The 54,053-nt window shown below is 68.1% G+C and carries 65 protein-coding genes (2 of these 65 running past the window's edge); 47 read left to right on the forward strand and 18 right to left on the reverse strand.

What is annotated here, in order from left to right; all coding sequences use genetic code 11:
- The 8 genes from AC58D2_RS07325 to AC58D2_RS07360 form a co-directional block, all read left to right on the forward strand.
- Positions 1-507, forward strand: the 3' portion of a protein-coding gene (locus AC58D2_RS07325) for a glutathione S-transferase family protein (RefSeq protein ID WP_497388792.1). 168 nt of this gene lie to the left of the window's left edge; only the last 507 of its 675 coding nucleotides appear in the window; the start codon falls outside the window, past its left edge; the stop codon is at positions 505-507.
- 34 nt (positions 508-541) lie between these two features.
- The gene (locus tag AC58D2_RS07330; RefSeq protein WP_497388794.1) at positions 542-1,261 is read left to right on the forward strand and encodes a DUF1428 domain-containing protein; all 720 of its coding nucleotides are present in this window, start codon (positions 542-544) and stop codon (positions 1,259-1,261) included.
- Between the two features lie 155 nt (positions 1,262-1,416).
- A complete protein-coding gene (locus AC58D2_RS07335; protein WP_497388796.1) occupies positions 1,417-2,148 on the forward strand; it encodes a DUF899 family protein in 732 nt (243 codons plus the stop codon).
- A complete protein-coding gene (locus AC58D2_RS07340; RefSeq protein WP_497388798.1) occupies positions 2,145-2,945 on the forward strand; it encodes a VOC family protein in 801 nt (266 codons plus the stop codon). Before AC58D2_RS07335 ends, AC58D2_RS07340 begins: the two co-directional genes overlap by 4 nt.
- Positions 2,946-2,995: 50 nt before the next feature.
- Positions 2,996-3,481: a VOC family protein gene (locus AC58D2_RS07345; RefSeq protein WP_497388800.1), complete on the forward strand. Its 486-nt coding sequence runs from the start codon at positions 2,996-2,998 to the stop codon at positions 3,479-3,481.
- Position 3,482: 1 nt separating this feature from the next.
- Positions 3,483-3,935: a hypothetical protein gene (locus AC58D2_RS07350; protein WP_497388802.1), complete on the forward strand. Its 453-nt coding sequence runs from the start codon at positions 3,483-3,485 to the stop codon at positions 3,933-3,935.
- Positions 3,935-4,591: a glutathione S-transferase family protein gene (locus tag AC58D2_RS07355; protein ID WP_497388804.1), complete on the forward strand. Its 657-nt coding sequence runs from the start codon at positions 3,935-3,937 to the stop codon at positions 4,589-4,591. The genes AC58D2_RS07350 and AC58D2_RS07355 overlap by 1 nt, the downstream gene beginning before the upstream one ends.
- A gap of 85 nt (positions 4,592-4,676) precedes the next feature.
- Positions 4,677-5,471 carry an alpha/beta hydrolase gene (locus tag AC58D2_RS07360; RefSeq protein WP_497388806.1) on the forward strand — a complete coding sequence of 265 codons (795 nt, stop codon included), beginning with the start codon at positions 4,677-4,679 and terminating at the stop codon, positions 5,469-5,471.
- Positions 5,472-5,481: 10 nt separating this feature from the next.
- On the opposite strand, the gene AC58D2_RS07365 is transcribed toward AC58D2_RS07360, so the two are convergent.
- The gene (locus AC58D2_RS07365; RefSeq protein WP_497388808.1) at positions 5,482-5,949 is read right to left on the reverse strand and encodes a cupin domain-containing protein; all 468 of its coding nucleotides are present in this window, start codon (positions 5,947-5,949) and stop codon (positions 5,482-5,484) included.
- Positions 5,950-6,044: 95 nt separating this feature from the next.
- Between AC58D2_RS07365 and dapE the strand changes: the two genes are divergently transcribed.
- Positions 6,045-7,181, forward strand: a complete 1,137-nt coding sequence (gene dapE / locus AC58D2_RS07370; protein ID WP_497388810.1) for a succinyl-diaminopimelate desuccinylase — start codon at positions 6,045-6,047, stop codon at positions 7,179-7,181.
- 171 nt (positions 7,182-7,352) lie between these two features.
- Here the strand turns inward: dapE and AC58D2_RS07375 are convergent, their stop codons facing one another.
- Genes AC58D2_RS07375 through AC58D2_RS07385 form a run of 3 tightly spaced genes read right to left on the reverse strand, consistent with a single transcriptional unit; the run spans position 7,353 to position 9,974 of the window.
- On the reverse strand, positions 7,353-7,928 hold the full coding sequence (locus tag AC58D2_RS07375) for a Smr/MutS family protein (protein WP_497388812.1): 576 nt from the start codon (positions 7,926-7,928) through the stop codon (positions 7,353-7,355).
- A 20-nt stretch (positions 7,929-7,948) separates the two neighbouring features.
- A complete protein-coding gene (mltA, locus tag AC58D2_RS07380; protein ID WP_497388814.1) occupies positions 7,949-9,301 on the reverse strand; it encodes a murein transglycosylase A in 1,353 nt (450 codons plus the stop codon).
- A gap of 4 nt (positions 9,302-9,305) precedes the next feature.
- Positions 9,306-9,974: a Tim44/TimA family putative adaptor protein gene (locus AC58D2_RS07385; protein WP_497388816.1), complete on the reverse strand. Its 669-nt coding sequence runs from the start codon at positions 9,972-9,974 to the stop codon at positions 9,306-9,308.
- A gap of 271 nt (positions 9,975-10,245) precedes the next feature.
- Here AC58D2_RS07385 and secB point away from each other — a divergent pair, with 271 nt between their 5' ends.
- The 4 genes from secB to AC58D2_RS07405 all read left to right on the forward strand — a co-directional run bounded on the left by secB (position 10,246) and on the right by AC58D2_RS07405 (position 14,407).
- Entirely contained in the window at positions 10,246-10,758 is a 513-nt protein-coding gene (gene secB, locus AC58D2_RS07390; RefSeq protein WP_497388818.1) for a protein-export chaperone SecB, read from the forward strand.
- A 203-nt stretch (positions 10,759-10,961) separates the two neighbouring features.
- Positions 10,962-12,569 carry a murein biosynthesis integral membrane protein MurJ gene (gene murJ / locus AC58D2_RS07395; protein WP_497388820.1) on the forward strand — a complete coding sequence of 536 codons (1,608 nt, stop codon included), beginning with the start codon at positions 10,962-10,964 and terminating at the stop codon, positions 12,567-12,569.
- Positions 12,570-12,572: 3 nt separating this feature from the next.
- Positions 12,573-13,589 (forward strand): tryptophan--tRNA ligase, encoded by a 1,017-nt coding sequence (trpS, locus tag AC58D2_RS07400; RefSeq protein ID WP_497388822.1) that lies wholly within the window; start codon positions 12,573-12,575, stop codon positions 13,587-13,589.
- A 131-nt stretch (positions 13,590-13,720) separates the two neighbouring features.
- Positions 13,721-14,407: a DUF4136 domain-containing protein gene (locus AC58D2_RS07405; RefSeq protein ID WP_497388824.1), complete on the forward strand. Its 687-nt coding sequence runs from the start codon at positions 13,721-13,723 to the stop codon at positions 14,405-14,407.
- A gap of 221 nt (positions 14,408-14,628) precedes the next feature.
- On the opposite strand, the gene AC58D2_RS07410 is transcribed toward AC58D2_RS07405, so the two are convergent.
- The gene (locus AC58D2_RS07410; RefSeq protein WP_497388826.1) at positions 14,629-15,441 is read right to left on the reverse strand and encodes a flagellin N-terminal helical domain-containing protein; all 813 of its coding nucleotides are present in this window, start codon (positions 15,439-15,441) and stop codon (positions 14,629-14,631) included.
- Positions 15,442-15,684: 243 nt separating this feature from the next.
- On the opposite strand from AC58D2_RS07410, the gene fliE reads away from it, so the two are divergent.
- From fliE to AC58D2_RS07485, 15 genes are read left to right on the forward strand one after another with little or no spacing between them, the layout of a single operon-like run.
- On the forward strand, positions 15,685-16,026 hold the full coding sequence (gene fliE / locus AC58D2_RS07415; protein WP_497388828.1) for a flagellar hook-basal body complex protein FliE: 342 nt from the start codon (positions 15,685-15,687) through the stop codon (positions 16,024-16,026).
- Positions 16,027-16,029: 3 nt separating this feature from the next.
- Positions 16,030-17,685, forward strand: a complete 1,656-nt coding sequence (gene fliF / locus AC58D2_RS07420) for a flagellar basal-body MS-ring/collar protein FliF (RefSeq protein ID WP_497388830.1) — start codon at positions 16,030-16,032, stop codon at positions 17,683-17,685.
- On the forward strand, positions 17,678-18,715 hold the full coding sequence (gene fliG / locus AC58D2_RS07425; protein ID WP_497388832.1) for a flagellar motor switch protein FliG: 1,038 nt from the start codon (positions 17,678-17,680) through the stop codon (positions 18,713-18,715). The genes fliF and fliG overlap by 8 nt, the downstream gene beginning before the upstream one ends.
- Complete coding sequence (locus AC58D2_RS07430) at positions 18,708-19,319, forward strand: FliH/SctL family protein (protein ID WP_497388834.1); 612 nt, start codon at positions 18,708-18,710, stop codon at positions 19,317-19,319. Before fliG ends, AC58D2_RS07430 begins: the two co-directional genes overlap by 8 nt.
- The gene (locus AC58D2_RS07435; protein WP_497388836.1) at positions 19,316-20,647 is read left to right on the forward strand and encodes a FliI/YscN family ATPase; all 1,332 of its coding nucleotides are present in this window, start codon (positions 19,316-19,318) and stop codon (positions 20,645-20,647) included. Before AC58D2_RS07430 ends, AC58D2_RS07435 begins: the two co-directional genes overlap by 4 nt.
- A complete protein-coding gene (locus AC58D2_RS07440) occupies positions 20,644-21,090 on the forward strand; it encodes a hypothetical protein (protein ID WP_497388838.1) in 447 nt (148 codons plus the stop codon). Before AC58D2_RS07435 ends, AC58D2_RS07440 begins: the two co-directional genes overlap by 4 nt.
- Positions 21,087-22,250, forward strand: a complete 1,164-nt coding sequence (locus AC58D2_RS07445; protein ID WP_497388840.1) for a flagellar hook-length control protein FliK — start codon at positions 21,087-21,089, stop codon at positions 22,248-22,250. Before AC58D2_RS07440 ends, AC58D2_RS07445 begins: the two co-directional genes overlap by 4 nt.
- A 17-nt stretch (positions 22,251-22,267) precedes the next feature.
- The gene (locus AC58D2_RS07450; protein ID WP_497388842.1) at positions 22,268-22,876 is read left to right on the forward strand and encodes a flagellar basal body-associated FliL family protein; all 609 of its coding nucleotides are present in this window, start codon (positions 22,268-22,270) and stop codon (positions 22,874-22,876) included.
- A complete protein-coding gene (locus AC58D2_RS07455) occupies positions 22,876-23,796 on the forward strand; it encodes a flagellar motor switch protein FliM (protein ID WP_497388844.1) in 921 nt (306 codons plus the stop codon). Before AC58D2_RS07450 ends, AC58D2_RS07455 begins: the two co-directional genes overlap by 1 nt.
- Positions 23,789-24,124 carry a flagellar motor switch protein FliN gene (gene fliN / locus AC58D2_RS07460; protein ID WP_497388846.1) on the forward strand — a complete coding sequence of 112 codons (336 nt, stop codon included), beginning with the start codon at positions 23,789-23,791 and terminating at the stop codon, positions 24,122-24,124. Before AC58D2_RS07455 ends, fliN begins: the two co-directional genes overlap by 8 nt.
- Positions 24,124-24,402, forward strand: coding sequence for a flagellar biosynthetic protein FliO (locus tag AC58D2_RS07465; protein ID WP_497388848.1), 279 nt, complete (start codon positions 24,124-24,126; stop codon positions 24,400-24,402). Before fliN ends, AC58D2_RS07465 begins: the two co-directional genes overlap by 1 nt.
- A complete protein-coding gene (gene fliP / locus AC58D2_RS07470) occupies positions 24,392-25,165 on the forward strand; it encodes a flagellar type III secretion system pore protein FliP (RefSeq protein ID WP_497388850.1) in 774 nt (257 codons plus the stop codon). The genes AC58D2_RS07465 and fliP overlap by 11 nt, the downstream gene beginning before the upstream one ends.
- A 6-nt stretch (positions 25,166-25,171) precedes the next feature.
- Positions 25,172-25,444, forward strand: a complete 273-nt coding sequence (locus AC58D2_RS07475; protein ID WP_497389313.1) for a flagellar biosynthetic protein FliQ — start codon at positions 25,172-25,174, stop codon at positions 25,442-25,444.
- A gap of 6 nt (positions 25,445-25,450) precedes the next feature.
- A complete protein-coding gene (gene fliR / locus AC58D2_RS07480) occupies positions 25,451-26,230 on the forward strand; it encodes a flagellar biosynthetic protein FliR (protein ID WP_497388852.1) in 780 nt (259 codons plus the stop codon).
- 4 nt (positions 26,231-26,234) lie between these two features.
- Complete coding sequence (locus tag AC58D2_RS07485; protein WP_497388855.1) at positions 26,235-27,374, forward strand: EscU/YscU/HrcU family type III secretion system export apparatus switch protein; 1,140 nt, start codon at positions 26,235-26,237, stop codon at positions 27,372-27,374.
- A 92-nt stretch (positions 27,375-27,466) separates the two neighbouring features.
- On the opposite strand, the gene AC58D2_RS07490 is transcribed toward AC58D2_RS07485, so the two are convergent.
- From AC58D2_RS07490 to AC58D2_RS07500, 3 genes are read right to left on the reverse strand one after another with little or no spacing between them, the layout of a single operon-like run.
- Positions 27,467-29,017, reverse strand: a complete 1,551-nt coding sequence (locus AC58D2_RS07490) for a DHA2 family efflux MFS transporter permease subunit (RefSeq protein WP_497388857.1) — start codon at positions 29,015-29,017, stop codon at positions 27,467-27,469.
- 6 nt (positions 29,018-29,023) lie between these two features.
- Positions 29,024-30,196, reverse strand: coding sequence for an HlyD family secretion protein (locus AC58D2_RS07495; RefSeq protein WP_497388859.1), 1,173 nt, complete (start codon positions 30,194-30,196; stop codon positions 29,024-29,026).
- Positions 30,196-31,611 carry an efflux transporter outer membrane subunit gene (locus tag AC58D2_RS07500; RefSeq protein WP_497388861.1) on the reverse strand — a complete coding sequence of 472 codons (1,416 nt, stop codon included), beginning with the start codon at positions 31,609-31,611 and terminating at the stop codon, positions 30,196-30,198. The genes AC58D2_RS07495 and AC58D2_RS07500 overlap by 1 nt, the downstream gene beginning before the upstream one ends.
- A gap of 65 nt (positions 31,612-31,676) precedes the next feature.
- Here AC58D2_RS07500 and AC58D2_RS07505 point away from each other — a divergent pair, with 65 nt between their 5' ends.
- Positions 31,677-32,315: a TetR/AcrR family transcriptional regulator gene (locus AC58D2_RS07505; RefSeq protein WP_497388863.1), complete on the forward strand. Its 639-nt coding sequence runs from the start codon at positions 31,677-31,679 to the stop codon at positions 32,313-32,315.
- On the opposite strand, the gene mobA is transcribed toward AC58D2_RS07505, so the two are convergent.
- On the reverse strand, positions 32,288-32,851 hold the full coding sequence (gene mobA / locus AC58D2_RS07510) for a molybdenum cofactor guanylyltransferase (protein ID WP_497388865.1): 564 nt from the start codon (positions 32,849-32,851) through the stop codon (positions 32,288-32,290). The genes AC58D2_RS07505 and mobA overlap by 28 nt on opposite strands.
- Positions 32,852-33,036: 185 nt before the next feature.
- On the opposite strand from mobA, the gene AC58D2_RS07515 reads away from it, so the two are divergent.
- The 4 genes from AC58D2_RS07515 (at position 33,037) to AC58D2_RS07530 (ending at position 34,903) form a co-directional block, all read left to right on the forward strand.
- Positions 33,037-33,516 (forward strand): response regulator transcription factor, encoded by a 480-nt coding sequence (locus tag AC58D2_RS07515; protein WP_497388868.1) that lies wholly within the window; start codon positions 33,037-33,039, stop codon positions 33,514-33,516.
- A 63-nt stretch (positions 33,517-33,579) separates the two neighbouring features.
- A complete protein-coding gene (locus AC58D2_RS07520; protein WP_497388870.1) occupies positions 33,580-33,951 on the forward strand; it encodes a hypothetical protein in 372 nt (123 codons plus the stop codon).
- A gap of 33 nt (positions 33,952-33,984) precedes the next feature.
- Entirely contained in the window at positions 33,985-34,389 is a 405-nt protein-coding gene (locus AC58D2_RS07525) for a hypothetical protein (RefSeq protein WP_497388872.1), read from the forward strand.
- Between the two features lie 25 nt (positions 34,390-34,414).
- The gene (locus tag AC58D2_RS07530) at positions 34,415-34,903 is read left to right on the forward strand and encodes a MarR family winged helix-turn-helix transcriptional regulator (protein WP_497388874.1); all 489 of its coding nucleotides are present in this window, start codon (positions 34,415-34,417) and stop codon (positions 34,901-34,903) included.
- A gap of 36 nt (positions 34,904-34,939) precedes the next feature.
- On the opposite strand, the gene AC58D2_RS07535 is transcribed toward AC58D2_RS07530, so the two are convergent.
- From AC58D2_RS07535 to AC58D2_RS07560, 6 genes are all read right to left on the reverse strand, one after another.
- Positions 34,940-35,692 (reverse strand): sigma-70 family RNA polymerase sigma factor, encoded by a 753-nt coding sequence (locus tag AC58D2_RS07535; protein ID WP_497388876.1) that lies wholly within the window; start codon positions 35,690-35,692, stop codon positions 34,940-34,942.
- Complete coding sequence (gene flhA, locus AC58D2_RS07540) at positions 35,682-37,805, reverse strand: flagellar biosynthesis protein FlhA (protein ID WP_497388878.1); 2,124 nt, start codon at positions 37,803-37,805, stop codon at positions 35,682-35,684. The genes AC58D2_RS07535 and flhA overlap by 11 nt, the downstream gene beginning before the upstream one ends.
- Positions 37,802-38,623: a transglycosylase SLT domain-containing protein gene (locus AC58D2_RS07545; protein ID WP_497388880.1), complete on the reverse strand. Its 822-nt coding sequence runs from the start codon at positions 38,621-38,623 to the stop codon at positions 37,802-37,804. The genes flhA and AC58D2_RS07545 overlap by 4 nt, the downstream gene beginning before the upstream one ends.
- A gap of 80 nt (positions 38,624-38,703) precedes the next feature.
- Positions 38,704-39,006: a hypothetical protein gene (locus tag AC58D2_RS07550; protein WP_497388882.1), complete on the reverse strand. Its 303-nt coding sequence runs from the start codon at positions 39,004-39,006 to the stop codon at positions 38,704-38,706.
- The gene (gene flgM, locus AC58D2_RS07555) at positions 39,006-39,311 is read right to left on the reverse strand and encodes a flagellar biosynthesis anti-sigma factor FlgM (RefSeq protein WP_497388884.1); all 306 of its coding nucleotides are present in this window, start codon (positions 39,309-39,311) and stop codon (positions 39,006-39,008) included. Before flgM ends, AC58D2_RS07550 begins: the two co-directional genes overlap by 1 nt.
- 189 nt (positions 39,312-39,500) lie before the next feature.
- A complete protein-coding gene (locus AC58D2_RS07560; RefSeq protein WP_497388886.1) occupies positions 39,501-40,007 on the reverse strand; it encodes a flagella basal body P-ring formation protein FlgA in 507 nt (168 codons plus the stop codon).
- Positions 40,008-40,299: 292 nt separating this feature from the next.
- Between AC58D2_RS07560 and AC58D2_RS07565 the strand changes: the two genes are divergently transcribed.
- From AC58D2_RS07565 to AC58D2_RS07630, 14 genes are all read left to right on the forward strand, one after another.
- The gene (locus AC58D2_RS07565) at positions 40,300-40,638 is read left to right on the forward strand and encodes a flagellar basal body rod protein FlgB (protein ID WP_497388888.1); all 339 of its coding nucleotides are present in this window, start codon (positions 40,300-40,302) and stop codon (positions 40,636-40,638) included.
- Complete coding sequence (gene flgC, locus AC58D2_RS07570) at positions 40,635-41,045, forward strand: flagellar basal body rod protein FlgC (RefSeq protein ID WP_497388890.1); 411 nt, start codon at positions 40,635-40,637, stop codon at positions 41,043-41,045. Before AC58D2_RS07565 ends, flgC begins: the two co-directional genes overlap by 4 nt.
- 3 nt (positions 41,046-41,048) lie before the next feature.
- The gene (locus tag AC58D2_RS07575) at positions 41,049-41,366 is read left to right on the forward strand and encodes a flagellar hook assembly protein FlgD (RefSeq protein WP_497388892.1); all 318 of its coding nucleotides are present in this window, start codon (positions 41,049-41,051) and stop codon (positions 41,364-41,366) included.
- Between the two features lie 5 nt (positions 41,367-41,371).
- Positions 41,372-42,199, forward strand: coding sequence for a flagellar hook-basal body complex protein (locus AC58D2_RS07580; protein WP_497388894.1), 828 nt, complete (start codon positions 41,372-41,374; stop codon positions 42,197-42,199).
- A gap of 33 nt (positions 42,200-42,232) precedes the next feature.
- A complete protein-coding gene (locus AC58D2_RS07585) occupies positions 42,233-42,976 on the forward strand; it encodes a flagellar basal body rod protein FlgF (RefSeq protein WP_497388896.1) in 744 nt (247 codons plus the stop codon).
- Between the two features lie 12 nt (positions 42,977-42,988).
- Positions 42,989-43,777: a flagellar basal-body rod protein FlgG gene (gene flgG, locus AC58D2_RS07590; RefSeq protein WP_497388898.1), complete on the forward strand. Its 789-nt coding sequence runs from the start codon at positions 42,989-42,991 to the stop codon at positions 43,775-43,777.
- A gap of 115 nt (positions 43,778-43,892) precedes the next feature.
- Entirely contained in the window at positions 43,893-44,567 is a 675-nt protein-coding gene (locus AC58D2_RS07595) for a flagellar basal body L-ring protein FlgH (RefSeq protein ID WP_497388900.1), read from the forward strand.
- 27 nt (positions 44,568-44,594) lie between these two features.
- Entirely contained in the window at positions 44,595-45,704 is a 1,110-nt protein-coding gene (locus AC58D2_RS07600) for a flagellar basal body P-ring protein FlgI (RefSeq protein WP_497388902.1), read from the forward strand.
- Positions 45,701-46,039: a rod-binding protein gene (locus AC58D2_RS07605; protein WP_497388904.1), complete on the forward strand. Its 339-nt coding sequence runs from the start codon at positions 45,701-45,703 to the stop codon at positions 46,037-46,039. The genes AC58D2_RS07600 and AC58D2_RS07605 overlap by 4 nt, the downstream gene beginning before the upstream one ends.
- Positions 46,036-47,364 carry a flagellar hook-associated protein FlgK gene (gene flgK, locus AC58D2_RS07610; protein WP_497388906.1) on the forward strand — a complete coding sequence of 443 codons (1,329 nt, stop codon included), beginning with the start codon at positions 46,036-46,038 and terminating at the stop codon, positions 47,362-47,364. Before AC58D2_RS07605 ends, flgK begins: the two co-directional genes overlap by 4 nt.
- Before the next feature lie 13 nt (positions 47,365-47,377).
- Positions 47,378-48,208 carry a flagellin gene (locus AC58D2_RS07615; RefSeq protein WP_497388908.1) on the forward strand — a complete coding sequence of 277 codons (831 nt, stop codon included), beginning with the start codon at positions 47,378-47,380 and terminating at the stop codon, positions 48,206-48,208.
- Between the two features lie 91 nt (positions 48,209-48,299).
- Positions 48,300-49,163 carry a flagellar motor stator protein MotA gene (motA, locus tag AC58D2_RS07620; RefSeq protein ID WP_497388910.1) on the forward strand — a complete coding sequence of 288 codons (864 nt, stop codon included), beginning with the start codon at positions 48,300-48,302 and terminating at the stop codon, positions 49,161-49,163.
- On the forward strand, positions 49,163-50,023 hold the full coding sequence (locus AC58D2_RS07625) for a flagellar motor protein MotB (RefSeq protein ID WP_497388912.1): 861 nt from the start codon (positions 49,163-49,165) through the stop codon (positions 50,021-50,023). The genes motA and AC58D2_RS07625 overlap by 1 nt, the downstream gene beginning before the upstream one ends.
- A 183-nt stretch (positions 50,024-50,206) precedes the next feature.
- On the forward strand, positions 50,207-51,271 hold the full coding sequence (locus tag AC58D2_RS07630; protein WP_497388914.1) for a sigma-54 interaction domain-containing protein: 1,065 nt from the start codon (positions 50,207-50,209) through the stop codon (positions 51,269-51,271).
- A gap of 145 nt (positions 51,272-51,416) precedes the next feature.
- Here AC58D2_RS07630 and AC58D2_RS07635 read toward each other — a convergent pair whose 3' ends face one another.
- The 3 genes from AC58D2_RS07635 to AC58D2_RS07645 form a co-directional block, all read right to left on the reverse strand.
- The gene (locus tag AC58D2_RS07635) at positions 51,417-51,812 is read right to left on the reverse strand and encodes a flagellar export chaperone FliS (protein ID WP_497388916.1); all 396 of its coding nucleotides are present in this window, start codon (positions 51,810-51,812) and stop codon (positions 51,417-51,419) included.
- Positions 51,813-51,823: 11 nt separating this feature from the next.
- Positions 51,824-53,200 (reverse strand): flagellar filament capping protein FliD, encoded by a 1,377-nt coding sequence (gene fliD, locus AC58D2_RS07640; RefSeq protein WP_497388918.1) that lies wholly within the window; start codon positions 53,198-53,200, stop codon positions 51,824-51,826.
- Positions 53,201-53,405: 205 nt separating this feature from the next.
- On the reverse strand, positions 53,406-54,053 hold the 3' end of the coding sequence (locus tag AC58D2_RS07645; RefSeq protein ID WP_497388920.1) for a TonB-dependent receptor. 1,824 nt of this gene lie beyond the right edge of the window; 648 of the gene's 2,472 nt are visible here — the last part of the coding sequence; its start codon lies off the right edge, out of view; its stop codon occupies positions 53,406-53,408.

The raw sequence follows: 54,053 nt of genomic DNA on the forward strand, positions 1-54,053 counted from the left end.
CTGGACCAGCCGTGGGGCCAGGTGCCGGTGCTGCAGGACGGTGCGGTGCGCCTGTTCGAAAGCGGCGCGATCCTGCTCCACCTTGCCGAAAGGGACGAAGCGTTGCTGCCGCGCGACCCGCAGGCGCGCGCGAGCGTGACGAGCTGGCTGTTCGCGGCGTACAACAGCGTCGAGCCGATGCTGATGGAGCTGGCCAATGTCGACATTTTCGCCGCGGGCGAGGATTGGGCGCGGATGCGCCGTCCCGGCCTGATGGCGTTCATCGACGCCCGCTTCGCCAGACTGTCCGACGCGATCGGCGACAAGCCCTATCTGACCGGCGCATCCTTTACCGTCGCCGACATCGCGATGGCGACGGTGCTGCGCGAAGGCGTCGAGGCCGGCGCGGTCGGCGAGCATCCGCGGCTGGAAGCCTATCTGTCGCGCTGCCTGTCGCGCCCGGCGTTCGACCGCGCGCTGAAGGCGCAGCTCGCCTCGTTCCGCGAGGAGGCCGCGCCCGCCGCCTGACCGCCCGCTCCATACCCCCCGAAGGAGAGAGATGATGACCTATGTCGAAGGATTTGTCGTCGCGGTGCCCGCAGCGAACAAGGACGCCTATCGCAAACATGCCGCCGATGCGGTGGCGCTGTTCAAGGAATATGGCGTGCGCCGCCATGTCGAGGCATGGGGCGACGACGTCCCCGAAGGCAAGATCAACGATTTCCGCACCGCGGTCGCGGCGAAGGAGGACGAGGAGATCGTCTTCAGCTGGTTCGAATATCCCGACCGCAAGACCCGCGACGCCGCGACCGAAAAGATGATGAGCGACCCGCGCATGGCCGAGATGGGCGCGTCGATGCCCTTCGACGGGACGCGCATGATCGTGTCGGGGTTCGAGTCGATCGTCGAGGAAGGGCTCGGCGGGCCGATGGGCTATACCGACGGCTTCCTGGTCGCGGTGCCCGACGCCAACAAGGCGAGATATCGCGACATGGCCGACAAGGCCGCGATCGTCTTCCTCGACCACGGCGCGACGCGCGTGCTCGAATGCTGGGGCGACGACGTGCTGGACGGAAAGGTCACCGATTTCCGGCGCGCGACGCACGCCGAACCGGGCGAGAGCGTCGTGTTCAGCTGGATCGAATGGCCGAGCAAGGAGGCGCGCGTCGCCGGCTGGGAGAGGATCATGGCCGACGAGCGGATGAAGCATGACCCCGACGACCAGAGCTTCGACGGCAAGCGCATGATCTATGGCGGCTTTGCGCCGATCCTGGATGCCTGAGGCGGAATCGGCCCCTCCCCTTCAGGGGAGGGGCAGCGAGACTTGCGGGCTGGCCCGCTAGTCGCAGCGGGGTGGGACCCTCGGCCTCGCTCATTCCTGCGGCCCCCACCCCAACCCCTCCCCTGAAGGGGAGGGGCTTTAGAAAGGCGGAGACGATGCACCACCTGTCCTTCCCCAACGAAAGCCCCGCCTATCGCGACGCGCGCGCGGCGCTGCTCGAGGCCGAGATCGACCTCCGCCGCCGGATCGAGGCGGTCGCGGCGCAGCGGCGCGCGCTGCCGCCCGGCGGGGTCGTGCGCGAGGACTACGCCTTCGAACGGATCGGGGCGCACCAGCGGCCCGAGACGGTCCGGCTGTCGGAGCTGTTCGGCGGCCATCCGAGCCTGATCCTCTATAGCTTCATGTTCGGGCCCGAACGCGACGGCCCCTGCCCCGGCTGCACCCACATGCTCGACGCGATCGACGGCAGCGCGCGCCACGTCGGACAGCGCGCCCCGCTCTATATCGTCGCCAAGTCGCCGATCGCGCGGCTCGAGGCGTGGGCGAAGGAGCGGCGCTGGCCGCACCTTCGCTTCCTGTCCGATGCAAGCGGCCGCTATTCGGCCGATTATTTCGGCGACACGTCCCGGCTGTCGCCCGCCAAGCGCGCCGAGCGCGGCATGGGCGAGGGCGAGAATTGGGACGAAACGATCTTCAACATATTTGCCCGGGCGGACGGCACCGTGCGCCACCACTGGGCGAGCGAAATGGCCTTTGCCCCCGAAGATCCGGGCGAACACCACCGCGCCGGCGACCTGGTCGACCCGCTGTGGGGGCTGCTCGACATGACCCCCGAGGGGCGCGGCAATTTCTTTCCCAGCGTGACCTATGACGGAGAACGGCAATGACCAATCCCAAAGGCAGTTTCATCTGGTACGAGCTGATGACGAGCGATCCCGACGCGGCGGCGCGCTTTTACCGCGCGGTGGTCGGCTGGACCATCGCCGCGCATTCGGACCCCGAGGCGCCGGGCCGCGTCGATTACCGCATGATCGTGCGCGACGACGGAGGCAACGCCGGCGGCGTGCTGGCGCTGAATGCCGACATGGTCGCAGGCGGCGCGCGGCCGGCGTGGCTCGGCTATCTCTATACCCCCGATGTCGATGCGACGATCGCCGATATCACGGCCGACGGCGGCGCGGTGCATATGCCCGCGACCGACCTGCCCGTCGGGCGGATCGCGATGGTGACCGATCCGCAGGGGGCGCCCTTCTATGTGATGACCCCGATCCCGCCCGCGGGGGCCGAGGATAGGGACAGCGACGCCTTTTCGGTGACCGAGGCGCAGCATGTGCGCTGGAACGAGCTGGCGACGAGCGACCCCGAAGCCGCGATCGCCTTTTACCGCAAGCATTTCGGCTGGGGACAGGAGGGCGCGATGGATATGGGCGAGATGGGCCAATACCGCTTCCTGCAGGTCGGCGAAACCGGGATCGGGGCGGTGATGCCGCTGATGCCCGGCATGCCCGCCCCGCTATGGACCTCTTACATCGGCGTCGACGACATCGACCGCGCCAAATCCGCGCTCGAGGCCGAGGGCGGGACGCTGGTGAACGGGCCGATGGAAATCCCCGGCGGCGAATATGCGCTGATCGCGACCGATCCGCAGGGCGCGCTGTTCGGGCTGGTCGGGCCGCGGCGGTAGAACAAGCCCCTCCCCCGAAGAGGAGGGAACACCGGAAGAGGAGAAAGACGATGACGAAGAATCCGATGACGCTGTGCCTGTGGTACGAGGGCGATGCCGAAGAGGCGGCGAATTTCTATGCCGCGACCTTTCCCGACAGCCGGGTCGGCGCGGTGAACCGGTCGCCGAGCGACACGCCGGGCAACAAGGAAGGCGATGTGCTGACCGTCGAGTTCACGTTGCTCGGCACGCCGTGCGTCGGGCTGAACGGGCCGCCGATCTTCAAGCACAATGAATCCTTTTCGTTCCAGGTCCACACCGACACGCAGGAGGAAACCGACCGCTATTGGGACGCGATCGTCGGCAATGGCGGCGAGGAAAGCGTGTGCGGATGGTGCAAGGACAAGTGGGGCGTGTCGTGGCAGATCACCCCGCGCATCCTGATCGAAGCGACGACCGGGGCCGACAAGGCGGCCGGCAAGCGCGCGATGGAGGCAATGATGGCGATGAAAAAGATCGACATCGCCGCGATCGAGGCGGCGGTGAAGGGCGACTGAGGTGACGGCGCGACCCTCGCCGATCCGGGCCTGGCTGCTCTGCGGGACGCTCGACATCGCCTATGCCGCGCTGTGGAGCCTCGCCGTTGGCGGCACCGTCGGCGGGATGCTGCGCGGCGTGGCGAAAGGCCCGTTCGGCGACGGCGCCGCCGACTCGGGGTTCGGCGGCGCGATCGCGGGGCTCGCCACCCATTATGCGATCATGGGCGCGATGGTTGCCGCCTTCGTCGGCTTCGCGCCGCGCTGGTCGGTGCGAACCGGCTGGCCGTGGTGGCTGACGGGCACGCTTTACGGGCTGCTGCTCTATCTGATCATGAATGCCCTGGTGCTGCCGCTGCGTTTCGGCGCGCCCTTTCCGCCCGCCGATCCGGTCAACGGCCTCGTCGCGCTGTTTCCGCATATCGCCTTCGTCGGGCTGCCGCTCGCGTGGCTTTATCTTCGCAAGGACACATGATGACCCCGATTTTCTATGGCCACCCCTTCTCCTCCTACACCTGGAAAGCGCTGATCGCGCTCTACGAGAAGGGCATCGACTTCGACTATCGCGTCCTCGAGCCCGACCGGCCCGAGCATGGCGCGGAACTGCGCGCGCATTGGCCGATCGGCAAATTCCCGCTGCTCGTCGATGAAGGCCGCGCCCTGTTCGAGGCGAGCATCATCGTCGAATATCTCGATGCGAAATTTCCGACGCCGCGGCTGGTCCCCGCCGACGCGGGCGCGGCGCTCGAGGTGCGATTGTTCGACCGGGTGTTCGACAATCATGTCATGGGTCCGATGCAGGAGGTGGTGAACGACGCGCTGCGCGGACCAGAGAATCACCTGCCGATGATCGTCGACAAGGCGAAGGCGGCGCTCGAAACCGTCTATGGTTGGCTCGACACGCAGCTGGCGGAGCGCGCGTGGGCGACACCGCACGGCTTTACCCTGGCCGACTGCGCGGCGGCGCCCTCGCTCTTCTATGCCGACTGGGTGCATCCGATCGCGCCGGACCATGCCGCGCTACGCGCCTATCGCGCGCGGCTGCTCGCGCGGCCGTCGGTGGCGCGCTGTGTCGAGGAGGCGCGACCGTACCGCGCCTATTTCCCGCTCGGCGCCCCCGACCGCGACTGACCCCGCACGTCCCGGAACGGGGTTAACGCCGCGCTGACCGCATCGCTTTGCGCTTTGATAGGCGCGCGCGCGCGAAGGCGGCGGCATGGTTTCGCCGAGCACCCTGTTCCGCACCCTGATCGTCGCCGCGCTCGCGGCGGTGCTGGCGTTCGCGCCCGCGGGCGCGCAGCAGGTCGTGACCGTCACCACCACGACGGTGACCTGGAGCTGGGACGAGGCGGGCGACGAGGCCGATGACATCGTCCTCGACGAAGCGGCCGCGCTGCTCGGCGACGAGGCGCTGGCCGCCGATGCCGATGCCGATGTCGACCGGGGCGCGATGCGGCGCTACGCCCCGTCGGCGACCCTCGCGACGCTGGGCCACGCCAGGGCGCGCTTTGGCCCCTTTGCGGTGATCGACGGGGCGACGGTGCGGATGGCGGGCGACGTGACGAGCGCCACGCCGCGCCAGTTCGCCGCGATGCTCGCCGCCTTTCCGGGGCTCAAGCGCATCGAGATGGTCGACTGTCCGGGCAGCCTTGACGAGGAGGCGAACCTGGTCCTGGCGCGCGCGATCCGGCGCGCCGGGCTGGAGACGGTGGTGCCGAGCGGCGGGTCGGTGCGGTCGGGCGCGGTCGAGCTGTGGCTGGCGGGCACCCACCGCCGCGCCGCGCCCGACGCCGAATTCGGGGTGCACAGCTGGATGGACGAAACCGGGCGCGAGGCGCGCGACTATCCCGCGGGCGACCCGGTCCATGCCGAATATCTGTCCTATTATCGCGAAATGGGAATGGACGACGCGAAGGCGCGCGCCTTTTACGCGCTGACCAACAGCACGCCGTTCGACGACGTCCGCTATCTGACGCGCGACGACATGGCGCGTTTCGTCACCCTGAACTGACGCCCGGCGATCACGGCAGACGCGTCACCGGATAGGGGCGGCCGTCCTTGTGCGTGTAGCCGTCGGGCGTGAAGAGCATGTCGATGTCCGAATAGCCGCCGCCGGTATCGTATTTCTTGCCCCCGCCGAGTGCGACGAACACGCAATTGGCGTCCGATTCGTTGATCAGGTGATGGCCGTTGGTGCTGCCCTTTGGCCAGACCGCGATATCGCCGGGCCGCATCGGCGTGCGGCCCGCGTCCTCGACCAGCACCGCCTCGCCCGCAATCATCACCAGCATCTCGTCCTCGCCGTCGTGCCAGTGGCGCTGCGACGACCAGGCACCGGGTTCGAGCACGACATGGCTCGCGGCGAAGTCGGAGAGGCCGGTCGCGGGGGCGAGGCGGCGATACCAGCGCCCCTGAACCGGCGCGTCGAACGGCGCGGGATAGCCGGTGGCATTGGTCTGTTCGATCGTATCGAGGTCGAGCTTGGGCATGGAGGCGACTCCTACTTTGTTCCTTCTTTGTTTCGCATAATCGCGGCGCGGTGCAAAGCCTCGACTTCGCGCGGCGCAAGGCGCTAAGGGATGGCATGACCACGACCATCGACCCCGTCGAACTCGCCAAGGCACTGATCGCTGCGCCGAGCGTGACCCCCGCGACCGGCGCCGTCTTCGACGTGCTGGAGGCGGCGCTCGGCCCGCTCGGCTTTGCCGTCGAACGCTTCATCGACGGGATCGAACCCGACGGGCCGGTCGAAAACCTGCTCGCGGTGCGCAAGGGGGCCGGCCCCGCGCATTTCGGCTTTGCCGGACATCTGGACGTGGTCCCGCCGGGGGTGGGGTGGACCAGCGACGCCTTTGCCCCCGAAATTCGCGGCGACCTGCTCTACGGGCGCGGCGCCGTCGACATGAAGGGCGCGATCGCCGCCTTCGTCGCCGCGGCTGCGGGCGTCCCGGCCGAGGCGGGCACGATCAGCCTGATCGTCACCGGCGACGAGGAAGGCCCGGCGATCTTTGGCACCCGCGCGCTGATGGAGCATATGGACGCGCGCGGCGTCCGCCCCGACATGATCCTGGTCGGCGAACCGACGTCGGTGAACCGGCTGGGCGACATGATGAAAATCGGACGGCGCGGGTCGGTGAACATCTGGATCGACGTGCCGGGCACGCAGGGGCATGTCGCCTATCCGCATCTGGCCGACAACCCGATCCCCAAGCTGGTCAAGATATTGGCCGAGATCGATTCGGTCAGCCTCGACGCGGGGACCGACTGGTTCCAGCCGTCGAACATCGAATTCACCGATATCGAGGTCGGCAACGGCGCGACCAACGTCATCCCCGCCTCTGCGCGCGCGCGGTTGTCGATCCGTTTCAACGACCGGCAGTCGGGCGCCGAACTGGTCGAGATGATCGAGCGCATCGCGCACGATGTCGAACCGCGCGCGAAGGTGGTCGGCAAGATTTCGGGCGAAGCCTTTCTGACCCCGCCCGGCGAACTGTCGGCGCTGGTCGCCGAGGCGGTGCATGCCGAAACCGGCATCATGCCCGAACTGTCGACCACCGGCGGCACATCCGACGCGCGCTTCCTGCACGCGCTGTGCCCGGTCGTCGAATTCGGGCTGACCAACGCGACGATGCACAAGCTGGACGAGGCGGCCGCGGTCGCGGATCTGCGCACGCTGAGCGCCATCTATCGCGGAGTGCTGGCGCGGGCGCTGCCCGATTAGATTCGTCTCACGCGAAGGCGCAAAGATTTCCTCTCTCCGTTCGTGCTGAGCTTGTCGAAGCACCGTTCTTTTTCCTTTCAACGTTGAGAGGAAGAACGGCCCTTCGACAAGCTCAGGGCAAACGGAGTTTGGTGCTCTTTGCGCCTTCGCGCCTTTGCGCGAGATATGTCTTCAATCCCGCCCCCGCCGCAGGATCACATAGACCGCGCCGGCGCCGCCGTGGCTGATGTGCGCGGGGCGCAGCGCGACGATCCGGTCGGCAAAGGGCGATGCGGCGAGCCAGTCGGCCAGCGAGGCGCGGATCGCGCCGCGCGGGCGCGGCTCGCCGTGCATCTGTGGCAGGCGGTCGGCGCCGGGGCGCAAGCGCCCCGCGACGACGAGCAGCACCCGCGCGCCGCGGACCAGCGCCCGGCCGATGGCATCGTCGAGCAGCGCCTGCGCCGAGGCAAGGCTGTGGCCGTGAAGGTCGATCGCCAGGTCGGGGCGCACCATCCCCTTGCGCAGGCGCCGGTCCCAATGGCCGTCGAGCGTCGCCGCCTGGTGGAGCCGCCGCGGCGGCGGCAACGCGGCCGAAGGGCGGGCCGGCGCGGCGGGCACCGCGGTGCTGCGGGGCGTGGTCTTGGGTGGCCGGACGGTCGGCGGCGCAGCGGGCGGGATCGGCGCCGCGGGCCGCTTTCGCAGCGGTTCGACCGTCGCGGCGACCTTTTTCCAGAGCGCCGCTTCGTCGGGATCGAGGCGCCGGGGCATCAGCGACCCTCGCGCATCGTTCAGCGCCCGGTCAGCCGGGCGACGCTGGCCCGGGGGAGCAGCAGCAGCGCCGAGCCGCGCGCCGCCATGCCGCCCGCCAGCGCGCGCGCGGCGTCGCCCGCGCCCCAGAAGCTGTCGAAGCGATTGGCGCCCTTGATCGCGCCGCCCGTATCCTGCGCGATCCACAGGCCGTTGGGTTCCGCGCGGTCGAGCGAGAGAAAGACGGGGGCGCCCAGCGGCACATATTTGGGATCGGCGGCGACGCTGGTGCGCCCCGTGACCGGCACGCCGAGCGCGCCGAGCGGGCCGGGTCCGGTCAGCTCGCGAAAGAAGACCCAGCTGGGATTTTCATTCATCACCGCGGCGCCGCGCACCGGGTCGGCGCGCAGATAGTCGAGGATGCCCTGCATCGACGCCTGCCCCGGCTGAAGCGCGCCGCGATCGAGCAGCAGGCGGCCGATCCCGACATAGTCGCGGCCGTTCTGGCTGTCGTACCCGATTCGCATCACCGTGCCGTCGGGAAGGCGCAGCCGCCCCGAGCCCTGCACCTGGAGGAAGAAAAATTCGGCGGCGTCGGCGGCCCAGGCGATTTCGAGCCCGCGCCCCGCGAGCGCGCCGCGCTCGATCGCGGCCCGGTCGTAATAGGGTATGAACTGGCGGCCCTCGACGCGCCCGCGGATCTTCTTGCCCTGCAACGATTCGGAAAACAGGCCGAGGTCGACATCGACGAGGTCGGGCGGGCGACGATAGATCGGGACGTCATAGCCCGGCTGTCTGGTCCGCGAGGCGGCGATTTCGGGTTCGAAATAGCCGGTGACGAAGGCGGTACCCGCCCCGACCTGGACGGTGCCGAAATAGCGGCTGAAGAAATTGCTCGCGTCGCGATCGGCCCAGCCGGTCGCCGCCGCACAGCTTTCGGCCCATTCGCCGGGCTGCGTCAGCCCGCTGGCGTCGGGGCGCCGCTGGAGCGCCGCGCAACTGAGCCGGAACGCCTTGAGCGCGGCGGTCGCCCGTTCCGGCGCGACGCCGAGTTCGGTGAATTCGGGGCCGAGCACGACGCCCGCTTCGGCGGCGGTGGCCGCGTCCGCCGGGACCGGGGCGGCGGCGAGCGGCGGATTGGGGGTTGCCGGAATCGGCTGCGCGGCGGCCCCGGGCGGGGTCGAGGGACGCGGCGTATAGGGCCGCACCGGCCCGGTCGGGGCCGGAACCGGGGTGGGACGCGCGGGGGTCGTTGCGGAAGGGGGCGGGCCGCCAGGGCGGCCGCCAGTGTCGGGAATCACCGACGCGCAGGCCGAAAGCAGCGGCAGGATGGCCAGGCAGGCGAAGCCGAAGGCGCGCCCGCGCGGCGCCCGGCGCCTGCCCCCCACGGTCATCGCGTCAGGCCGATTCGGCTTCGTCGAGCACCCAGTTCGGGTCGCTGCTGCCGACCGCGCGGCGGAAGGTCCACAGGTCGGTCGTCGGCACCGCGTCGCTGAGCGATCCGGCGATCACCTTGCCCTCCGCATCGCGCGTCACCGCGCTGATATCGGCCTGGAAGCGCACGGTGATGCGGGCTTCGCTGCGCCCGACCTCGACCTCGGTAATCTTGGTCGTTTCGATCCCGACGAGGCGGTTGTCGAGCTTTTCGCCCCGCGCCTCGCGCGCGTCGATCGCGTCGGCGAACGCCTGGTAGCTGTCGTCGTCGCACAGGTCGCGCAGCGTGTCGCGGTCCCCCGCCCAATAGGCCTCCAGGATCATGCGATACGCCGCCTGCGCCCCGTCGATGAAACGGCCGGCGTCGAAATGGCGATCGGCGGCCAGAAGCGCGCGCAGACCGGCTTCGGCCGCGGGTTCGTAGACGAGGCCGGCGGGATCGGCCCCCGGCGCCGCCGGCTGCGGCAGCGCGTCGGCATCGTCGAGGCGCACCGGCGTCGGTGCGGCACGATCTTCGCGGCGCGGCAGCACCGGTTCCTGTTCATGGCCCGTGCGCTTGCCGAGCACCGAATAGAGCCGCATGCCGAGGAACGCGGCAATCATGGCGAGCAGGACGATCGAAAAAGCGGTCACGGGCAAAAGTCCAATGCGTGCGAAACTGTCATCGCGCCTAACATAGGCGAAGGGCGGCGATGATTCAAATCTCCATGACGCCTGCCCGTCGGCGGGTCAACGCCCCGCTGTCCACCCCGGTTGCCGCCGCCGGTGCGCGATTCGCGGCGGACGGCACCCGGCAGCCCCATTGTGCTGGCGGCGGCGCGCTGCTAAGCGCGCCCGCAACGTCCGTGCGTCCGCCCGAGGCATGCGGACCCGTCCTTCGAATTTCCAGTGAAAGCATGATTGCATGGCCGACGAAACCACCCCCGAATTCACGCCCGAACCGCTTGCCAACGGCGAAGACAACAGCCCGGCGATCGGCCTGATTTCGCAGTATATCAAGGATTTGTCGTTCGAGAATCCGAACGCGCCGGCGGTGTATCAGTGGCAGTCGTCGCCGCAGATGGACGTGCAGTTCAACATCGGCGCCGAGGGCGTCGGCGAAAACCTGTTCGAGGTCGTGCTGAAAATCGATGTCGCGTCGAAGAGCGACGAGGGCACCGGCTTTATCGTCGAGCTGAAATATGCCGGCCTGTTCGGCGTCCGCAACGTGCCCGAAGACCAGCTTCAGCCCTTCTTCCTGGCCGAAGCGCCGCGCATCCTGTTTCCCTTTGCCCGCCGCGTCGTCGCCGATGCCGTGCGCGACGGCGGCTTCCCGCCCTTCCTGCTCGAACCGATCGATTTCCACGGCCTGTTCATGCAGCAACTGCAAGCGCAGGGCGAGGGCCAGGGCATGGCCGCGCCCGCCGGCGAGGCCTGAGTCACGCCTTTGGAGCCTGACCGGGCTATCTCCCTCCTCTGCGGAGGAGGGGCAGTGACATCTGGCTCGGCGAAGCCGGGCCTGCTCGCAGCGGCGCGGGGCTTTTCCCCCTCGCGCCGGGCCGGCACCGACCACCCCGCCGCGACCAGCGAGCGAGCCCGCAAGTCTCGCTGCCCGTCCTTCAAAGAGGAGGGGCTTTCCTTGTGAGCAGCCTCGTCAAAAATGTCGGGACGATCGGCGGGCTGACGCTGGTCAGCCGCGTGTTCGGCTTCGTGCGCGACATGCTGCTCGCCCGCGTCCTCGGCGCGGGGCTGGCGGCGGACGCGTTCCAGCTCGCCTTCATCCTGCCCAACACCTTTCGCCGGCTGTTCGCCGAGGGGGCCTTTTCGGTCGCCTTCGTCCCGATGTACAGCCGCGCGCTGCACGGCGATCCCGGCGAAGGCGGCGGCGAGGCGGCGGCCGAACGCTTTGCCAACGACGTGCTGTCGGTCTTCCTGTGGGCGCTGCTGGTCTTTTCGGCGATGATGATGATCGCCATGCCGGGGGTCGTGTGGATCCTCGCCCGCGATTATCAGGCCGTGCCGGGCAAGTTCGAGCTCGCGGTATTCCTGAGCCGCCTGACCTTTCCCTATCTGGCGCTGATCAGCCTCGTCGCGATGCTGTCGGGCCTGCTCAACGCGCGGTCGCGCTTCGCGCCGGGCGCCTTTGCGCCGGTGCTGCTCAACATCGTGCTGATCGGCGGAATATTGACCGGCGCATGGCTGCGCGGCGACAGCCACGACGACCGCATCGTGGCGCTCGCGCTCGCGGCGTCGGTCAGCCTCGCCGGGGTCGCGCAGCTCGGCTATCTGTGGTGGGCGGTGCGGCGGGCCGGGCTGACGCTCCATGTCCGCCTGCCGCGGCTGACCCCGGAGGTGCGGCGGCTGGGCATGCTGATCCTGCCCGCGACCTTCGGCGCCGGCATCTACCAGGTCAGCCAGTTCGTCGACACCTTCTTCGCGACCTCGCTGCCGCAGGGGTCGCTGACCTTGCTCAAGCTCGCCGACCGGCTGAACCAGATGCCGCTCGGCATCGTCGGGATCGCGCTCGGCACGGCGATCCTGCCGATGCTGTCGCGGCATATCCATATGGGCGACGCCGCCGAGGCGCAGCGGCTTCAGAGCAACGCCTTTGAAATGGCGACGCTGCTGACGCTGCCGGCCGCCGCCGCGCTCGCCATCTGTGCGCCCGCCTTCACCGCCGCCTTCTTCGTCGGCGGCAAGTTCACCGCGGCCGACGGCGCGATCATGGCCGATATCGTCGTCGCGCTGGTCGCGGGGCTGCCCGCCTATGTGATCGTCAAGATATTGAACCCGGGCTTCTTCGCGCGCGAGGATACGAAAACGCCGGTGTGGACCGCGCTGGCGGCACTGATCATCAATATCGCGATCAACCTCTATGTCGTCGCGCGTTTCGGGATCGTCGGGCTCGCCGCGGCGACCGCGGTGTCGGCGACGATCAACTGCCTGCTGCTCTATATCATCCTGCACCGCCGCGGCTGGTTCCGTTTCACCGCGAAACTCGGCCTGAAGATCCTGCGCCAGCTGGTCGCGGTCGCGGCGATGTCGGCGCTGCTCTGGTGGCTGATGCCGCAGCTTGCGACCCATTACAGCGGCGGCGCGTTCGAGCGCGCCTGGTCGCTGGCGGCGCTGGTCGCGGCGGGGGGCGGCGCCTTCTTTGCCGCGGCATGGCTGGTCGGGGCGCTTGACAAGGATCTGGTCGCCATGCTCACGCGGCGGCGCGCCAAACCGGCGCCGGCGACAGAGGAATAGGATATGCGGATCGTATCGGGCATCCAGCCCACCGGACACTTGCACCTCGGCAACTATCTGGGCGCGATCCGCAACTGGGTGCGGATGCAGGACGAGGCGGCGGCGGCGGGCGGCGAATGCCTGTTCTTCCTGGCCGATCTTCACGCGATCTCGATGCCGCATGTCCCCGCCGAGCTGACCGCAAGCACGCGCGCGATGACCGCCGCGCTGGTCGCGTGCGGGATCGATCCCGACCGGTCGGTCCTGTTCAACCAGGCGCGCGTGCCCGCCCACGCCGAGCTGCAATGGCTGCTGAACGGTACGGCGCGCATGGGGTGGCTGAACCGCATGACCCAGTGGAAGGACAAGGCGGGCAAGAATCGCGAGAGCGCCTCTGCGGCGCTCTTTACCTATCCGGTGCTGCAGGCGGCTGACGTCCTGCTCTATCAGGCGACCCACGTCCCGGTCGGCGAGGACCAGAAGCAGCATCTCGAGCTGGCGCGCGACATCGCGCAGAAGTTCAACAATGATTTCGCCAGCGAAGCGGACCCGGTCTTCACCCTGCCCGATCCGATCATCCCGCCGGGGGCGGCGCGGATCATGAGCCTGCGCGACGGCACCGCGAAAATGTCCAAGTCCGATCCGTCGGACATGAGCCGCATCAACCTGACCGACGACGCCGACACGATGATGCAAAAGGTGAAGAAGGCCCGCACCGACCCCGAAGTGCTGCCGTCCGAGGCCGCGGGGCTCGAAGGCCGCGCCGAGGCGCGCAACCTGGTCGGCATCTATGCGACGCTCGCCGACACCAGCGTCGACGCGGTGCTGGCCCGGTTCGCGGGCCAGGGGTTCGGCGCGTTCAAGCCGGCGCTCGGCGAGCTGCTGGTCGAGCGGCTTGCGCCGATCACCGAACGCTTAGTCGCGCTGAAGGACGATGCCGCGGCGCTCGATGCGATGCTGGACGCAGGCGCGGCAAAGGCGCGGGCGCTTGCAAAGCCCACCCTCGACACCACATATAAGGCGCTGGGGCTGTGCCGCTAAACCACGGGCGAGCCTGAAAATTCGCGGAACGAAGTTGCGACGAAGCGGGTTCAACCAAGGTTAAGTCGCGGTGGCGTAGTCATGGTATAAAGCGTGCGGGGAATGCGCGCACCGAATTACGGAGCAAAACCATGAGCAAGACAAGCTTTCGGCGGTTGGGTCTCGCCGCCATCACCGGGGCCGCACTGGCGCTCGCCGGCTGCGCGACGCCGTTCAAGGCGGATGTCGCGCGCTTCCAGACGCAACTGCCCGCGCCGCAGGGCCAGAGCTTCGTCGTCGAGTCGACGAACCCGGCGCTGGAGGGCGGCATCGAATTCGGCCAATATGCGAACCTCGTCTCGGGCGAGCTGACCCGCTATGGCTATCGCCCCGCCGCCCCGGGCGAAAAGGCCGACATGGTGGTCCATATGGACTATGGCATCGACAAGGGCCGCGAGCGCGTCGTGAGTACGCCGGGCTTTCGCGATCCCTGGTACGGTGGCTGGTACGGCCCCGGCTTCTATCGCCCCGTTGTCGTCCGCGGCCGCCACGGCCGCCGCTATATCGCCGGATATTACGACCCCTTCCTGTGGGGCGGCGGTTTCGGCGGCTGGGACAATGACGTGTCGAGCTTCACCGTCTATACGAGCGACCTGAACCTGACGATCGACCGTGCCGCCACCGGCGAGCGCCTGTTCGAAGGCCGGGCGCAGGCGCAGTCGCGCGACAACGATCTGACCGCGATCGTCCCCAATCTGGTGCAGGCGATGTTCACCGGCTTCCCCGGCAATTCGGGCGAACGGGTGCGGATCACGGTCGCGCCCCCCGAAAAGGGCTGACGCAGCCGACCCGACCGAAACAGGATGGCCCGCCTTTCGACCGAAAGGCGGGCCATTTCGATTCGGGGATGCGGCCGCGCCGGATCGCGGCACCGCGCCGCACCGCCGTCCTTCCGAAAAGCGTGTCACGCACAGGAAGATGCCCCGGCCGTGGGGGGCCGGGGCATCGATGTCAGGCTATCAAAGGGACCAACCAAATATAGCCTGATATGGGGTACGCCTTAGCGGAGCAGGTTCATCACGCCCTGCTGGCTCTGGTTCGCTTGCGCGAGCATCGCGGTCGAGGCCTGCGCGAGGATGCCGGCGGCGGCCAGGTTCGTCGATTCGGCCGAGAAGTCGGCGTCTTCGATGCGCGACTTGGCATCCGACAGATTCGTGACGGTCGACGTCAAAGTATCGACAGCCGCTTCGAGACGGTTCTGCTGCGCACCCAGGTTGGCGCGTTCGGTCGCAACCGTCTGGATGCCCGTGTCGAGCGTCGCGAGCGCCGCCGAGGCGCCGGCGGCGGTCGACAGGTCAAGCGCATCGACGCCGAGACCCGACGCCGTCAGGTCGCCGACCGCGATGTTGACGGTTTCGCCGGTGTTCAGGCCCGTCTGGATGTCGATCGAGGCGCTGCCGTCGAGCAGGTTCGTACCGTTGAAGGTCGTGCGGCCTGCGATGTCGCCGATCTGCGAGATCAGCGCGTCGACTTCGGTCTGGATCGCGTCGCGATCGTCGGTGCCGAGGGTGCCGTTGGCGCTCTGCACCGCCAGTTCGCGCATGCGGACGAGGATGTTCGAAATGCCGCCCATCGCGCCTTCGGCCGTCTGCGACAGCGAGATGCCGTCGTTGGCGTTGCGGACCGCCTGGTTGAGGCCGCGAACGTTGGCGTCCATGCGGGTCGCGATGGCGAGGCCCGCCGCGTCGTCCTTGGCGCTGTTGATGCGCTTGCCGCTCGACAGGCGTTCCATGGCCTGCGACTGCATGCGGTTGGCAACACGCGAATTGTTCTGGGCGCGAAGCGCGCTCACATTGGTGTTGATGACAGTCATGATCTTCCTTTCCGGCCCGAAGGCCATTCCCGTGGTGTGCGGCTCAGCGAGCGTCACGGAAGCAGTAACGGCGTCCCGGCCCGGGCCTTAAGCCGCGGCGTCAAAAAAATGCCGAAATGGCACAGGCGCATCGGACTTTCTTGTTCAAGACATTGAATTTCATCGAAAATAATTTTTGGCACGTGCTTTGCATCATAGTTCGGGCGTGCGGCAGACGGCCGCGCACCAGGACGGATGGAACAGATGAGCACGATTGACCCGAGCCGGCTGCTGCAAATGCGCAGCACGATCCTCAATCAGAACCAGGCGCTCCAGCGCGCCGCGGGGCGCACCGCGACCGGCGGCACCGAAGCGGCGGGCGAGGGCCCCGATTTCGGATCGGCGATCTCGGCCGCGTTGCAGCAGGTCAATGCCCAGCAGGCGAAGGCCGGCGAGCTGAGCGAAGCCTATGAACGCGGCGACACGCACGACATCGTCAGCGTGATGATCGAGCGGCAAAAGGCCTCGCTTGGCTTCGAGACGACCCTGCAGGTCCGCAACAAGCTGCTCTCCGCCTATCGCGACATCATGAACATGCCGGTGTAACCCATGGCCGAAGCTCAACTCCCCGCCCCCGTCGACACCGGCAGCGCCGCGCGGCTCCCCGTCCCCGCCTTCGCGACCCGTTTCGAACCCTTCACCCAGGTTTTTCGCCAGCCCGCGGTGCAGCGCGCGCTGCCCGCGATCGCGACGTCGACCGCGATCGGCATCGCGGCGCTCGCCTGGTTCATGACCCAGTCCGCCCCGCAGACGCAGCTGTTCGCCGGTCTCGACGATGCCGACAAGGCCGCGGTCGCCGACGCGCTGCAGACACAGGGCATCGGCCACACCATCGATCCCGTCACCGGGGCGCTGACGGTCGATGCCGACAAGCTCTACCAGGCGCGCATCGCGCTCGCCGGGCAAGGGCTGCCCAAGGCGCAGCCGACGGGCGACAGCCTGATCGCCTCGCTGCCGATGGGATCGAGCCGCGCGATCGAGGGCGAGACGTTGCGCGCCGCGCGCGAGGCCGACCTTGCCCGCACGATCGAGGCGATCGATTCGGTGAAGGTCGCGCGCATCCATATCGCCGCCGCCGAGCCGAGCCTGTTCGTGCGCGACGACAAGCCGGCAACCGCATCGGTGATGCTGACGCTGCAGAACGGCCGATCGCTGTCCGACGGACAGGTGCAGGCGATCCGTTTCCTGGTCGCTTCGTCGGTCCCGGGCATGAATGCCGACCAAGTGTCGGTGATCGACCAGCGCGGCGCACTGCTGTCCGACACCGCAACGAGCGGCGACATGCAGGCGTTCCAGCTGCAGACGCAGATGGAAGACCGCTATCGCCGGGCGCTCGACACCCTGCTGGGGCCGATGCTCGGCGCCGGAAACTATACCGTCGAGGTCCACGCCGACGTCGACATGTCCGAAAGCCAGGCGACGCGCGAAAGCTTTCCCGAGAACGACCGCGCCCTGACGAGCGAACGCATCACCAAGTCGGTGAGCGGATCGACCCCGCCCGCGGCCGGCATCCCCGGCGCGCTGTCGAACCAGCCGCCGCCGGCAACGACGCTCGCCCAGGCCGCGCCCGATGCTCAGGCGCCCGCCGGTCCCGGCACCGAAAGCAATGAACAGGCCGCGCGCGCCTATGAAGTCGGGCGCGAGATTTCGGTCACCCGCCAGCCGCAGGGCCGCCTGCGCCGTGTATCGGTTGCGGTCGCGCTGAACCAGGGCGCCAAGGCGCTCGGCCAGGCCGACCTGGCCAAGATCGAGACGCTGGTGAAGGGTGCGGTCGGGTTCGACGCGGCGCGCGGCGATCAGGTCGCGATCGGCCAGCGTCCCTTTGCCAAGATCGAGAATGCCGAGCCCGCCTTCTGGGACCGGGGCTGGTTCCTGCCGCTGGTCAAGCAGGTCGGCGCGCTCCTGGCGGCACTGCTTGCCTTCCTGTTCATCGGACGTCCGCTGATCAAGGCCGCCAAGGAGCGCGCCGCGGCGCGCGCCGAACGCGAGGCCGCGATCGAGGAAAGCCTGCTGACGGCAACCAATGCAGCCCCGGCGCTCGCCGGCGAACGCCGCCCGGCGGGCCGCGAGATCACGCTGGAGATGATCGAGGCCGCCCCGAGTTACGAGGCGCGCGCCAACCTTGTTCGCGCCTTCGTGCGCCAGGATTCGCAGCGCGCCGCGCTGGTCGTGCGCAATTTGATGCAGGAGGGCGCTCATGCCTGACGCGCTCGACCCCGCGACCGGCGCCGCCCCGGCCAAGCCCGCCATCGAGGGTTCGGCCGCCGCCGCGATCCTGCTGATGCTGCTCGACGAGAGCGAAGCCGCGACGATCCTAAAGCATCTGGACCCCGACGAGGTGCGGACGCTGGCCAAGGCGATGTTCGACACCGCCGACGCCAGCGAGGGGCAGATCGAGCAGGCGCTCGACAGCTTCGTCGCGCGCAGCCGTTCGGTAAGCGCCCTCGCGATCGGGGCCGACACCCGCATCCGCACGGTCATCAACGAAGCGGTCGGAAATGTTCGCGCCGACAATATCCTGGCCAATGTCGCACCGCGCCAGAGCGCCGCCTCGCTCGAGATGCTGCGCTGGATGGACGTCGAGGCGATCAGCGCGCTGCTCGCGAGCGAGCATCCGCAGGTCGGCGCGTTGATCCTGTCGGTGCTGGTCCCCGACATCGCCGCGCGGGCGATCGAGACCCTCGACGAAAGCCTGCAGGCCGACCTGGTGCTGCGTGCGGCGCAGCTGACGTCGGTCCCGACCGCGGCGATCGAGGATCTGGAGGCGGTGCTCGCCGCGGCGAATATCGGCGGCCAGCGCGTCGCGAAGCAGCCGGTCGGCGGCCCGACCGACGTCGCCAAGATCATGAAGGTGATGCCGCGCCACCTGTCCGAGCGCACGATCCGCGCGCTCAAGAAGCAGGACCGCCAGCTCGCCCAGACGATCGAGGAAGAGATGTTCATTTTTGACAATCTGCGCGACCTCGACCTGCGCAGCCTGGGCACGGTGCTGCGCGGCGTCGACGCGGCCCAGCTCGCGCTCGCGCTGAAGGGCGCCGACGAGGCGATGGCCGACCTGTGCCTGTCGACAATGTCGCAGCGCGCCGGCGAGACGATCCGCGACGAAATGTCCGAAATGACGATGGTCAAACGGACCGATGTCGAGGACGCGCAAAAGGCGATCATGCAGGTCGTGCGCCAGATGGCCGCGGCGGGCGAGATCGTGATCGCGGGCGGAGCCGACGACTATGTCTGATCGCAGCGCCGAAACCGGGTTCGCGCCGATCGCGCTGACCACCGCCATGGGCGGACGCGGCGGCTTTCGGCCGCTGTCCTTTGCCCCGGCCGAGGCCGCGCCCGACGCGCCGGCCATGCCGGTGCCGTCGGACGCGGCGGAACTCGCCGAAGATCCCTATGCGCTCGGCCTGGCCGAGGGACAGCGGCTTGCCGAAGCGGCCTTTGCCCCCGAACGCCACCGCCTGCTCGCGCTGATCGCCGCGAGCGAGGCGTTGCAGGACGAGCCGAGCGAAGAGCTTGCCCAGCTGATCGCCGAGACGGTCGAGCGGCTCGTCCGCCAGATCGTCGAGACCGCGCCGATCGACGCCGAATGGCTGAAAGCCCAGGCCGACGTTGCCGCGGCGATGGTCGCCGAGGCCGACAAGGCGCGCACATTGTGGGTCCATCCCGACGATGCCGCGCTGCTCGTCGACTGCCCGCTGGCCCTGCCGGTCGCGGCCGATCTCGCAATGGTGCGCGGCACCGTCCGCATCGAGACATCGGCCGGGTGGATCGAGCATGGCCGCGCGGTCTATCTCGATGAGCTGCGCGCCGCGCTGGGCGGCGAAGGCGTCGCCGCATGACGCGCCGCCTCGCCATGTCCGCGCAGCAGCTGCTCGGCCCCGTCGACCTGGCGCATGCGAGCCCGCGCCGCATCGGCACGCTCGTCGCGCACGAAGGCATCATGCTGGAGGTATCGGGATTCCCTCAGCCGCTGGGCAGCAACGTCCGCATCAAGTCTGCGACCGGCGACTATGTGAACGGCGAAGTCGTCGGCTTTCGCGGCCACCGCAGCCTCGTCCTGCCCTTTGACACCAACATGCCGCTCGTCACCGGCGCCCCGGTCGAGCCGCATGGCGCGTCGAGCATGGTCGCGTGCGGCAAGGCGCTGCTCGGCCGCATCATCGACGCGCAGGGCAACCCGCTCGACGGCCGCCCGCCGGTCAAGTCGCAGTTCCAGTGGCCGCTCGCCGGGCGCAAGGTCAATCCGCTGCGCCGCGGCCGCGTGACGAGGCCGCTCAACATGGGCGTGCGCGCGATCAACGGCCTGCTCACTGTCGGCGAAGGCCAGCGCGTCGCGATCATCGCGGGCTCGGGCGTCGGCAAGTCGGTGCTGATGGGCCAGATGATCGCCGGCACCGAATGCGACGTGATCGTCGTCGGCCTGATCGGCGAGCGCAGCCGCGAGGTCAGCGACTTCGTCGAGACCAAGCTGCCCCCCGCGGTGCGCAAGAAATCGGTCGTCGTCGCGGTCCCCGCCGACCATCCGCCGCTGCTCCGCCTGCGCGCCGCGATGCGCGCGACCGCGATCGCCGAAGCCTTTCGCCAGGAAGGCAAGAAGGTGCTGCTGCTGATCGACAGCCTGACGCGCGTCGCGCACGCGCAGCGCGAGATCGGGCTGACGCTCGGCGAACCGCCGACGATGAAGGGCTATCCGCCCTCGGTCTTTGCGCTGATCCCGTCGCTGTGCGAACGCGCCGGTATCGACCGCCAGACCGGCGGTTCGGTCACCGCGCTCTATACCGTGCTCGCCGACGGCGGCGATATCGAGGACCCGGTGGTCGATTCGGCGCGCGCGATCGTGGACGGGCATATCATCCTGTCGCGCACGCTGGCCGAACAGGGGGTCTATCCCGCGATCGACGTCGCACGGTCGCTGTCGCGCACGATGGCGGACTCGGTCGATCCCGAACATGCCGCCGCCGCCGCCCGCTTCCGCCAGCTCTGGTCGGCTTATGAAGAGAATCGCGACCTGATGCTGATGGGCGCCTATGTCGCCGGCGGCGATCCCGTGCTCGACGAGGCGATCCGCCGCCACGCCGACCAGCTTGCCTTCGTCACCCAGCCTGCCGGCGCGCAGGTCGATTTCCAGACATCCCGCCAATCGCTCATCGAAGGATATACTGCATGACCACCCGCACCGCACGCCGCAAACGGATCATCCGCGTGCGTTCCGTCGAGCATCAGATGGCGGAGGCCAATCTGGCGCGCGCCAACAGCGAACTGGCGAATCTTGTCGAGCTGGGCAAGCGGCTCGAAACGCTGCGGGCCGACCTGGCCGTGGCAAAGGGCGCCGTCGCGGGCCGCGCGCTCAACACGGTCGGCGAACTCGCGATGCGGCTCGACGTCGCCAAGGAAAATCTGACCACGCCGCTCAGCCAGGCGAGCGAACGCCGCGACCGCATGAGCGCGCTGGCGCAGAGCGCGATGGTCAAAGAGGAATCGGCGCTGCGCCTCTATGAACGCAGCCGCAAGTCGGCCGAGGCCGAGATGGAGCGCCGCAGCGACGCCAACCGCCCCCACCGCGCCCGCGCCGGGATGCGGCTGCGCATGATCGACGGAGGCCTCGCATGATGATGCCCGCGCTCGCCCAGCAGATGCCCGGGCAGGCCGGGCTGATGGCCGTGCTCTGCGGTTCGGGGGCCAGGCCCGCCACCGGTGGCAGCGCCGCCGGGTTCGACGCGCTGTTTGCCGACATGCCGCTGGCCGAGGGCGTGAGCCCCCTGCCCGTCGAGGCGCTCCAGCAGCTTCAGCGCGCCATCGCCGCCCAGGCGAACGCCGCGCCGGCCGACGGCGAAGCCGTGCCTGGCGACGCCGCTGCACCGCAGACGCAGCCGGCAGCGACAGGCGACGACGCCGCGGCCGCCGCGGCGCTGCTGATCCGCATCGCCACCGGCGTCCCCGCGACGCCGGCCGCCGCGTCGGCAGCCACCGCCGTCGCCGCAGTCGCACACGACGCCGAAACCGATAGCGAGGATAGCGGCGACGCCCCCGCGACCGGCGACGATGCCGGCCCCTCGGATCTGCCGTTCGCGCCGGTCGCATCGGTCACGCCGGTTACCGCCGCTCCCGCGAAACCGCCGCGCGCGGTCGACGAGAGCGCCGCCGAGGCCCCGGCGCTGCCCCGCGCGGCCCAGCGTGAGGCGGCGGGGCCCGTCGCCGATGCGGCGCCCGCCGCGCCGAAGACGGGCAAGAGCTTCGATGCCGGCGCGTCGATGACCGTCCTTTTCGCCCCGCCCGCGCCGCAGGCGCAGCCCGCGAGCGCCGGCGTCGCCAGCACGGCGCCCGTCGCCGAGCGCGTGCTCGACATGGGGTCCGACGATGCGTGGATCGCGCAGCTCGCCGCCGATATCGCGGCGACCCGGACGCCGGACGGCGACATCAGCTTTCGCCTGATGCCGCGCCACCTTGGACGCCTGGACGTCGCGTTGACGCACGACGCGGACGGCGTGTCGCTGAAGCTCGACACCCAGCATGAAGCGACCGCGACGGTCGTCCATGCCGCGCAAGGCAAGCTGGTCGACGACCTGCGCCAGCAAGGCGTCCGCGTCGCGGGCGCCGAGGTCACCTGCACCCCCGGCGAAACCGGACGCCAGTCGCAGGGCCAGAACCAGGGCAACGGCGGCCCCTCCGCCGGCACCCACCTTATCGAAACCGCGCCCGATTCGCCCGAGGCGCGCTCCGACACCGCAAGCCAGGCCCGTGCCGCCGACCGGCGCGGCCGCTTCGCCTGATCAGAAAGGGTCCGACCATGACCAAGGATAAAGCCGAAAGCCCCAAGAAGGGCGGCAAGATGAAGAAGCTGCTGCTGATCGGCATCGGCGGCCTCGTGCTGATCGGCGCGGGCGCGGGGGCCGGCATCTATATGGGCGGCGGCCTGGCCGGCGCCGAGGCACCCAAGCCCGAGGATCTCTATCCCAAGCTCGTCCTGCGCAGCGAAGACGCCGAGGCCGGCGGCGGCGAGGGCGAAGGCGGCGAAGCGGCGCCGAAGGTCGGAACCGTGTCGGTCCCCAACGATCGCTACAAGGTCGATCCGCGCAAATATGAAATCACCTATATCCCGATCGAGCAGGCCTTCACCACGAACCTGGCCGACGGGTCGGGCTTCCTGCAGATCGGGATCAGCCTGTCGACCTATTACGACGGCAAGATGATCGCCAATGTCCGGCGCCAGATGACGCCGATCCGCTCCGCGGTGCTGATGGTGCTCGCCGAACAGGACCCGGCGCTGATCTCGACCTCGCAGGGCAAGCAGTTGCTCCAGCGCCGCCTGACCGCCGCGGTCAACCAGGTGCTGCGCGACAAGGAAGGCTTTGGCGGCGTCGACAATGTCTATTTCACCAGCATGGTGATCCAGTAATGGCGCGCGCCAGGGCGACGACCGCCGGCGATGCCGGCAGCAACGGTGACACCAGGGCGTCGGTGCTGCTGCGCAAGGCAGAGGACGGCTATGCCTTTCCGGCGCTCGACGGCGTCGCCGATCGCTTTGCACGGACGCTGCGCGACCTGATCCGCGCACTGGGTGCGCCGACGGTGCAGGTCGAGCGCGAGGCGGGCGAACGGATGCGCTTTTCCGACTGGTGCGACGCGGCGGCACCGGCGATCTTCTGGCGCTATCATGCGCCCCCTCTGAAAGGTCCGATGCTGATTGCGGGGTCGCGCGCGCTGGTGCTCCAGCTTGTCGACATCTTCTATGGCGGCAAGGGACAGCTTGCGGGGAAGCGCGAGGAATTGACCGACGCCGAGGATCGATTCGCCGCGCGGCTCGGCCGCGATATCGCCCAGCAGCTCGCCGCGGCGTGGAAAACCACGCTGCCGATCGAACCGCAACTCGACTGCGTCACCTGTGATCCGGCAAAGTTGCAGGCGGTCCGCGGCGACGACGAATTGTTCGTCCAGCGCTTCACGTTGCGCGGCGGCGTCCTCGACGGACGGACGATCCTGTGCGCGTGGCCGCTCGCCGCGCTGCGCGGAATCAGCGGCGGCGAGCCCGCGCCCGATCTGCCCGATACCCCCGAAACCGACCCGGTCTGGACCGCGACGCTGTCGCGCGCGCTGAAGGATGTGCGCCTGCCGGTGCGGTCGGTGCTCGCCCGGCCCGAAATTCCGCTGACAAAATTACTGAGTTTGGAGGTCGGCGATATCATTTCGTTAACCATACCGCGTCACGTTCCGATAACCGTCGCCGGCCGCCATTTCGCGTCCGGCAGCATCGGGGAGGCGGGCGGCAACGCGGCCATCTTGATTGATTGTATCGAAAGAGGATCGGACGATGAGTGACATCAGCGACGCCCCGAAAGCGGCCCGCGACCGGCGTGACGCCAAGACGATAGCCGCCGCCCCCAATTTCGACCTGCTCGCGGGCGTATCGCTGCGCGTATCGGTCGAGGTCGGATCGACGTCGATGGCGCTGTCCGACCTGCTGGCCCTGTCCGAAGGCAGCGTGGTCGAACTCGACCGCGCGGCGAACGACCTGCTCGACATCTATGCCAACGGCACGCTGATCGCGCGCGGCGAGATCGTCAACGTCGACGGCCGCTATGGCATCCAGGTCGCCGAAGTCGTCGCCCCCGACCGCGCCCTCACCGGCTTCGAGCGGAGGGGCTGATGTTCGAATATATCCTGCGCCTGCTTATCCTGCTGCCGATCGTCGGCGGCATGGCGTGGGGCAGCCTGTGGCTGTGGAAGCGCGTCCAGATGGGCGTTCCGCTGACCGGCGGACAGAAGCAGGGGCGCCCGATCGAAATGGTCGGCGTCCTGCCGCTCGGCCCTGGAACGAAGCTGGCGGTGGTCGAGTTCGCGGGACAGCAGATATTGCTGTCGGTGTCGCGGGGCGGCGTGACCCGTCTTGCCGACAACAGCCAGGGCGATTTCCATGTCGACTAACCGCCGCCGGACATGGCTGCATGCCGCCGCGCTCGCGGGTGGCCTCGCTCTGCTGGTCGCGGCGCCCGCGGCGCATGCGCAGGCCGCCGACGGGCTGGCGCGCGCGGTGAACGAGATCGGCGGCGACGGCCGCCCCCTGTCGCTGTCTTTGCAGATCCTTGTCCTGATGAGCCTGCTGACGGTGCTGCCGTCGCTGCTGCTGATGATGACCAGTTTCACGCGGATCATCATCGTGCTCTCGATCCTGCGCCACGCGCTGGGGCTGCAACAGACCCCGCCGAACCAGGTGCTCGTGGGCCTCAGCCTCTTCCTCTCGCTGTTCGTGATGCAGCCCGTGATCAGCGAGGTGAACCGCGTCGCGGTGACGCCGTACAGCCAGGAACAGATCGACATCGGCGAGGCGGTCGTGCGGTCGGGCACCTCGGTCCATGGCTTCATGATGGCACAGACGCGCAAGACCGACCTGATGATGTTCGCGAAAATCGCGAAAGCGCCCGATTATGCGAGCCCGAAGGACGTCCCCTTCTCGATCCTGCTGCCCGCCTTTGTCACCAGCGAACTCAAGACCGCCTTCCAGATCGGCTTCCTGATCTTCCTGCCCTTCCTGGTCATCGACCTTGTCGTCGCTTCGGCGCTGATGTCGCTCGGCATGATGATGCTGTCGCCGACGGTGATTTCGATGCCCTTCAAGCTGTTGCTCTTCGTCCTCGTCGACGGGTGGGCGCTGACGATGGGCTCGCTCGCCTCGTCGTTCGGGACATAGGGCCCGATCGTGGAAGCGGACTATTTCATCGGTGTCGCGCAGCAGGCGCTGTGGATCCTGGCGCTCGCATCGGCGCCGATCCTGATCCCGGTGCTCGTCGTCGGCGTGCTGCTGGGGATGGTGCAGGCGGCGACCTCGATCAACGAACAGACGTTGAGCTTCGTCCCCAAGCTGATCATCACCGCGATCTGCCTGGCCATCTTCGGCGGCAGCATCCTGGTCCTGCTCACCGACTTCACCCGCGACCTCTTCGCGCAGATCCCGGCGCTCGTGCACTAGAGCCCGATGAATCCCGCCGACATCCCGAATGTGGAAGCGATGCTCCAGCTGTGGATGCTCGCGATGATCCGTCCCGGCGCCGCCTTCCTGGCCGCGCCGGTGTTCGGCGCCGCCAATGTGCCGGTCCAGCTCCGCCTCGTCATCGCCCTTGCGGTCGGCGTGCCGGCGGTCGCGGCGTCGGGCATGGCGCTGCCCGCCGAGGGACTCGTATCCTGGCACGGCTTCATCCTGATCATCGGCGAAGTCGTCGTCGGGCTGGCGATCGGCTTCGTGCTGCAAATGGGGCTGGCGGCGGCGTTGCTGGCGGGCGAGGCAATCAGCAACGCGATGGGACTCGGCTTCGCCTCGATGGTCGATCCGCTGAGCGGACAGGCGAGCAGCGCGGTCGGCCAGTTCCTCTCCATGCTTGCGACCGCCCTTTTCCTCGCTGCCGACGGTCACCTCGTCCTGATCAACATCATCGTCGACAGCTATAGCGCGCTTCCCCCTGGGGGCGCCTTTCCTTCGTTCGACGCGATCGGCGGCATCGTGCGTTTCGGCAGCCTGATGTTCGCCGCCGGGCTGACGATCGCCCTGCCCGTCGGCTTCATCCTGATCCTGGTCCAGATGATCATGGGCGTGATCGGCCGATCGGCGCCCGCGATGAACCTGTTTGCGGTCGGCCTGCCCGCGACCTTGCTCGCCGGGATCATCCTGCTGGGCATCGCGACGCCGGTGATGGCCGAAACCCTCGCCCGCATCCTGTCCGACGCACTCGACGCCGCGCGCCTGGTCGCCGGAGGCTGACCCGATGGCGGGCGAGACCGAAAAGGACCAGAAAACCGAACAACCGACGCCGAAGAAGCGCGCCGATTCGGCGCGCGAAGGCGATGTGCTGATGTCGCGCGAACTCGCGACCGCGCTGATGATGCTCGCGGGCGCGGGCTGGCTGCTGTCGGCCGGGGGCTGGCTGGTCGAGGCGGCGGGCGAGCTGGTCAAGCACGGGCTGACGATCGGCGCGGGCGACGTCGCGCATTTCGCGCCGGGCGAAGCCCTGCTCCGCAACGGGACGGGCATTCTGCTGCCGCTCGGCAGCCTGTTCGCGCTGGCGCTGGTCGCCAGCTTCGCCGCCCCCGCCATGCTCGGATCGCTCGGCTGGCGCGGCAAGGCGCTGGCCTTCAAGGGCAACCGCATCAATCCGGGAACCGGGCTCAAGCGCATCTTCGGGGTGCAAGGCGTGATCGAACTCGGCAAGTCGATCGCCAAGGTGCTGCTGCTCGGCAGCATCGGATACTGGCTTGTCGCCGGCAGCCTGCCCGCGATCATGACGATGGCGTCGAGCGACCTCAGCGCCGCGATCGGCCTTGCCGGCCGTGCGGTCGGCCACGCGATGCTCGCGCTTGCCGGCGGACTGGTCGTCATCGCGCTGATCGACGTGCCCGCGCAATGGTATCAGCGCAACAAGCGGCTGATGATGAGCAAGCAGGAAGTGAAGGAAGAGATGCGCCAGTCCGACGGCGCGCCCGAGCTCAAGCAGGCGCAGCGCCAGCGCGCGCACGAGATATTGAGCGGATCGGCGCGCAAGGCGGTGTCGGAAGCGACGGTCGTGCTGACCAATCCGACCCATTTCTCGGTCGCGCTGCGCTATCGCCCCGGGGTCGACGCGGCGCCGGTCGTCGTCGCGCGCGGGCGCGGCGACGTCGCGCTGTCGATCCGCGAACTCGCGCGCGGCGCGGGCGTCCCGATGCTCGAATATCCGCAGCTGACCCGCGCAATCTATTTTACCGCCCGGGCCGGACGCACGATCCCCGAAGAGCTGTTCGTCGCGGTCGCGACCGTGCTCGCCTTCGTCTTCCAGCTGGAGCGCGCGGTTGCCGAAGGCCGCGCCCAGCCGGCGATCGACGTTCCGCCGACGCACCGCTTCGATCCCGACGGGCGGCGACAGGCCTAGCGGCGCCCTCCCCCAATGCTGCGGCACCGGCCCGTGGGATGGAGGGGGAGCGGACCGGTGCCGCCTCCGCATCGGCGGAGAAGCGCTGAAGTCTAGTGCGCGGCGCCCATCGACACCTGCTTGGGACGCGGGGCGCACCACACCGCCGCGGCGGCGATCACGAAGATGATGCCCGTCGCGATGTAGATGTGGAGCACGCCGAGCGTCATCGCCTGGGTGTCGACCATCCGGTCGAGCGCGGCGCGCGCCTGTTCCAGGCTGAGCCCCGCACCCTGCAGCCGGTCCATCGCGCGGCCGGGGTCGTTGAGCGCCGAAACGAGTTCGGACCGCGAAACGCGCCCCGCATCGTCCCACGCGGTCGTCGCGATCGCGGTACCGATCGCGCCGCTGAGCGTACGCAGGAAGTTCATCAGGCCCGCCGCCGACGTCTGCTTTTCCTCGGGCACGCTCGACAGCGCCAGCGCCGTCAGCCCGACGAAGAAGAAGGGCATCCCCATTCCCTGCAGGACGTGGGGCAGGGCGAGCGTCCAATAGTCGACATCGGCGTTCCAGCCTGCGCGCACGACCGCCATGATCGCCATCCAGAGGATCCCCGCGCTGATCGAGATGCGGATGTCGATCTTGCCAATCATCGCCGCCGCGACCGGCGAGAGGATGACCGCGAAGCAACCGAGCCATGCGACGACGAAACCGGTCTCGGTCGCGGTGTAGCCCGCGACCTGTTGCAGCCACAGCGGGGTCAGCACGACCTGGGCGAAGAAGGCGCCGAACCCCAGCGACAGCGCGGCCGTGCCGAAGCTGAACCCGCGAAAGCGAAAGACGCGCAGGTCGACCACCGGATTGGCCTCGGTCAGTTCCCAGATCAGGAAGGCGACGAAGCCGACCGCGGCGACGATCGCGAGCATCACGATCCAGGCCGATCCGAACCAGTCGTGCTCGCGCCCCGTGTCGAGCATGATCTGGAAGGCGCCGACCGACACGACGAGCAGCACCAGCCCGACGACGTCGATCCCCGCCTTCTTGCGCGGGGTTTCGAACCCGCCGAGCAGGCTGCCGACGCCGAAGGCGCAAATCGCGACCACGGGCAGGTTGATGAAGAAGATCCACGGCCAGCTCCAATTGTCGCTGATCGTGCCGCCGAGGATCGGGCCGAGGATCGGCGCGGTCGTCGTGGTCATCGCCCAGATGGCGAGACCGATTCCCGCTTTCTCCTTCGGAAAGATGCGCAGCAGCAGGATCTGCGTCAGCGGCATCAGCGGCCCGCCCGACAGGCCCTGGAGCACGCGGAACAGAATCAACGCGTCGAGCGTGCGCGAAATTCCGCACAGGAAGGAAAAGACGCCGAACCCCGTAATCGAAATCAGGAACCAGCGTACCGTCCCGAAGCGCGCGGCGAGCCAGCCGGTGAGCGGCACGCTGATCGCGTCGGCGACGGCGTAGCTGGTGATGACCCACGTTCCCTGCGTCGGCGACACCGCGAGCCCGCCGGCGATATGCGGCACCGACACATTGGCGATCGTCATGTCGAGCACGACGACGAAATTGGCGAGCGCGAGCGCGAAGGCGGCCGCGATCAGCCGCACGCCGGCGAGCGGCCGCGGTTCGCGTCTGGCGCCGTTGGCGGGGGGAGCGGCGGAGGCCATCGCTGCCTACTTTCCGCGCGTGTCGATCGTCGCTTCCATCGACAATCCGACGCGCAGCGGATGCTGCCTGAGCTCCTTGGGGTCGAGCGCGATCCGCACCGGCAGGCGCTGAACCACCTTCACCCAATTGCCCGTCGCATTTTGCGCCGGGATAAGCGAGAACGCCGCCCCGGTACCGCCGGCGATGCCGACGACCGTGCCGTGGTAAACGACGTCGCCGCCATAATAGTCGGAGGTCAGCTCGACCGGCTGGCCGGTGCGGATCTTGCCGAACTGGCTTTCCTTGTAATTGGCGTCGACATAGGCGCTGTCGATCGGGACGATGACCATGATCGGCGCGCCCGCCGCGATCCGCTGGCCGACCTGCACCTGGCGGTTGGTGACGATGCCGTCGACCGGGGCGCGGATCACCGTGCGGTCGAGGTCGAGCTGGGCCTTGTCGAGCCGCGCCTGCGCCGCCGCGACATCGGGGGCGGTGTCGATGGTCGTCCCGCGCACCACCGCTTCGGCAGCGCCGAGGTCGCCGCTCGCCGAACCGCGCGTCGCTTGCGCCGAGGTCACGCCGGCCGCCGCGAGGTCGCGGGCCGCCTGCGCCTGTTTCAGCGCGGCGCGCGCCGCCGTCAGCTCCTCGCCCGACACCGCGCCGGTGCTGGCGATGCTCTCGCGCCGCTGAAGCTCGGCCCGCGCGCGCTCGACCGTCGCGTCGGCATCGCGCAGCCGCGCCTGCGCCTGCGCGATTTCGGCGCCGCGGGCCTGGACCCGGGCGCGGGCCGCGTCGGCGGTCGCGTCGGCCTGGCCATAGCGCTGGCGTGCCTGCCGCAACGCCGCCTGGGCATCGGCGACGGCGATCCGCTGGTCGGCATCGTCGAGCACGACGAGGATATCGCCCTTCTTCACCGCCTGGGTGCCGCTGACCCGGACATCCTTGACCGGGCCCGACACCAGCGCGGTGACGGTTGCGCTGTCGGCGCCGACATAGGCGTTGTCGGTCGATACCCGCCCGGCCTGGGTCAGGAAATACCAGATGCCATAGAGCAGCGCGATCGACACGACGACGATCGCGAGGATGCGGAGCAGTCGCTTGCGTTTCGCAAGCCGCGCATCCTTTGCCTCGGCACTCTCCGGCGCGTCGGCGTCGGCGGGGGAGTTTGGAGCGGCAGCAGCCGTATCGTCGGCCATCAATTTTCTCCTTCTGCCTGATATCCGCCGCCGAGCGCGCGGATCAGGGCGATGTCGAGCGTCCGCTCACGCGCTTCGAGGTCGGCGACGGCGCGGCTGAGCGCGACCATGCTGTCCTCGGCGGTGAGCTGGGCAAGCTGGTTCGACAGGCCGGCGCGATAGCGCAGGCCGGCGAGGTTGGCGGCGTCGGCCGCCGATTGCAGCGCGGCGCGCCGGTCGGCGAGCTGGCGCTCGGTGGCCCTGCGGCTCGCGACGATGTCGGCGACATCGCGCAGCGCGTCGAGCAATGTGCGGTCATATGTCGCGACCGCCGCATCATAGGTCGCGCGCGCGCCGCGATAGCGGCCCTCGATGCGCCCGCCCTCGAAGATCGGCAGGCTGATCGCGGCGCCGCCATTGCCATATTTCGATCCCGAATCGAACAGATTGCCGAGCCCGAGCGACTGGAAGCCGACAAGCGCCGACAGGCTGATGTTCGGATAATAGTCGGCGCGCGCGACGTCGATCCGCTTCGCCGCGGCCTCGGCGCGCAGCCGGGCCGCGACGATATCGGGGCGGCGGCCGACGAGCGCGATGCCGGCCCCGGCGGGAATCCCGACCGCCGGCGCGCCGAGCGCGGGGCGGGCGATCGCATCGCCGCGGTCGGGGCCGGCGCCGACCAGCGCCGCGAGACGATGGCGGGTCAGCGCGATCGCTTCGTCGAGCGCAGCGATGTCGCCGCGCGCCGACGCGGCGCGGCTTTCCGCCTGGCTCGCACTCGCCCGGTTGTCGAGCCCCGCGCGGGTGCGGTCGGCCGAAAGCCGCGCGCTGGCGCCGCGAATGCGCAACGCCTCTTTCGCGACGTCGAGCGCCTCATATTGTCCGGCGAGGTCGGCATAGGCGGCGGCGATGCCCGTGGTCAGCATCAGCCGCGCCTGCGCCGCATCGACGCGCGCGGCTTCGGCGTCGGAGGTCGCGGCGGCGAGCGCGGCGCGATTCTTGCCCCACAGGTCGAGGTCGAACGCAAAGCTGCCCGCGACATGACCGGTATCCTGAATGCCGTCGGGAACGAATTGCGGCGGAATGCCCATCGTCTTGCTCTGCTGGACGCCGCCCGCCCCGGCTTCGATGCCGACGCGCGGCAGCAGCGCGGCGCCGGCCTGCTGCGCCAGGGCCTCGGCGGCCCGGACGCGCGCCGCGGCGGCGGCGATATCGGGCGACCCCGCGAGCCCTTCGGCGATCAGGGCATCGAGCTGCGGATCGCCCCATGTCCGCCACCAGCCCTCGGTCGGCCAGGCGCCGACCGGCCCCGCGAGGCTGGCCTGCGAGGCGAGCGCATCGGGAGCGGTCGGCACCGGCTTGGGTCCGAGGTCGGGCGCGGCGCAGCCCGCGAGGAGGCCCAGCAGGGCGGTTGTCGTAAAAATGAAACGAGGCATGGTGTCCAACGATACTAGCTGGTATCATGCGCCAAATAGCGACGGGAGTCGGATTGTCAATCGAAATGATACCAGCCAGTACAGAATTACCCGATATCGCCAGCGAAAAGCGCCGCAAGGCCTTTGTCGATGCGGCACGCGAGGGCTTTTTCGCCAATGGCTATGCCGGGACGACCATGTCGTCGATCGCGAGCAGGGTCGGGGGATCGAAAACCACGCTCTGGTCCTATTTTCCGTCGAAAGAGGCCCTGTTCGAGGCGGTGGTCGACGACATCGTCGATCAGTATGGCACCGCGCTGCAGATCGAACTGCCGCTCGACGAAGACGTCGTTGCGGTGTTGCGCCGCTTTGCCGAGACGCTGCTCGGCACGCTGATGTCCGATCCCTTGCTGTCGCTCTATCAACTCGTCGTCGGCGAGGCGCGGCGCTTTCCGCATCTCGCCGAAACCTTCTACGAACGCGGGCCGCGGCGCGGCAAGGCCCGGCTCGCGGTCTGGATGGGCGAAAAGATGGCGCGCGGCGAATTGCGGCGCGGCGATCCGCTGCGCGCCTGCTATCATCTCGCCGGGCTCTGCCAGGGCGGCTCCTATCAGTTCGCCGTGCTCAACTTGCCCGAGGCGAAGCGCCCCGACCCGACGCGGCTCGCCGCCGAACTCGATGCCGCGATCGATACCTTCTATCGCGCGTGGGGTCCGGACGGCTGAGCGGCACGATCGAGCGCGACGAGGTCCGCAGGCGTATTGAGATTGACGATCGCGCTGCCCGCCTCGATCGCCGACACCCGCGCCGCATCGGCCCACCCGCGCACCGAACGGTCGCCGCCGCAATCGAGATGGTCCGCCAAAGGCGCCGCAAGACGGACCGGCCAGCAGCCGACGATCGGCGCCGCCGCCAGATAGCAGCCGCTGTCGAACGCCGCGAGGCGGCCGAACAGCGTCTCGTCGATCAGCGGCATGTCGCAGCCGAGCGTCAGCACGCTTTCCTGCCCGGCTGCCGCCGCTTCGTGCAGCGCGGCACACAGTCCGCCCAGCGGGCCGAGGCCCGGCGCCGGACGGTCGGCCACGCATCGCAGCCCGCCGGGCGCGTACCGACGGCCGCAGACGATGACCGCATCGCAATGCCGGGCCAGGATCGCCGCGGCGTGCGCGATCAGCGGGCGCCCGCGCCAGGTTGCCAGCGCCTTGTCGCTGCCGAACCGGCGCGCCTCGCCGCCCGCCAATATGGCACCGAGCCGCGTCACCGGCACCGACTCGAAACGGGACGGTAAAAAAATTCGGCGCATCCGGCACGGCGCACGGGCGCCGCAAAAGCCCGCATCTTGCCGTGATTTATCCGATGTAATGCCCGGTCTGTCGCTCGCCCATCCACCCGAATCGCTTACCTCTCTAACTTGATTTCGACTCGCGATGCTCTATGCCATCGGGCGTGCAAGGCGACCCAGACAATTATCTCAGTCTCCTATCGGCCGCGCAAATTGAAACGTTGCGGCACGTTTTCGAGCACAAAAATTCCAAGGAAATCGCCCGGATCATGGACGTCTCGCCGCACACGGTCGACGAACGCGTCCGGCGCGCCTTAAAAAAACTTAATGTATCCAACAGGATAGATGCCGCGAAAATTCTGGCGAGTAACGGTGTCTTCGAAAATGTTACTCCCTATCAATCTTTGACATATCAATTGGCCGAGCTAGGCGACGACGCCCCTCCCGGTGATGCGGAAACGGGGCGCAGTTCGTTGCGGCAGGTCTTCGATATCGGCCTGCCTTTTCCAACTGCTTCCCAGCCGACGAACCGGCATGGGTTGATGGAAAGGATCATCTGGCCGATCCTGATCGCATTCGCGACGATTTTGGCCTTTTCCGCCCTCTATTCGATCCTTGTCGGACTGGGTCGTGTTTTGACCTGATGTTCGATCCGAATGCTGCGGGGGGGAATCCGTCAGCATTCCTTATGCCAAGGACCAGATAATATGCTGAACGAACGCGTTTCCGCTGCGAAGAAGATCGCCACCGAATTGCACCAGGCCGAAGATGCCATCGACGAGGCGATGATCCGGATTGCCCAGCTCGCAGCGACGCTGCCCGCCGCGCGCCGCGACACGAACATGTCGGCGATCGTCGGCCAGGAAGCCATGGCCAAGATCGCCAATGCGCTGGCCGCGACCGGCGAAGTGCGCCAGCTGCTGACCGACGCGCATCTCGCGCTGACCGTGACGCAAAAGCAGGTCGGGCTGGGCACGCGCATGTTCGGCGCCGGCGTGAAGCCGCCGAGCAGCCTTGCGACCGACGAAGGCAGCAACGACCAGGGCATCGCCGCCCCGGCGTTCGCCAAGGCATCGTAAGCCAGGACCGAGGTAGACAATCCATTGTGGACCGTGGCGACATATTATGCCGTGCTGCTGTTGACGGTGGGGGTCGCGATCGCTCGCGGCGGCCCGCTTGAAAAATGGGCAGCTTTCACGGCACTTGTCGCCTCGGTCTGCACCACGATCGTGTCGCCCACCCCGCAATGGACGCACGTCGAAATCAATATCTTCGCGATCGACCTGGTCGCGCTCGCCAGTTTCTGGTTCATCGCGCTGAAGACGCAGCGTTTTTGGCCATACTGGATAACGGGCTGGCAGCTTATCGCGATTTTCGGCCATCTGCAGAAGCTGATGTTCGTCGAGATATTGGAGCGGCCCTATGCGCTGCTTTCGATGTATATTTCCTATCCGATCCTGCTCGTCATATTGTACGCGGCCGGATCGAGCGGACGAAGGGTGGAAGCGAGAGCATGATGGTGGTGCCTGAGGGGCACGGCAAATGCAGCAGTTCACGAACCAGGACATCGCCGAGATCAAGTCTCGGATCGATCAGATACAGGACATGCTCGCCGGGCGCGGCGATGCGCTGACCCTGCTGGCGGACCTGCCGGTCGAGCGCGAACCGCAGCCCGGGCTGGTCGAACAGATCGCGTTCGGCATCCAGATGCGCCGCCTGCGCAAGAGCCATTTCGGCGATGCACAGCTTTCGGGCGGAAGCTGGGACATGATGCTGGACCTGATGCTCGCCCGCGCGAACGAGCGCCAGCTGAGCGCCAGCGACCTGGCGACCGGCGCCGGGGTCCCGCTGTCGTCGGGCCTGCGCATGATCGCCGCGCTCGAAGCGCAGGGACTGGTCCGGCGCGCGCTTGACGAGCGCGACCGGCGCCGCTCGCTCGTCCACCTGACCGACGCCGGGGCCGAACGCATGGAAAGCTATTTCGAAACGATCGGCCGCGCCTGGAACGACCGGATGCGCCGCGCCGCGTAACGCGTGTCGGCCCGGGGCTCCGGTCTTCGGTTCGGATTATTCGGTCATCTCGCGCATCATCGCTTCGATCCGCGCCATCGCATCGCGCTTGATCTGGCATACCCGCGCCGCGCTGACGTCCAGCGTCAGCCCGATTTCCTGAAGATTGAGCTCTTCGAAGAAATAGAGTTGCAGCACCAGCTGCTCGCGCTCGGGCAGCCGCGCGATACAGGCCTCGAGCGCGTGAAGCGTCTCCGCCTGTTCGAGCGCGCCGTCGGCGCTTTCGCCGTCGTCGGCGACGAGGAAGGTACCGGCGTCGATCATCTCGTCGAGCGAGGTCGACCGTCCATAGGCCGCGCTTTTTTCCAGCGCATGATATTCGTCGGCGCTCATCGCGAAGGCCTCTGCCATTTCGGCGGTGGTCGGCGCCCGCATCAGATGCTGTTCGAGCGAGGCGCGGACTGTCTGGAGCCGCTTGCCGGCGACCATCGCCGAACGCCCCACATCGGCCTCGCGGCGAAGCTGGTCGATCATCGCGCCGCGGATGCGCGTCGAGGCATAGGTCGAAAAGGCGTAGCCGCGCTCCTCATAGTGGCGGCTCGCCTCGATCAGCGCGATCAGCCCGGTCTGGATCAGGTCGTCGAGCTCGCTCGTGCGCGAGACCCGCGAAAAGACCTGCCAGGCGATCTTGCGCACCAGCGGCGCATAATCCTCGACCAGCGTCTCGACGCTTTCGCCATAGAAATGGCGGGGCGCCGGTGCGTGCGGCGCGGCGCTCGCGCCGAATTGGTCGGCCCGCTCAGCTCTCATGCGGTTCATCCTTCATCTGGTCGGGGGCGGCGGCGGTCAGGCGCGCCGGTTCGGAGCCGATCGTCGCGACGATCTCGGTCGCCTTCGTCGGCGGAATTTCGAGGTAGGAAATCACCGCGACGTCGGGGAAGGTCGCGCGCACCAGCCGCGACAGCGGCGAGCGGCACAGCGGCGAGGCGACGAGCGCGAAGCTGCGCGTCTGGAGCAAAAGCGGCTCGACGGCTTCGCCGATCTGTTCGACGATCTTCATCGCCATGCCGTGCTCGAACGGCCATTCGGCACCCGGGTTCGCGCGCACCGCCTGGTTGAGCAGCATCTCGATGTCGGGGCTGAAGGTCACGACGGGCAGCGGCATGCGCGCGGGCACGATCGTCTGGACGATCAGCGCCCCGATGCGCTGGCGCACCGCCTCGACCAGCTCGATATCGCCGAGCTGCTGGGTGGCGAGCGCGACCATCGCTTCGGCGATCTTGCGGAAGTCGCGCAGCGGCACGCGTTCCTCGAGCAGCGCCTTGCACAGCGCGGCGACCCGCGGCAGCGCATAGCCCTGGGGACTGAGGTTCGCCGCGAGTTGCGGATAATGCTGCTTCAGGTGATCGATCAGCGCCTGCGCGTCGTCGAGCCCGAACAACTCCGCGGCCGAGGCGATGATGCTGTTGTTGAGGTGCGTCGCGACCACGGTCGCCGGATCGACGACGGTGTAGCCGGCGGCGATCGCGTCGTTCTGGGCCGCCTTCGGGATCCACAGCGCGTCGAGCCCGAAGGTCGGGTCCTTGCACGGCCGGCCGGTCACCTTGGCGACAAGATCGCCCGAATCGAGCGCGAGCATTTCGTTGGGATAGACCTCGTCCTCGCCGACGATCACCCCGGCGACCGAGATGCGATAGGCGTTGCCGGGCAGCGAGAGGTCGTCGGCGACCTTGACCGCCGGGATCACGAAACCGAGTTCCTTCGACAATTGCTTGCGGATGCCGGTGATCCGGCCCATCAGCGGCGCGCCCTTGCGCTCGTCGACCATCGCGACGAGCGCATAGCCGACCTCGAGCTGGCAGGCGCTCGCCTCGCTGACATCGGCCCATTCGATATGGTGCGGATCGGCGGCGGGCGCTGCGGGCTCCGGGGCATCCGCCGCGCGATCGGCCGCGCGCTTCATCTGCCAGCCCATCGCAAAGGCGAGCGCGGAGGCGGGCAGGATCAGCATCTGCGGCATCGCCGGCACGAGGCCGAGGGCGAAAAGAATGCCGCCGACCGCCATCCACACATGCGGCGAGGAGAACTGGCTGCCGATCTGGCCCGACAGGTCGAACGGCGACGAGACACGGGTGACGATTGCCGCGGCGGCGATCGAGAGCAGCAGCGCCGGGATCTGCGCGACGAGCGCGTCGCCGATCGCCAGCGTGACATAGGTGCCGCCGGCTTCGGAAAAGCCGAGGCCGTGGCTCGCCATGCCGAGGATCAATCCACCGACGATGTTGACGAACAGGATGAGCAGGCCGGCAACGGCATCGCCCTTCACGAATTTCGAGGCACCGTCCATCGAACCATAGAAATCGGCTTCGGTCGCGACCTCCTGGCGGCGCGTCTTCGCCTCTTCGGGCGACAGCAGCCCCGCGTTGAGGTCGGCGTCGATCGCCATCTGCTTGCCGGGCAGCGCGTCGAGGGTGAAGCGCGCCGACACTTCGGAAACCCGCCCCGCCCCCTTGGTGATCACGACCAGGTTGATGATCATCAGCACGACGAAAACGAACAGGCCCACGACATAGTCGCCGCCGATCAGAACCTGCCCGAACGCCTCGATGACATGGCCCGCGGCGTGGGTGCCCTCGTGCCCGTGGACGAGCACCACGCGCGTCGAGGCGACATTGAGCGCAAGCCGGAGCAGGGTGGCGAGCAGCAACACGGTCGGAAAGGCCGAGAAATCGAGCGGCTTCGAGGCCGACAGCGCGACCATCAGGATCGCGAGGCTGATCATGATGTTCGCGACGAAGCTGATATCGAGGATCGTCGGCGAAACCGGAATGACCATCAGCGCGACCAGCACGAGCATCCCGGCGGGAAGCGCGGCTGTCGCGGCGACACGGCCGATCCGCGCCGGGTCGAGGGCGGCGCTCATGCGTCCCCTCCCATCGCGGCGAGCCGGCGATAGGCGCTGGCAGCGAAATCCATCGAGAGTTTCCTGGGCATCGGTTCTATGTCCATCATCTGGAGCGGAGGGCGCCCGCCGCCGGCGGCGGCGCCGGTGACGCTGCCCGACCGGACGTGCCAACGGGTTTCGGGAAGCGCCTTGACGTTCGGAATCTTGCCGCCTTCGGCGAGCTTCGCGGCGAAGAGCGTCCGGATTTCGGACAGGCTGCGCATGCTGCCGTCGCCGGCATAGAAGATCGGCCGGTTGGCGGCGGCGGCCTCCGGCAGCATCGCGGCGCCGGGCTGGTCGGGGTTCGCCTCGAGCCCCGCGAGGAAGCGCTTGGCCCCGCCGCTGCCGAGGAAATGCGCAAGATAGAGATCGACCGGCTCCATCGGCCGCCCGAAGCGGCTTTCAAGCTCGGTCCGGTTGTCGGCGGTGAGCGCCGCGGCCATCGCCGACGACGCCGCCGGATCGTCGCGCAGGGCGAGGATGCGCTCGCGCAGCGCCGGGTCGGCCACCGACAGGCGCCCGCTGGCGTCGCGACCGATCGCATCGGCCGCCCAGCCGAGGCCGTGGCTCGCCCCGTGACGGTCGAGGGTCGCGAGCCAGGTCTGACGCGTGAACTGGAACAGGCCGCGCGCGGACGAGGTCGGCGCCTGCGCGGTCGGGTTGAAACGGCTCTCGACGCGCGCGACATCGACCAGATAGTCGAAATCGATCCCGGTGCGCGCCGACGCCGATTGCACCGCATCCATGACGGGAGCGGCGACAGCGGCTTGGTGCACAGGGGATTTGATCGGCGTCATATACGGGTTCCGCGTTGGTTCGCAGACCCCGCAGCAATCATCGTGCCATTTTCGGGAAAACGGCAGACGTGCTATGGTTATCAATAGCTTAGTGCAACTCCGCGCGGCGCCGTGCCGCGGATCGCATGATTGTTGTCAATCCTCTGACGCGTCCAGTTCTTCAGGATGTTGACGCGGATCGCGGCGGTTTCGAGCTGCTTGAGCGTCTGGCCGATCAGGACGCGGGCGCGCGCCTCGCCGCCGGCGGGGATCGCCGCGTTCTGAAACAGGATCACGGCCGTCGCGAGCGCCTCGGACGCCGCGACGATCGCGCCCGGGTCCTGTCCGTCGAGCGCGGCGACGAGCGCGTCGAGCCGCGCCTGCATATCGTCGATCCGGGTCATCATGCCTCGGCGCGTCCCCGATAATGATCGATCATCGCCCGGGCGGTGGTACCCGCATCGACGGAATAGCTGCCGTCGGCGATCGCCGCGCGCAGGCTGGCCACGCGTGCGGTATCGACCGGCGGCGCCTGGTCGGCGAGCGCCTGGGTCAGGCCGATGAGCCGGGCCGCCGGGACGAGCTCGGCGGCGGACGGAACCGGCGCGGCGCCGCGCGCGGCGGCGGCCTGGCCGGCGCCGATCTTGCGCAGCGCGACGGCGCGCATCACGCCCCCCACCTGCGGTCCGATCTTGCTGTCTCCCGACATCGCGAGCCTCCAAAGTCCGGTCCGTCGGAAAATCGACGGCGCCTTCGGAAAGGTTTAACGGCGCGCCCCCGGGGCGATTAAGCGATGTCCGGAAAAATTAAAAAATGCCCGGCGGCGTCGGAAAAGCGACACCGCCGGGCAAGGCGGAACCAGGGTCGACGGCCGGGCGCCGTCGGCGAATGCGCGCGATCAGTTGTCGACCCGCGCGCGGCCGGGGCCGGTGACGATCGCGCTCAGCGCACTGCGATTGCCGTCGCCGCGCAGCGCGATCGTGTCGCCGACGCGGCCGTCCTCCGACGCGATCGCACTATAGGAGATCGAGAAGCTGGCGGTGTCGAGCGAGACGCGGACATTGTCGCCGCGGCGGACGACCGGCGCGGCGGGCCTGGCGTAGCTCGCCGGGACGAGGCCGGGGGCGGCCGCGTTGCCGCCGGTCATCGGGACGCGCACGCGCCAGCCGAGCGAGGCGCAGCGCACCGCGAGCGTCTGGCTGTCGATCGCGGTGATCGTCGCCTGTTCGGGACAGCGCTGGAGCTTGATGCGCCGGTCGATCGGCGCCGCGTTGCGGCCCATCGCACCGGCGACCATCGCCGTCAGATTGTCGATCGCGCCCCAGTCCTCGCTCGCCTGCTGCGCGCCGGCGGCAGGGATGATGAAAACGAGCGCGGCAAGCGCAGTGGCGGTCAGGCGGGTCATGGGCCATCTCCTCATCGGTCCAAAATGGTTGCGGGCATGGGTGCACGATGCGTGCCAGATCAGCTTTTGCGCGGGCTTCCGGCGGCCGTCGCCGATCGACGTCAATCTTTTGACGAGCGGCGGCATCGCGCGCCGGGGGTCCCGCCACCTGCAACTCCAAAGCCCAGAAAACAGGGCGGAATATCGATTTGGCACGCGCATTGCATCGTGCCTTGCAGATAATCTTGCGGACGATCGCGCGCCCGGTCCCGGCACCCGCCGGACGGGCCGCATCGACAGGAGGAATGGACAGATGGCTTCCGAAAAGCTCTTCGGCCTGCACGCGACGGCGCTCCAGCTGCGCAGCCAGCGCATGATGATGCTCGCCTCGAACATCGCCAATGCCGCCACGCCGAACTACAAGGCGCGCGACCTCGACTTCGCGAAGGCGCTCGACCTCGCGCAGGAAGGCGCCGCGACCGACGCCGCGATCGAATATCGCGTACCGGTGCAATCGTCGCTCGACGGCAACACCGTCGAAATGGCGACCGAACAGACCGCCTTTGCCGAAAACGCCCTCGCCTACCGCTCCAGCCTTGCCTTCCTGCAGGGCAGGATCGGCACGCTGACGCGCGCGCTGAAAGGAGAATGACGATGGCCGCAGGTCTTTCGATCTTCGACATCAGCGGGCGCGCCATGTCGGCGCAGCTCGTCCGGCTGAACACCACCGCATCGAACCTTGCCAACGCCGGAACGGTCGCAGGCAGCGAAAGCGAAGCCTATCGCTCGATGAAGCCGGTGTTCCGCACCGTGATGGACGGCGCCGGCCGCGCGACCGTCGCGGTCGACCAGGTGACGAGCAGCAAGATGGCGCCCTCGAAGCGTTACGACCCCGACAACCCGCTGGCCGACAAGGACGGCAATGTCTGGGAGGCCGCGGTCGATAGCGCCGCCGAGCTGGTCGAAATGGTCGAGACCGCCCGCCAGTACCAGAACAACGTCCAGGTCCTCGACACCGCAAAGGGCCTGATCAACGAAACCCTGCGGTTGGGACAATAAGCCATGGCGATCGATTCCATAAGCGGCACCGGCACGTCGGCGCAGACGACGACGCTCAGCACGCCGCAGCTCGGCCAGAGCGACTTCCTGCGGCTGATGACGGCGCAGCTGTCACAGCAGGACCCGTTCAACCCGGTCGATAACAGCGAGATGGTCGCCCAGATGGCGCAATTCTCCAGCCTGGCCGGGGTCAGCGAAACCAACGCGACGCTGACGCAAATCTCCGAACAGCTCACCGCGCAGACGGCGCTGCTCGAACAGATCCGCGCCGCCACCGACACGCCGGCGACGCCGGAAACCGAAGCCACCCAGGAAGGATAAGTCGCATGTCATTCTATACCTCGCTTTCGGGCCTCAAGGGCGCCCAGACCGACATGTCGGTCATCTCGAACAACATCGCGAACGCCGGATCGATCGGCTTCAAGCGCAGCGCCGCGCAGTTCGGCGACATCTTTGCCTCGTCGCCGAGCCAGTCGACCAAGACGATCGCGGGACAGGGGCAGCGCCTGAACGGCATCACCCAGCAGTTCACGCAAGGATCGTATGAAACGAGCGAAAAGACGCTCGACATGGCGATCGTCGGCGAAGGCTTTTTCGTCGTGAAGGGCGCGCCGCCGACCAATGCGGTCACCTATTCGCGCAACGGCGCCTTCACCCCGCTGGAGGACGGCAGCGTCGTCGACACGACGGGGTCGACGCTGCAGCTATTGCCGGTCGATGCCGACGGCAACGTCACCGACGCCAGCCTGGGCGCCAGCTATGACCTCGTGATCCCGAAGGCATCGCCGTCGGATCCCGACGCGGCGCTCGTCAACGTCTCGGTCGGTACCGACGGCCTGGTCACCGCGACCTTCGCCGACGGGTCGAACCAGATGCTCGGCAAGATCGCGATGGCATCCTTCCCCGCGACCGAAGGGCTGCGTCCCGTCGGCGACGCGCACTGGCAGTCGACCGGCGAAAGCGGCGCACCGACAATCGATTCGCCGGGCAGCGGCGCGATGGGCGCGGTCCGTTCGGGTGCGCTCGAACGCTCGAACGTCGACATCACCGAAGAGCTGGTGCTGCTGATCGCGGCCCAGCGCAATTTCCAGGCCAACGCCAAGGCGATCGAGGGCGCATCGACGCTGACCCAGACCGTCATCAACATGAACTGACCGGCGTAACCGCCGCCAGCCCGGAGCCCAGCCATGGACCGCGTCATCTATACCAGCCTTACCGCGATGCGGGGCAGCCAGGCCCGGCAGACGGCGATCGCGAACAACCTCGCGAACGTCAACACGCCGGGCTTCCGCGGCGAAATCGCCGAGGCGCAGTCGCTGTGGCTTCAGGGCAGCGGTGTCGGCGGCCGCGCCGTGTCGTCGGAAGAAGTCGTCGGCGCCGACATGCGCGCCGGCACGATCACCGCGACCGGCCGCGACCTCGACATCGCGATGCAGGGCGACGCGATGCTGGTGGTGCAGGCGCCGAATGGCGAGGAAGCCTATACGCGCCGCGGCGACCTGATGCTTTCGGCATCGGGCCTGCTTACCACCGGCGATGGCAGCCCGGTCCAGGGAACGCAGGGGCCGGTCACCATCCCGCCCGCCGATTCGATCCAGATCGACGAACAGGGCGAGGTGTGGATCGTTCCCGCCGGCGGCGACGCCGACAATCCGCAGCAGGTCGATCGCATCCGCCTTGCCAGTCCTGCCGGATCCGACGTGGTCAAGGGTCTCGACGGCCTGTTCCGCGTCCGGAACGGCGGCATTCTTCCCGACGACCCCGAAGCGCGGGTCGTCACCCGTTCGCTCGAAGGGTCGAACGTCACCGCGACCACCGCGCTCGTCGAGATGATCGAAGCGAGCAAGAGCTGGGATTCGCAACTCAAACTGATCAGCGACGCGCGCGAAATGGACAGCGCGACCGCGAACCTGATGCAGCTGCCCCGTTAAGGAGACACGACCATGACCATCGGTGCCTTGCACGTCGCGCGGACCGGCCTTGATGCCCAGAGCTTCAAGATGCAGGTGATCGCGAACAACCTCGCCAACGTGAACACCACGGGCTTCAAGCGCGACCGCGCCAATTTCGAGACGCTGTCGTACCAGATGATGACCCAGCCGGGCGCGACCGCATCGGCCGACAATCGTTATGCGACCGGGCTCAACCTCGGCACCGGGGTCCAGCTTGCCGGTACCTCGCGTATCGACACGCAAGGCACGTTCGCGACCACCGGCAACGCCCTCGACATGGCGATCGACGGCGCCGGTTTCTTCCAGGTCCAGCTTCCCGACGGGCGCACCGGCTATACCCGCGCGGGCAATTTCGAACGCGCACAGGACGGGACGATCGTCACCTCCGACGGCAAGCCGCTGATCCCGCAGATCCAGGTTCCCGAAGACGCGACCGCGCTGTCGGTCGGCAGCGACGGCACCGTTTCGGCCAGCGTGCCCGGACAGGCCGACGCGGTCGAACTCGGCCGGATCGAGATCGCCCGCTTTGCCAATCCTTCGGGACTGCAGGCGATCGGCGACAATATGCTCGTCGAAACCACCGCTTCGGGCACGCCGCAGGTCGGCGCCGCGGGCGAGGAAGGCCGCGGCTCGCTGCGCGGCGGAATGCTTGAGGGATCGAACGTCAACGTCGTCGAGGAACTCGTCGACATGATCGAGACGCAGCGCGCCTATGAGGTCAATTCGAAGATGATCCAGGCCAGCGACGAGATGATGAAAAATGCGACGCAGACTCTCTAGCGCACCGGGCGCTATATCTTATCCGTTTGTGCTGAGCTTGTCGAAGCACCGTTCTTCTTCTGGCGACGTCAAAAGAAAGAACAGCCCTTCGACGAGCTCAGGGCCAACGGATCGGGTGTGGCGCCGGCGATTCAACACCGGCCGCGTCAGCGCGCTCATCCTCGTTCTTGCCGCACTGCCGGCCGCAGCCGCCGCGAAGGACAAGATCCCAGACGAGGCCTTTGCCCCGACCGCGCCGGCACCGCAGGCCGCCGTGCCCGCGAACGGATCGATCTTTCAGGGCGGCTATGTCCCGCTCACCTCGGGCGGCCGCGCGGGACGGGTCGGCGACATCGTCACGATCCAGCTCGTCGAGCGAACGATCGCATCGAAGAGCAACGCCGCGGGCACCGAGCGCGGCGGCAGCATCGGCCTGTCGCCCCCGACCACCGGGCCCCTGTCGCTGTTCAACCCCAGCGATATCGGCATGGGCGGCAGCAACGAATTTTCGGGCAAGGGCCAGGCGTCGCAGTCGAACCAGCTCGCCGGCGAGATCAGCGTGACGATCGCCGAACTCTATCCGAACGGCACGATGCTGGTGAAGGGCGAAAAGCTGCTCACCCTCAATCGCGGCGACGAACGGATCCAGATTTCGGGCATCGTCCGCGCGATCGATATCGGCCCCGACAACCGCGTCCCCTCGACGCGGGTCGCCGACGCCAACATCCGTTACGTGGGCAAGGGCGAGATCGCCCGCGCCAGCCGCCAGGGCTGGTTGCAGCGATTCTTCTCCATCATCAGCCCCTTCTGACCGACGCACCGAACAAGGATCGACACCGTGACCCGGACCCCCATCCTCGCCCTTCTTGCCCTGCTGATGCTCGCCGTCGGTTCCGTGTCGCCGGCTTCGGCCGCGCGGATCAAGGACATGGGCCAGTTTCAGGGCATGCGCTCGAACCAGTTGACCGGCTATGGCATCGTCGTCGGGCTCGCGGGGACCGGCGACGACAGCCTCGACTATTCGACGCTCGGCATGAAGGGCGCGGTCTCGCGCTTCGGCCTTACGCTGCCGCCGGGCGTGAACCCGGCGCTGAAGAATGCCGCCGCGGTGATGATCACCGCCGATCTGCCGCCCTTTGCCAAGCCCGGCCAGCGCCTCGACGTCACCGTTTCGGCGATCGGCAAGGCGAAAAGCCTGCGCGGCGGCACGCTCGTCCTCGCGCCGCTCTATGGCGCCGACGGCCAGATCTATGCGATGGCGCAGGGCAACCTCGTCATCGGCGGGCTGGGCGTCGACGCCGCCGACGGATCGAAGCTGACCGTCAACGTCCCGTCGAGCGGCCGCATCGCCAACGGCGCCTCGGTCGAGCGCGCGGTCGACACCGGCTTCGCTTATGGCGACCACCTGCTCTTCAACCTCCACCAGTTCGACGCGACCAACGCGAAGCGCGTGACCGACGCGATCAACAGCGCGCTCGGCCAGGGCGCGGCGGCGATGGTCGACGGCGCCAGCATCTCGATCCGCGCCGGCGGCACCGGCGACGATCGCATGCGCCTGATCTCGATGGTCGAAAATCTCGACGTCGTGCGCGCCGAACCGCCGGCGAAGGTGATCGTCAACGCGCGCACCGGAACCGTGGTCATCAACGGCGCCGTCCGCGTCGGCGCTGCCGCGGTGACGCAGGGCAAGCTGACCGTGTCGATCAAGGAATCGCCGACCGTCGTGCAGCCCGCGCCGTTCAGCCGCGGCCAGACGGCGGTCGAACCGTCGAGCGATATTCAGGCGAGCGAGGACTATCGCCCCGCCTTCCTTATGAAACCCACCGCTTCGCTCTCCGAGCTCGTCGATGCGATCAACAGCATGGGCGTGCCACCGGGCGATCTCGTCGCAATCCTGGAAGCGCTCAGCCAGGCGGGCGCGCTCACAGCCGAATTGGTGATCATATGACGACGACACCCTTTTCCGCGCCGGTCGGCGCCATGCTTCCCGTCGCCGCGACCCCGCGCCTGTCGGGCAATGGCGGCGACGACGGTGGGTTGCGCAAGGCGGCCGAAGCCTTTGAAGCGGTGATCCTGCGCCAGTTGATGGCCTCGATGCGCCAGGCGAAACTCGGCGACGACATCTTCGGGTCGAGCGCGACCGACAATTTCCGCGAGATGGCCGACGCCAGGACCGCCGACTCGATCGCCGCCATGCGCCAGTTCGGCATCGCATCGATGGTCGAGGCGCAGTTCCGCGGCCGCGCCGCCGCCGCGAGCGCCAGCGAAGGCCGCGTCCAGTGAGCGACCTGCTGGGCATCGGCGCCAGCGGGCTGCGCGCCTATTCGGCGGCGCTCGCGACGATCGGCGACAATATCGCCAACGCACAGTCGCCCGGCTATGCGCGGCGCACGCTGCAACTGCGCGGCGCGCAGTCGGCGGGCGACACGCCCTTCGTGCGCGCGAACGTCAATCCCGGCGGCGTCGACATGAACGGCATCAGCCGGTCGGTCGACAAATGGCTGATCGCCGACGCGCGCCTGTCGAGCGGCGACGCCGAACGCGCCGCCACCAGGCTCGACTGGATGGACCGCGTCGAAGCGGCGCTGAGCGACGACACCAACGGCATCGCCACCGGGCTGACCCAGCTTTTCACCACCGCCGACCAGTTGACCGCCGATCCGGCGAACCGGACGCTGCGTAGCCAGTTCCTCCAGGCCGCCGACGACGTCGCCTCCGGCTTTCGCACGGCGGCGGGACAATTGTCGGGCATGGCGGACGGCATCGCGAACGCGGCGTCGAGCGAGGTCGATGCCTTCAACGCCAATCTCGACGCGCTCGAACAGATCAATATCGGCCTGCGCAAGGCGCGGCCCGGATCGACCGGCGAAGCGACCCTGCTCGACGAGCGCGACCGGCTGCTCGACGAGATATCGGCGCAAGCGGGGGTCGATATCAGCTTCGACGACCGCGGCGCGGCAACGCTGCGCGCGTCGGGAAGCGGCGACCTGCTCGTCGGCGGCGGCGAGGTCCATCCGATTTCGGTCGCCGCCGATTCCGACGGTCGGCTGACGTTCGGCATCGACGGCGGCGGCGCCCTCGCCACCGCGACCGGCTCGCTCGCCGGGCTGTCGGAAGCGGCGGTGCACGTCGCCGACGAACGCGCCGCGCTCGACGACATGGCCGCCGATTTCGCGGGCCGGCTCAACGCCGCGCACCAGGCGGGCTTCGACGCCGACGGCAATGCCGGCGCCGCGCTGTTCACGGGGGCGAGCGCGGCGACGCTGACCGCCACCGCGCTCGGCGCCGACGAGGTCGCGGTGGCCGACGCCACGAGCAGCAACGGCAACATGCTCGCCCTCGGCGCGATGCGCGGGAGCAACGATCCCGAATCCGTGTGGGCCGGCCATGTCGCCGAACAGGCGCAGGCGACCGCGTCGGCACGGGCACAGGACGCCGCCGCGACCACCCGCGCCAACGCGGCCACCGCCGCGCGATCGGCGGTCAGCGAGATCGACCTCGACACGGAAGCCGGCGAGCTGCTGCGGTTCCAGCAGGCCTATTCGGCCGCCGCACGCACGATCCAGGTCGCGCGCGAAACGATGCAGACGCTGCTGAACTCGGTTTAGGAAGGCTGATTAGATGATCAACGCCACCGGCAATCGCATGACGCGCGAAATTGCGCGCCAATCCGCCCTCGCCGACCAGATCGACCGGCTGCAGGTCCAGATTTCGAGCGGCACGCGCATCCAGCGCGCGTCGGACGACGTCGTCGGATCGCGCCGCGTCGCGACGATCGACAAGGCGCAGGCGAGCATGGCGAGCTGGCAGAAGAATGTCGACGCCGCCGCGGCGCTCGTTTCGCAGGCCGACGGCGCGCTCAAATCGACGTCGAACCTGATGGCGCGCGCGCGCGAACTGACGCTGTCGGCGGCGAGCGGGTCGATGAATGCCGACGATCGTTCGACGGTGGCCGCCGAACTGGCGGCGATCGCCGACGAGATCGACGCCCTCGCCGCGACCCGCGATTCGAACGGCGAGCCGATCTTTGCGACCGCCGATGCCAAGGTGATGCGCTTCGATTCGGACGTCACCTTCGCCCCGGTGCCGTCGGCCGCCGACGCCTTCGTCGTCGACGGCAACAGCCTGTCGACAATGGTGCGCGACGCCGCCGGCGCGGTCGCGGCCGGCGATTCGACCGCAATGGGGGCCTCGCTCGACACGCTGGCGACGGGCATCGCCCATGTCGCCGATCAAAACGCCGCGCTGGGGCTGTCGGGCGGGCGGCTCGATCGCATCGGCGACGGGCTCGCCAGCCGCGGCATCACGCTCGCCGACGAACGCTCGACGGTCGAGGACACCGATCTGTCGGTGGCGATCGCGCAGCTCAATGCGACCAATTTGACGCTCGAGGCGGCGCAGGCCGCCTTCTCGCGCATCAACCGCCAGACGCTGTTCGATATTTTGGGCTGATCCGCTCAATCTTCGACCGCGCCTGCCGTTAATCATCCCGACGCCCGGATATTTGCCGGGGCCCGACGGCCCCGATTGGAGTTGACTGCGCATGTTTCCCGCCATCGGCATCGTTGTATTGATCCTGCTGGTCTTCGGGGGCTTCGCGTTCACCGGCGGCAATCTCGAGCCCGTGCTCCACGCGCTGCCGCACGAGATGCTGATCATCGGCGGCGCCGCCGTCGGATCGTTGATCATCGGCAATTCGGGCACCGACCTGAAGGCGCTCGCCGGCGGACTGGGCAAGGTGTTCAAGGGACCGACCTACAAGAAGTCGGACTATCTGGACGTCATCCTGCTCGTATCGACGCTGATGAAGATGATGCGGACCGAAGGCCCCGTGGCGGTCGAACCGCATATCGAGGACCCGTCGAGTTCGCCGATCTTCCAGCAATATCCGAAGCTGCTGAAGGACCAGACGCTTGTCCACCTGATCTGCGACACGCTGCGCCTGGTCGTCGTCTCCTCGGGAACGCTCGACCCGCATGCGGTCGAAGAGGTGATGGACAATGCGGTCAAGAACCACCACCACCATGCGATCAAGCCCGCCGAGGGCCTGCAGAGCCTGGCCGATGCGCTCCCCGCGCTCGGCATCGTCGCGGCAGTGCTCGGCGTCGTGAAGACGATGGGCTCGATCGACAAGCCGCCTGAAATCCTGGGCGCGATGATCGGGTCGGCGCTCGTCGGCACCTTCCTGGGCGTGCTGCTCGCCTATGGCCTCGTCGGCCCGTTCGCGACGCGCGCAAAGACGGTGATCGAAAGCGACGCCGCCATCTATCATACGGTGAAGCAACTCATCATCGCCTCGCTGCACGGCCACCCGCAGCCGCTGGTGATCGAGGCCGCGCGCTCGGGCGTCGATCATAGCAACCAGCCGAGCTTTGCCGAAGTCTTCGACGGAATGCGGGGGCGCTGATGGCCGCGCGTCCGAATACGCCGCTGCGCCCGATCATCGTCAAGAAGGTGATCGAAGAGGCGCACGGCGGCCATCACGGCGGCGCGTGGAAGGTCGCCTATGCCGACTTCGTCACCGCGATGATGGCCTTCTTCCTGCTGATGTGGCTGCTCGGCGCGACCACCGAGAAACAGCGCAAGGCGCTCGCGGACTATTTTGCCCCGACGATCGTCCAGGCGAAACAGGATACCGCCGGGTCGAACGGATTGTTCGGCGGCGATTCGCTGGTTGCCGCCGACAAATATCCGCACGGCGCGGCGCAGACGGGCACCAAGTCGATGACGATCCCGCGCGACGCCACCGGCGGCCCGCGCGAGGCGATGGGGCGGCAGCGCGAACGGCTGAAGTTCCAGCAGCTCGCAAAGGCGATGATGCAGGCCGTGAAGGATAAGGCCGAACTGCGCCGGCTGGCTCCGAACATCCGTTTCACCGAGACACGCGAAGGGCTGCGCATCGACATCGTCGACGACGCCGATTTTTCGATGTTCGTTCTCGGCACCAGCCAGCTGACGCCCGAGGCCTCGCGCATCCTGACCGAGCTGGCAAAGACGGTCACGGGGCTTCCCAACCAGCTGATGATCCGCGGACATACCGATTCGGCCCCCTGGTCGGCCGGCGCCGGCACCAACAACTGGCGCCTGTCGGTCGAACGCGCCGAGGTGTCGCGGCAGTATCTGGCGTTCCGCGGCGTCGCGTCCGACCGTTTCGCACGGATCGAAGGCGTCGCCGATCGCGAGCCCTATGTCCCGTCGAATCGACTCGACCCGCGCAACCGCCGCATCTCCGTCACGCTCGGCTGGGACCTCCCGCTCGACAATTAATGCCATTCTGGCAGCATATCGGATCGTTAACGACGCAGTTCCGGGGCCAATAGTTCCATTTTGGTAATAACCCTTTGTTTTGAAGGGGTTATGCCGATACGGTAAAGGTCTTGTTTACCATTTCGCTCAATATCCGGGGTCATCGAAGGGGGCGCCACTGGGTGGGGCGCAGTGGAGATGACAATGACTGAGGGTACGCACAATCGCGGCGACCAGACCGCGCTCGAAACGCTGATCATCGGCCACAGCGCCGCCGCGCAGCATCTGCGCGACATGATCCGCCGCGTGGCGCGCTCGAACGCGTCAGTCATGCTCTGCGGTCCGTCGGGCTCGGGCAAGGAACTCGTCGCCCGCGCCATCCACGACGAAGGCGTTCGCGCCGGCAAGACCTTTTCCGCGATCAATTGCGGCGCCATTCCGGGCGAGCTGATCGAGTCCGAACTCTTCGGGCATGAAAAGGGCTCGTTCACCGGCGCCACCGCCCGCCGTATCGGCCATTTCGAGGCGAGCGACGGCGGCACCATCTTTCTCGACGAAATCGGCGACATGCGCTTCGACATGCAGGTGAAGCTGCTCCGCGTGCTGGAAGACCGGACGATCGTCCGTGTCGGCAGCAGCGAGATGCGCAAGGTCGACGTTCGCGTCATCTCGGCGACGCACCAGGATCTTGGTGCCGCGATCGCCGAGGGCAAGTTCCGCGAAGACCTGTTCTTCCGGCTCGGCGTGGTTGTGCTCCAGGTCCCCAGTCTGGCCAGCCGCGTCGAGGACATTCCGGCGCTCATCCGCCACTTCCAGCGCAAGATGCCCGGCGACGCCAAGTGCCGCTTCGACGATGCCGCGATCGCGTTGCTGATGCAGCACGACTGGCCGGGCAACGTCCGCGAACTGCGCAACTTCGTCGAGCGTGCCAGCGTACTCCACGGCGGCGAAACGCTGGGCGCAGAGGATGTCGCCCTGCTCCTGAACCCGACCGCCGCGCTCGCGCCGCGTCTGGCCGTTGCCAGCGCACCGCTCGCGGTCGCCGACATCGCAGAGGCGATCCATGTCGCGCTCCCCAAATCGCCGGCGCCCGGCCGCCCGATCGACCTGAAACGCGAAATCGAATCGATGGAACTCGAACAGATCCACGTCGCGCTCGACCTCGCCGACGGGATCATTTCCGAAGCCGCCCGCCTTCTGTCGCTCAAGCGTACGACGCTGATCGAGAAGATGCGCAAATACGGCGTGCAGCAACAACAGGCCGCCTGACCGGCAGCCGCCACAGTTCAGCTCTGCTGAAAAAGGGGTACTGGTCCACCCCTTTCAAGTCACCCGGTCGCCCGTCCCCACCTAGGGCGGCCGGGTGCGACTTGTTTTCGGGCGGGTTGCCCGCCCGGCCATCTGCCGCGACGGGTCAGCCCTCGCGGATCTTCCTCCACGCGGCGCTGATCGTCTGCACCCCGGCGAGCAGCTCGGCAAAGCCCTCGGCGCTGTTCGCCGCGACCGAATCGTCGAGTTTGCGACGCATGCTGCGATAGACGCGCGACAGGGAATCGGCGACGTCGGCGCCGGCGTCGCGATCGAGCCCGACATCCAGTCCGATGAGGATCGACCGCGCCCGGTGCGCGGGGTCGGTCGCCGACACGCGCTGGCCCTGTCCGACCATCGAAATGAGGACGCCGACCGCGATCTCGAGCTCGTCGTAGAGCATCTGGACGAGTTCGACGGGATCGGCGGCCGCGGCACGGCTTTCGTGCTGCAAACGGCGATAGAGGCCCGTTGCCCGGACGGTCGAGGCGGTGGCTGGCACGGTCTGAAGCCCTAGTTCTTGTACTGGTTGTTCCAGATCTCGATCTGTTGTTCGAGATAGGATTGCGTCGCCTTGAACGCCGCGAGCTTCGCGTCGAGGCCGCTGAACTGTTTTTCGAGCCGCGCCTTGTAGGTCGCCTCGCGCTCCTCGATCTTTTCGAGCTGTTCGGCCAGCGCCTCGCTCTTCGCGTCGAGCGATTCGCCGACGCGGGTCAGCACGCCGTCGGTCGCGACCGCGGCGTCGCGGATCGCGTCGAGCGCGCCGGCAATGCCCGGGTCGCTCGTCGCGCTGTGCGTCGCATCGCGCCGCGGGTTGAAAAGCGCCTCCACGGCGCCTGCATCGGCGGCGAGCGCCTTTTCGAGCTTGTCGCTGTCGACCGCGAGGACGCCGTCCTTGGTCGTGTATATGCCGATGTCGGTCAGCTTGTTGATGCTGGGATCGCTGGTCAGGACGGTGCCGACGAGACCGCCCAGCGTCGATTCGAGCTGGCGCAGCGACATCGTCGAGCCCGACAGGCTGGACGCCGAGGACAGGCTTTCCTTGAGCTGGTTATAGACCGCGACGAAATCATTCACCGTCTGGCGGATCATGTCGAGCGGACGGCTCGCGCCGATATCGACCGGCTGGCCGGGTGCCGCCTTCTTGAGCGTCAGCGACATGCCCGGGACGACGTCGTCGACGATGTTCGTCGCGCGGCTGAACGACACCCCGTCGATGGTGAACCGGGCATCGGCGGCCGCCTGGCCGAGCGCCATGCTGCCGCCGGCGCCATAGGAAAAGGCCGACAGGCCAGGATCCGCACCGGCGTCGGCGGCCAGGGTGAAGCCGTTCGCTTCGCCGGTCTGTCCCTTGACGATCAGGCGATAACCGCCCTCGTCGGCGATGATCGATGCGGTGACTCCGCTATCGCTGGCATTGATCGCGTCGGCGAGGCCGTTCAGGCTGTCATTGGTGGCGTCGATGGCGATCGCGTAATCGGTGCCGCCGACGCTCAGCGTCATCGTTCCCTGCCCGATCGCCGCCTCGCGGTCGGCGACAACCGCCGAATAGGCGGTCTGCGCGCGCGCCAGCTGGGTGACTTCGATCGTCGCGGCGAAGCTGTCGGCCTGCAATCCGGCGCGCGCGGTCGCCGTCAGGACGCTGTCGTAGGAAACGGTCGGCGTGCTGCGCAGCGTCCCGTCCTCGACCATCTGGCTCAGCGAATCGGCGAAGCCTTCGAGGTCCGAGCGGGCCTGCGCCACCGCGCTGATCCGTGTCTGGTTCTGCTGGGTCAGCGTCGTCATCCGGTCGATCTTCGGCTGGCGCGACGCGTCGGCCAGGTCGGAGATGATCTGGGCGGTGTCGATCCCGGACCCGAGGCCCAGGCTGTTGGCGATTGAACTGACCATGGCAATATCCTTCGCCCCTGTTAACGGCGGCGAAAGGGCGCGATTAAGCGGGAATTGCGTGTCGTTTGCGAAAAACCGTCGCCCGCGCGACAAGGCGACAAGGCGACAAGGCGGCGGGGCGCGGCCCCATCGTGCGCCGGCGCCCCGCCCAGGCCCGAGAGGAGGCCCCCGCCGGCATCGCCAGCCGGCACCGAGGGTCAGGACCCTAGAAGTTGAACTTTGCCGTGACGCCGTAGCTCGGACTGCGACCGGGAAAGCGGACCGCCGTGTTCGCGTTGGTCGCCGCCGACATCCAGTAATAGGTGTCGGTGATGTTGCGGCCCCAGATCGACACGTCCCATTTGCCGTCCAGGTCATGGACGCCAAGACTGGCGTTCAGGATGCCATAGCCCTTGATGGCGAGCGGCGCGAAATCCTCGATCGTGCTCTGCGTCCCGGACTGGTAGCGGCCGTTGAGGATCGCGCGGATGCCCAGCGTGTCGCCGACCGGCGCATCATAGGTGATCGTCGCCGCACCCGAAAATTTCGGGCTGTACGGGAAACTGTAGCCGTCATAGTCGAGCGGCTGGCCCGCGGCGTTGATCCCGACATAGCCCTGGATCTCGGTCTTGAGCCAGGTCGCGGCGAGATTGAACGTCAGGCTGTCGGTCAGGCGGAACGTGGCATCGCCGTCGAGGCCATAGGCGCGCGACTTGGGAATATTGTCGAGCCGCAACAGCGTCGTGTAGATCGGGTCGGCGAAATAGACCGCGAGCTGCTTGTCGCAATAGTCGTAATAAAAGGCCGCGAGATTCAGGTTCACGCGCCGGTTCGCCAGGCCCAGCTTCGTGCCCACCTCATAGGCGGTCAGCTC

This window comes from Sphingopyxis sp. CR5 (genome assembly GCF_059693785.1).

Coding starts and splice junctions, on each gene's coding strand:
- AC58D2_RS07330 (WP_497388794.1), top strand. CDS start 542: ATGACCTATGTCGAAGGATTTGTCGTCGCGGTGCCCGCAGCGAACAAG.
- AC58D2_RS07335 (WP_497388796.1), top strand. CDS start 1,417: ATGCACCACCTGTCCTTCCCCAACGAAAGCCCCGCCTATCGCGACGCG.
- AC58D2_RS07340 (WP_497388798.1), top strand. CDS start 2,145: ATGACCAATCCCAAAGGCAGTTTCATCTGGTACGAGCTGATGACGAGC.
- AC58D2_RS07345 (WP_497388800.1), top strand. CDS start 2,996: ATGACGAAGAATCCGATGACGCTGTGCCTGTGGTACGAGGGCGATGCC.
- AC58D2_RS07355 (WP_497388804.1), top strand. CDS start 3,935: ATGACCCCGATTTTCTATGGCCACCCCTTCTCCTCCTACACCTGGAAA.
- AC58D2_RS07360 (WP_497388806.1), top strand. CDS start 4,677: ATGGTTTCGCCGAGCACCCTGTTCCGCACCCTGATCGTCGCCGCGCTC.
- AC58D2_RS07365 (WP_497388808.1), bottom strand. CDS start 5,949: ATGCCCAAGCTCGACCTCGATACGATCGAACAGACCAATGCCACCGGC.
- dapE (WP_497388810.1), top strand. CDS start 6,045: ATGACCACGACCATCGACCCCGTCGAACTCGCCAAGGCACTGATCGCT.
- AC58D2_RS07375 (WP_497388812.1), bottom strand. CDS start 7,928: ATGCCCCGGCGCCTCGATCCCGACGAAGCGGCGCTCTGGAAAAAGGTC.
- mltA (WP_497388814.1), bottom strand. CDS start 9,301: ATGACCGTGGGGGGCAGGCGCCGGGCGCCGCGCGGGCGCGCCTTCGGC.
- secB (WP_497388818.1), top strand. CDS start 10,246: ATGGCCGACGAAACCACCCCCGAATTCACGCCCGAACCGCTTGCCAAC.
- trpS (WP_497388822.1), top strand. CDS start 12,573: ATGCGGATCGTATCGGGCATCCAGCCCACCGGACACTTGCACCTCGGC.
- AC58D2_RS07405 (WP_497388824.1), top strand. CDS start 13,721: ATGAGCAAGACAAGCTTTCGGCGGTTGGGTCTCGCCGCCATCACCGGG.
- AC58D2_RS07410 (WP_497388826.1), bottom strand. CDS start 15,441: ATGACTGTCATCAACACCAATGTGAGCGCGCTTCGCGCCCAGAACAAT.
- fliE (WP_497388828.1), top strand. CDS start 15,685: ATGAGCACGATTGACCCGAGCCGGCTGCTGCAAATGCGCAGCACGATC.
- fliF (WP_497388830.1), top strand. CDS start 16,030: ATGGCCGAAGCTCAACTCCCCGCCCCCGTCGACACCGGCAGCGCCGCG.
- fliG (WP_497388832.1), top strand. CDS start 17,678: ATGCCTGACGCGCTCGACCCCGCGACCGGCGCCGCCCCGGCCAAGCCC.
- AC58D2_RS07430 (WP_497388834.1), top strand. CDS start 18,708: ATGTCTGATCGCAGCGCCGAAACCGGGTTCGCGCCGATCGCGCTGACC.
- AC58D2_RS07435 (WP_497388836.1), top strand. CDS start 19,316: ATGACGCGCCGCCTCGCCATGTCCGCGCAGCAGCTGCTCGGCCCCGTC.
- AC58D2_RS07440 (WP_497388838.1), top strand. CDS start 20,644: ATGACCACCCGCACCGCACGCCGCAAACGGATCATCCGCGTGCGTTCC.
- AC58D2_RS07445 (WP_497388840.1), top strand. CDS start 21,087: ATGATGATGCCCGCGCTCGCCCAGCAGATGCCCGGGCAGGCCGGGCTG.
- AC58D2_RS07450 (WP_497388842.1), top strand. CDS start 22,268: ATGACCAAGGATAAAGCCGAAAGCCCCAAGAAGGGCGGCAAGATGAAG.
- AC58D2_RS07455 (WP_497388844.1), top strand. CDS start 22,876: ATGGCGCGCGCCAGGGCGACGACCGCCGGCGATGCCGGCAGCAACGGT.
- fliN (WP_497388846.1), top strand. CDS start 23,789: ATGAGTGACATCAGCGACGCCCCGAAAGCGGCCCGCGACCGGCGTGAC.
- AC58D2_RS07465 (WP_497388848.1), top strand. CDS start 24,124: ATGTTCGAATATATCCTGCGCCTGCTTATCCTGCTGCCGATCGTCGGC.
- fliP (WP_497388850.1), top strand. CDS start 24,392: ATGTCGACTAACCGCCGCCGGACATGGCTGCATGCCGCCGCGCTCGCG.
- fliR (WP_497388852.1), top strand. CDS start 25,451: ATGAATCCCGCCGACATCCCGAATGTGGAAGCGATGCTCCAGCTGTGG.
- AC58D2_RS07485 (WP_497388855.1), top strand. CDS start 26,235: ATGGCGGGCGAGACCGAAAAGGACCAGAAAACCGAACAACCGACGCCG.
- AC58D2_RS07490 (WP_497388857.1), bottom strand. CDS start 29,017: ATGGCCTCCGCCGCTCCCCCCGCCAACGGCGCCAGACGCGAACCGCGG.
- AC58D2_RS07495 (WP_497388859.1), bottom strand. CDS start 30,196: ATGGCCGACGATACGGCTGCTGCCGCTCCAAACTCCCCCGCCGACGCC.
- AC58D2_RS07500 (WP_497388861.1), bottom strand. CDS start 31,611: ATGCCTCGTTTCATTTTTACGACAACCGCCCTGCTGGGCCTCCTCGCG.
- AC58D2_RS07505 (WP_497388863.1), top strand. CDS start 31,677: ATGATACCAGCCAGTACAGAATTACCCGATATCGCCAGCGAAAAGCGC.
- AC58D2_RS07520 (WP_497388870.1), top strand. CDS start 33,580: ATGCTGAACGAACGCGTTTCCGCTGCGAAGAAGATCGCCACCGAATTG.
- AC58D2_RS07530 (WP_497388874.1), top strand. CDS start 34,415: ATGCAGCAGTTCACGAACCAGGACATCGCCGAGATCAAGTCTCGGATC.
- AC58D2_RS07535 (WP_497388876.1), bottom strand. CDS start 35,692: ATGAGAGCTGAGCGGGCCGACCAATTCGGCGCGAGCGCCGCGCCGCAC.
- flhA (WP_497388878.1), bottom strand. CDS start 37,805: ATGAGCGCCGCCCTCGACCCGGCGCGGATCGGCCGTGTCGCCGCGACA.
- AC58D2_RS07545 (WP_497388880.1), bottom strand. CDS start 38,623: ATGACGCCGATCAAATCCCCTGTGCACCAAGCCGCTGTCGCCGCTCCC.
- AC58D2_RS07550 (WP_497388882.1), bottom strand. CDS start 39,006: ATGACCCGGATCGACGATATGCAGGCGCGGCTCGACGCGCTCGTCGCC.
- flgM (WP_497388884.1), bottom strand. CDS start 39,311: ATGTCGGGAGACAGCAAGATCGGACCGCAGGTGGGGGGCGTGATGCGC.
- AC58D2_RS07560 (WP_497388886.1), bottom strand. CDS start 40,007: ATGACCCGCCTGACCGCCACTGCGCTTGCCGCGCTCGTTTTCATCATC.
- AC58D2_RS07565 (WP_497388888.1), top strand. CDS start 40,300: ATGGCTTCCGAAAAGCTCTTCGGCCTGCACGCGACGGCGCTCCAGCTG.
- flgC (WP_497388890.1), top strand. CDS start 40,635: ATGACGATGGCCGCAGGTCTTTCGATCTTCGACATCAGCGGGCGCGCC.
- AC58D2_RS07575 (WP_497388892.1), top strand. CDS start 41,049: ATGGCGATCGATTCCATAAGCGGCACCGGCACGTCGGCGCAGACGACG.
- AC58D2_RS07580 (WP_497388894.1), top strand. CDS start 41,372: ATGTCATTCTATACCTCGCTTTCGGGCCTCAAGGGCGCCCAGACCGAC.
- AC58D2_RS07585 (WP_497388896.1), top strand. CDS start 42,233: ATGGACCGCGTCATCTATACCAGCCTTACCGCGATGCGGGGCAGCCAG.
- flgG (WP_497388898.1), top strand. CDS start 42,989: ATGACCATCGGTGCCTTGCACGTCGCGCGGACCGGCCTTGATGCCCAG.
- AC58D2_RS07605 (WP_497388904.1), top strand. CDS start 45,701: ATGACGACGACACCCTTTTCCGCGCCGGTCGGCGCCATGCTTCCCGTC.
- AC58D2_RS07615 (WP_497388908.1), top strand. CDS start 47,378: ATGATCAACGCCACCGGCAATCGCATGACGCGCGAAATTGCGCGCCAA.
- motA (WP_497388910.1), top strand. CDS start 48,300: ATGTTTCCCGCCATCGGCATCGTTGTATTGATCCTGCTGGTCTTCGGG.
- AC58D2_RS07625 (WP_497388912.1), top strand. CDS start 49,163: ATGGCCGCGCGTCCGAATACGCCGCTGCGCCCGATCATCGTCAAGAAG.
- AC58D2_RS07630 (WP_497388914.1), top strand. CDS start 50,207: ATGACTGAGGGTACGCACAATCGCGGCGACCAGACCGCGCTCGAAACG.
- fliD (WP_497388918.1), bottom strand. CDS start 53,200: ATGGTCAGTTCAATCGCCAACAGCCTGGGCCTCGGGTCCGGGATCGAC.